This is a genomic window from Nostoc sp. PCC 9305 (assembly GCF_963920915.1).
Lineage (GTDB): Bacteria > Cyanobacteriota > Cyanobacteriia > Cyanobacteriales > Nostocaceae > Nostoc.
Window position 1 is genome coordinate 1 of record NZ_CAWUDN010000044.1, and the last position, 57,671, is coordinate 57,671.

The 57,671-nt window shown below is 41.6% G+C and carries 51 protein-coding genes and 1 pseudogene (1 of these 52 running past the window's edge); 23 read left to right on the top strand and 29 right to left on the bottom strand.

The features are described 5' to 3' along the window. Nucleotides 1–159: 159 nt before the first annotated feature. The 4 genes and pseudogenes from ACM0OX_RS17755 to ACM0OX_RS17770 all read right to left on the bottom strand — a co-directional run. A complete protein-coding gene (locus tag ACM0OX_RS17755) occupies nt 160–732 on the bottom strand; it encodes an SOUL family heme-binding protein (RefSeq protein WP_414516403.1) in 573 nt (190 codons plus the stop codon). 72 nt (nt 733–804) lie between these two features. Beyond that, on the bottom strand, nt 805–1,548 hold the full coding sequence (locus ACM0OX_RS17760; RefSeq protein ID WP_414516404.1) for a DevA family ABC transporter ATP-binding protein: 744 nt from the start codon (nt 1,546–1,548) through the stop codon (nt 805–807). A 737-nt stretch (nt 1,549–2,285) separates the two neighbouring features. After that, nucleotides 2,286–3,290 (bottom strand): oxygen-dependent coproporphyrinogen oxidase, encoded by a 1,005-nt coding sequence (gene hemF, locus ACM0OX_RS17765; RefSeq protein WP_414516405.1) that lies wholly within the window; start codon nt 3,288–3,290, stop codon nt 2,286–2,288. A gap of 835 nt (nt 3,291–4,125) precedes the next feature. Further along, nucleotides 4,126–4,617: pseudogene (locus tag ACM0OX_RS17770) on the bottom strand (ISAzo13 family transposase); the annotation flags it as partial. A gap of 303 nt (nt 4,618–4,920) precedes the next feature. Between ACM0OX_RS17770 and ACM0OX_RS17775 the strand changes: the two are divergent. The 4 genes from ACM0OX_RS17775 to ACM0OX_RS17790 all read left to right on the top strand — a co-directional run bounded on the left by ACM0OX_RS17775 (nt 4,921) and on the right by ACM0OX_RS17790 (nt 7,784). Then, the gene (locus tag ACM0OX_RS17775) at nt 4,921–5,244 is read left to right on the top strand and encodes a hypothetical protein (RefSeq protein WP_176726940.1); all 324 of its coding nucleotides are present in this window, start codon (nt 4,921–4,923) and stop codon (nt 5,242–5,244) included. Next, nucleotides 5,241–6,074, top strand: coding sequence for a hypothetical protein (locus tag ACM0OX_RS17780; RefSeq protein ID WP_414516406.1), 834 nt, complete (start codon nt 5,241–5,243; stop codon nt 6,072–6,074). Before ACM0OX_RS17775 ends, ACM0OX_RS17780 begins: the two co-directional genes overlap by 4 nt. 204 nt (nt 6,075–6,278) lie before the next feature. Continuing rightward, nucleotides 6,279–6,461: a hypothetical protein gene (locus tag ACM0OX_RS17785; RefSeq protein ID WP_414516407.1), complete on the top strand. Its 183-nt coding sequence runs from the start codon at nt 6,279–6,281 to the stop codon at nt 6,459–6,461. 477 nt (nt 6,462–6,938) lie between these two features. Then, nucleotides 6,939–7,784 carry a DNA/RNA non-specific endonuclease gene (locus ACM0OX_RS17790; protein WP_414516408.1) on the top strand — a complete coding sequence of 282 codons (846 nt, stop codon included), beginning with the start codon at nt 6,939–6,941 and terminating at the stop codon, nt 7,782–7,784. Between the two features lie 66 nt (nt 7,785–7,850). On the opposite strand, the gene ACM0OX_RS17795 is transcribed toward ACM0OX_RS17790, so the two are convergent. Continuing rightward, a complete protein-coding gene (locus ACM0OX_RS17795) occupies nt 7,851–8,252 on the bottom strand; it encodes a nuclease A inhibitor family protein (protein ID WP_414516409.1) in 402 nt (133 codons plus the stop codon). Nucleotides 8,253–8,777: 525 nt separating this feature from the next. On the opposite strand from ACM0OX_RS17795, the gene ACM0OX_RS17800 reads away from it, so the two are divergent. The 5 genes from ACM0OX_RS17800 (at nt 8,778) to pstB (ending at nt 13,801) form a co-directional block, all read left to right on the top strand. Beyond that, nucleotides 8,778–9,935 carry a sulfate ABC transporter substrate-binding protein gene (locus ACM0OX_RS17800; RefSeq protein ID WP_414516410.1) on the top strand — a complete coding sequence of 386 codons (1,158 nt, stop codon included), beginning with the start codon at nt 8,778–8,780 and terminating at the stop codon, nt 9,933–9,935. A gap of 87 nt (nt 9,936–10,022) precedes the next feature. Further along, nucleotides 10,023–11,024 (top strand): PstS family phosphate ABC transporter substrate-binding protein, encoded by a 1,002-nt coding sequence (locus ACM0OX_RS17805; protein ID WP_414516411.1) that lies wholly within the window; start codon nt 10,023–10,025, stop codon nt 11,022–11,024. Between the two features lie 50 nt (nt 11,025–11,074). After that, the gene (pstC, locus tag ACM0OX_RS17810; protein ID WP_414516412.1) at nt 11,075–12,016 is read left to right on the top strand and encodes a phosphate ABC transporter permease subunit PstC; all 942 of its coding nucleotides are present in this window, start codon (nt 11,075–11,077) and stop codon (nt 12,014–12,016) included. Nucleotides 12,017–12,021: 5 nt separating this feature from the next. Then, the gene (gene pstA, locus ACM0OX_RS17815; protein WP_414516413.1) at nt 12,022–12,921 is read left to right on the top strand and encodes a phosphate ABC transporter permease PstA; all 900 of its coding nucleotides are present in this window, start codon (nt 12,022–12,024) and stop codon (nt 12,919–12,921) included. Nucleotides 12,922–12,973: 52 nt separating this feature from the next. Further along, a complete protein-coding gene (gene pstB, locus ACM0OX_RS17820; RefSeq protein ID WP_414516414.1) occupies nt 12,974–13,801 on the top strand; it encodes a phosphate ABC transporter ATP-binding protein PstB in 828 nt (275 codons plus the stop codon). Nucleotides 13,802–13,994: 193 nt separating this feature from the next. On the opposite strand, the gene ACM0OX_RS17825 is transcribed toward pstB, so the two are convergent. After that, nucleotides 13,995–14,489: a DUF3368 domain-containing protein gene (locus ACM0OX_RS17825; protein ID WP_094349659.1), complete on the bottom strand. Its 495-nt coding sequence runs from the start codon at nt 14,487–14,489 to the stop codon at nt 13,995–13,997. Next, nucleotides 14,482–14,733 (bottom strand): UPF0175 family protein, encoded by a 252-nt coding sequence (locus ACM0OX_RS17830; RefSeq protein WP_073645131.1) that lies wholly within the window; start codon nt 14,731–14,733, stop codon nt 14,482–14,484. The genes ACM0OX_RS17825 and ACM0OX_RS17830 overlap by 8 nt, the downstream gene beginning before the upstream one ends. Nucleotides 14,734–14,996: 263 nt before the next feature. Between ACM0OX_RS17830 and ACM0OX_RS17835 the strand changes: the two genes are divergently transcribed. The 4 genes from ACM0OX_RS17835 (at nt 14,997) to ACM0OX_RS17850 (ending at nt 18,453) form a co-directional block, all read left to right on the top strand. Further along, nucleotides 14,997–15,209 carry a hypothetical protein gene (locus ACM0OX_RS17835; protein ID WP_181928882.1) on the top strand — a complete coding sequence of 71 codons (213 nt, stop codon included), beginning with the start codon at nt 14,997–14,999 and terminating at the stop codon, nt 15,207–15,209. A gap of 11 nt (nt 15,210–15,220) precedes the next feature. Next, nucleotides 15,221–15,409 (top strand): hypothetical protein, encoded by a 189-nt coding sequence (locus ACM0OX_RS17840; RefSeq protein WP_335025186.1) that lies wholly within the window; start codon nt 15,221–15,223, stop codon nt 15,407–15,409. Between the two features lie 416 nt (nt 15,410–15,825). Further along, nucleotides 15,826–16,251 carry a hypothetical protein gene (locus ACM0OX_RS17845; protein WP_414516415.1) on the top strand — a complete coding sequence of 142 codons (426 nt, stop codon included), beginning with the start codon at nt 15,826–15,828 and terminating at the stop codon, nt 16,249–16,251. A gap of 81 nt (nt 16,252–16,332) precedes the next feature. After that, nucleotides 16,333–18,453 (top strand): single-stranded-DNA-specific exonuclease RecJ, encoded by a 2,121-nt coding sequence (locus ACM0OX_RS17850; RefSeq protein WP_414516416.1) that lies wholly within the window; start codon nt 16,333–16,335, stop codon nt 18,451–18,453. Nucleotides 18,454–18,524: 71 nt separating this feature from the next. On the opposite strand, the gene psb30 is transcribed toward ACM0OX_RS17850, so the two are convergent. Next, the gene (gene psb30, locus ACM0OX_RS17855; protein ID WP_190240852.1) at nt 18,525–18,668 is read right to left on the bottom strand and encodes a photosystem II reaction center protein Ycf12/Psb30; all 144 of its coding nucleotides are present in this window, start codon (nt 18,666–18,668) and stop codon (nt 18,525–18,527) included. A 223-nt stretch (nt 18,669–18,891) separates the two neighbouring features. On the opposite strand from psb30, the gene ACM0OX_RS17860 reads away from it, so the two are divergent. The 3 genes from ACM0OX_RS17860 (at nt 18,892) to ACM0OX_RS17870 (ending at nt 20,213) form a co-directional block, all read left to right on the top strand. Beyond that, nucleotides 18,892–19,242: a YkgJ family cysteine cluster protein gene (locus tag ACM0OX_RS17860; RefSeq protein WP_292728780.1), complete on the top strand. Its 351-nt coding sequence runs from the start codon at nt 18,892–18,894 to the stop codon at nt 19,240–19,242. Between the two features lie 100 nt (nt 19,243–19,342). After that, nucleotides 19,343–19,771, top strand: coding sequence for a TMEM165/GDT1 family protein (locus ACM0OX_RS17865; protein WP_414516417.1), 429 nt, complete (start codon nt 19,343–19,345; stop codon nt 19,769–19,771). 139 nt (nt 19,772–19,910) lie between these two features. Then, nucleotides 19,911–20,213 (top strand): TMEM165/GDT1 family protein, encoded by a 303-nt coding sequence (locus ACM0OX_RS17870; protein ID WP_099100177.1) that lies wholly within the window; start codon nt 19,911–19,913, stop codon nt 20,211–20,213. 165 nt (nt 20,214–20,378) lie between these two features. Here the strand turns inward: ACM0OX_RS17870 and ACM0OX_RS17875 are convergent, their stop codons facing one another. Further along, nucleotides 20,379–21,305: a cobalamin-binding protein gene (locus ACM0OX_RS17875; RefSeq protein ID WP_414516418.1), complete on the bottom strand. Its 927-nt coding sequence runs from the start codon at nt 21,303–21,305 to the stop codon at nt 20,379–20,381. 575 nt (nt 21,306–21,880) lie between these two features. Between ACM0OX_RS17875 and ACM0OX_RS17880 the strand changes: the two genes are divergently transcribed. Continuing rightward, entirely contained in the window at nt 21,881–24,112 is a 2,232-nt protein-coding gene (locus tag ACM0OX_RS17880) for an ATP-binding protein (protein WP_414516419.1), read from the top strand. A 61-nt stretch (nt 24,113–24,173) separates the two neighbouring features. Here ACM0OX_RS17880 and ACM0OX_RS17885 read toward each other — a convergent pair whose 3' ends face one another. The 4 genes from ACM0OX_RS17885 to ACM0OX_RS17900 all read right to left on the bottom strand — a co-directional run bounded on the left by ACM0OX_RS17885 (nt 24,174) and on the right by ACM0OX_RS17900 (nt 31,344). Then, the gene (locus ACM0OX_RS17885) at nt 24,174–24,620 is read right to left on the bottom strand and encodes a GNAT family N-acetyltransferase (protein WP_414516420.1); all 447 of its coding nucleotides are present in this window, start codon (nt 24,618–24,620) and stop codon (nt 24,174–24,176) included. Nucleotides 24,621–25,027: 407 nt separating this feature from the next. Continuing rightward, entirely contained in the window at nt 25,028–28,021 is a 2,994-nt protein-coding gene (gene pruA / locus ACM0OX_RS17890) for an L-glutamate gamma-semialdehyde dehydrogenase (RefSeq protein ID WP_414516421.1), read from the bottom strand. Between the two features lie 291 nt (nt 28,022–28,312). Continuing rightward, nucleotides 28,313–29,683, bottom strand: a complete 1,371-nt coding sequence (locus tag ACM0OX_RS17895; protein WP_414516422.1) for a protein kinase domain-containing protein — start codon at nt 29,681–29,683, stop codon at nt 28,313–28,315. 113 nt (nt 29,684–29,796) lie between these two features. Further along, entirely contained in the window at nt 29,797–31,344 is a 1,548-nt protein-coding gene (locus ACM0OX_RS17900) for a serine/threonine-protein kinase (RefSeq protein WP_414516423.1), read from the bottom strand. 200 nt (nt 31,345–31,544) lie between these two features. Here ACM0OX_RS17900 and ACM0OX_RS17905 point away from each other — a divergent pair, with 200 nt between their 5' ends. Continuing rightward, nucleotides 31,545–32,195 carry a hypothetical protein gene (locus tag ACM0OX_RS17905; protein WP_414516424.1) on the top strand — a complete coding sequence of 217 codons (651 nt, stop codon included), beginning with the start codon at nt 31,545–31,547 and terminating at the stop codon, nt 32,193–32,195. 147 nt (nt 32,196–32,342) lie between these two features. Here ACM0OX_RS17905 and ACM0OX_RS17910 read toward each other — a convergent pair whose 3' ends face one another. The 11 genes from ACM0OX_RS17910 to ACM0OX_RS17960 all read right to left on the bottom strand — a co-directional run bounded on the left by ACM0OX_RS17910 (nt 32,343) and on the right by ACM0OX_RS17960 (nt 44,690). After that, nucleotides 32,343–33,071: a HEAT repeat domain-containing protein gene (locus ACM0OX_RS17910; RefSeq protein WP_414516425.1), complete on the bottom strand. Its 729-nt coding sequence runs from the start codon at nt 33,069–33,071 to the stop codon at nt 32,343–32,345. Nucleotides 33,072–33,241: 170 nt separating this feature from the next. Beyond that, nucleotides 33,242–34,084 (bottom strand): HEAT repeat domain-containing protein, encoded by an 843-nt coding sequence (locus ACM0OX_RS17915; protein ID WP_414516426.1) that lies wholly within the window; start codon nt 34,082–34,084, stop codon nt 33,242–33,244. Next, entirely contained in the window at nt 34,084–34,341 is a 258-nt protein-coding gene (locus tag ACM0OX_RS17920) for a phycobilisome linker polypeptide (protein ID WP_322716705.1), read from the bottom strand. The genes ACM0OX_RS17915 and ACM0OX_RS17920 overlap by 1 nt, the downstream gene beginning before the upstream one ends. Before the next feature lie 82 nt (nt 34,342–34,423). Further along, nucleotides 34,424–35,293: a phycobilisome rod-core linker polypeptide gene (locus tag ACM0OX_RS17925; RefSeq protein ID WP_414516427.1), complete on the bottom strand. Its 870-nt coding sequence runs from the start codon at nt 35,291–35,293 to the stop codon at nt 34,424–34,426. Between the two features lie 174 nt (nt 35,294–35,467). After that, on the bottom strand, nt 35,468–36,280 hold the full coding sequence (locus tag ACM0OX_RS17930; protein ID WP_414516428.1) for a phycobilisome rod-core linker polypeptide: 813 nt from the start codon (nt 36,278–36,280) through the stop codon (nt 35,468–35,470). A 690-nt stretch (nt 36,281–36,970) separates the two neighbouring features. Then, on the bottom strand, nt 36,971–37,462 hold the full coding sequence (cpcA, locus tag ACM0OX_RS17935) for a phycocyanin subunit alpha (RefSeq protein ID WP_229545834.1): 492 nt from the start codon (nt 37,460–37,462) through the stop codon (nt 36,971–36,973). 91 nt (nt 37,463–37,553) lie between these two features. Next, a complete protein-coding gene (locus tag ACM0OX_RS17940) occupies nt 37,554–38,075 on the bottom strand; it encodes a phycocyanin subunit beta (RefSeq protein WP_289795183.1) in 522 nt (173 codons plus the stop codon). A 410-nt stretch (nt 38,076–38,485) separates the two neighbouring features. Then, the gene (locus tag ACM0OX_RS17945; RefSeq protein ID WP_414516429.1) at nt 38,486–39,301 is read right to left on the bottom strand and encodes an alpha/beta fold hydrolase; all 816 of its coding nucleotides are present in this window, start codon (nt 39,299–39,301) and stop codon (nt 38,486–38,488) included. A gap of 522 nt (nt 39,302–39,823) precedes the next feature. After that, nucleotides 39,824–40,843 (bottom strand): adenosyl-hopene transferase HpnH, encoded by a 1,020-nt coding sequence (gene hpnH / locus ACM0OX_RS17950; RefSeq protein WP_322659621.1) that lies wholly within the window; start codon nt 40,841–40,843, stop codon nt 39,824–39,826. A gap of 59 nt (nt 40,844–40,902) precedes the next feature. Beyond that, entirely contained in the window at nt 40,903–41,931 is a 1,029-nt protein-coding gene (gene hpnA, locus ACM0OX_RS17955) for a hopanoid-associated sugar epimerase (protein WP_414516430.1), read from the bottom strand. Next, nucleotides 41,931–44,690 carry an efflux RND transporter permease subunit gene (locus ACM0OX_RS17960; RefSeq protein ID WP_414516431.1) on the bottom strand — a complete coding sequence of 920 codons (2,760 nt, stop codon included), beginning with the start codon at nt 44,688–44,690 and terminating at the stop codon, nt 41,931–41,933. The genes hpnA and ACM0OX_RS17960 overlap by 1 nt, the downstream gene beginning before the upstream one ends. A 194-nt stretch (nt 44,691–44,884) precedes the next feature. Here ACM0OX_RS17960 and ACM0OX_RS17965 point away from each other — a divergent pair, with 194 nt between their 5' ends. Together ACM0OX_RS17965 and ACM0OX_RS17970 are read left to right on the top strand one after the other, a co-directional pair. Next, nucleotides 44,885–45,574 carry a phosphorylase gene (locus ACM0OX_RS17965; RefSeq protein WP_414516432.1) on the top strand — a complete coding sequence of 230 codons (690 nt, stop codon included), beginning with the start codon at nt 44,885–44,887 and terminating at the stop codon, nt 45,572–45,574. A 992-nt stretch (nt 45,575–46,566) separates the two neighbouring features. Beyond that, complete coding sequence (locus ACM0OX_RS17970) at nt 46,567–48,279, top strand: putative bifunctional diguanylate cyclase/phosphodiesterase (protein ID WP_414516433.1); 1,713 nt, start codon at nt 46,567–46,569, stop codon at nt 48,277–48,279. A gap of 396 nt (nt 48,280–48,675) precedes the next feature. Here the strand turns inward: ACM0OX_RS17970 and ACM0OX_RS17975 are convergent, their stop codons facing one another. Continuing rightward, complete coding sequence (locus tag ACM0OX_RS17975; protein ID WP_414516434.1) at nt 48,676–49,338, bottom strand: LuxR C-terminal-related transcriptional regulator; 663 nt, start codon at nt 49,336–49,338, stop codon at nt 48,676–48,678. Nucleotides 49,339–49,449: 111 nt separating this feature from the next. On the opposite strand from ACM0OX_RS17975, the gene ACM0OX_RS17980 reads away from it, so the two are divergent. The 3 genes from ACM0OX_RS17980 to ACM0OX_RS17990 all read left to right on the top strand — a co-directional run bounded on the left by ACM0OX_RS17980 (nt 49,450) and on the right by ACM0OX_RS17990 (nt 52,137). Further along, a complete protein-coding gene (locus ACM0OX_RS17980; RefSeq protein WP_414516435.1) occupies nt 49,450–49,869 on the top strand; it encodes a DUF6220 domain-containing protein in 420 nt (139 codons plus the stop codon). 56 nt (nt 49,870–49,925) lie between these two features. Beyond that, nucleotides 49,926–50,759, top strand: a complete 834-nt coding sequence (locus tag ACM0OX_RS17985; RefSeq protein WP_414516436.1) for a sulfurtransferase — start codon at nt 49,926–49,928, stop codon at nt 50,757–50,759. 253 nt (nt 50,760–51,012) lie between these two features. Continuing rightward, nucleotides 51,013–52,137 (top strand): site-2 protease family protein, encoded by a 1,125-nt coding sequence (locus ACM0OX_RS17990; RefSeq protein WP_414516437.1) that lies wholly within the window; start codon nt 51,013–51,015, stop codon nt 52,135–52,137. 241 nt (nt 52,138–52,378) lie between these two features. On the opposite strand, the gene ACM0OX_RS17995 is transcribed toward ACM0OX_RS17990, so the two are convergent. From ACM0OX_RS17995 to thiO, 4 genes are all read right to left on the bottom strand, one after another. Then, the gene (locus ACM0OX_RS17995) at nt 52,379–53,098 is read right to left on the bottom strand and encodes a choice-of-anchor K domain-containing protein (protein WP_414516438.1); all 720 of its coding nucleotides are present in this window, start codon (nt 53,096–53,098) and stop codon (nt 52,379–52,381) included. Nucleotides 53,099–53,542: 444 nt separating this feature from the next. After that, nucleotides 53,543–55,753: a tetratricopeptide repeat protein gene (locus tag ACM0OX_RS18000; RefSeq protein WP_414516439.1), complete on the bottom strand. Its 2,211-nt coding sequence runs from the start codon at nt 55,751–55,753 to the stop codon at nt 53,543–53,545. Nucleotides 55,754–56,019: 266 nt separating this feature from the next. Then, the gene (psb34, locus tag ACM0OX_RS18005) at nt 56,020–56,199 is read right to left on the bottom strand and encodes a photosystem II assembly protein Psb34 (RefSeq protein ID WP_414516440.1); all 180 of its coding nucleotides are present in this window, start codon (nt 56,197–56,199) and stop codon (nt 56,020–56,022) included. 205 nt (nt 56,200–56,404) lie between these two features. Next, nucleotides 56,405–57,671, bottom strand: partial view of a glycine oxidase ThiO gene (gene thiO, locus ACM0OX_RS18010; RefSeq protein ID WP_414516441.1) — the 3' portion only. It continues 752 nt past the right edge of the window; the window shows 1,267 of its 2,019 coding nt (coding positions 753–2,019); its start codon lies off the right edge, out of view; its stop codon occupies nt 56,405–56,407.

Genomic DNA, 57,671 nt, shown 5'->3' on the forward strand with positions numbered 1-57,671 from the left:
TCAATATCCCTTATTTCTATTTTTCCTCTGCCTAGAGTGACAAAAGAGGGTTAAGCGAGTTGTTGCAATCATAATTTTTTCTCCTGAGATATTTGACTTGATGCGATCGCGAAGAGTGAGAATCTAGTTATTAAGAGTGACAAGCAAAACGTGCAGATATTATTTCAATTCGAGCATGACTTCATTGCGTCTAAATGCGGGCAAGATGAACGGAGAGTCATAAAAAGCATAAATCGCTTTACCTTTTGTCTCGATACCTTGCCGAGCTAGAAAAGCAGATAATTTGGCTTCATTTTCCTGCAATTGTTCATCCCCAGCTAGACCGGAAAAATGGATTGCCGCTACTTTGTTGCTGGGAACTTCTTTGATAGTAATGCGAGAGTCTTTTGGTTTTGGCAGCGTTGCCAGTGTATATTCTGAGGGCATCACGAACTGTACGGCCCAAGCACTTGTGGCGAGATTTTCTCCCGCTTCTTGTTGAATGACAGGCGCAGTCATGGCGATTTTTTCACTTGGCTGGGATTGCGTGACAGGCGCAGTCATAGCAATTTTGGTTACAGAGGTGTTTTCACCAAAGATGTAAGCGGCAAGAATCGAAAATGCAGCCTTGTTTGCTCGATCTCTTTCAGTTTGAATGACTGTTTCAGCAACAATTTTTGGCTCGTATTGCCGGATTTCAATATCATCATAAGATTGCAATACGGAATATTTTGTTTCTTCAGTTTGACTCATAAGACTTTCACAAATAGCTAAAATTAATGCCAATAAAAAATCACGATCTCACTAGTACAATTAGATAGTCCCTTACTTTCCCACTTCTTGTACTAACCGTCCATCTTCCATGTGGATGATGCGATCGGCAATATCGAGAATTCGATTATCGTGGGTGACTAGTAAAATGGTACAACCCTGCTCTTTAGCTAGACGCTGCATGATATCTACAACATCGCGACCCGACTTTTTATCGAGAGCAGCAGTCGGTTCGTCGGCAAGAACAATTTTAGGACGACTGACTAGGGCACGAGCGATCGCAACTCGCTGCTTTTGCCCTCCAGAAAGACTGTCTGCATAATAATCGATGCGATCGCCTAAACCAACACTTTTCAGAGTATCCGTTGCCAGCCGATCCATATCTTGCTTTAGGTACTCATCGTGTAATTCCAAAGACATTCGGACATTCTGCTTTGCAGTTAAGAAAGTTAACAAATTGTGTGCTTGAAAAATATAACCAATCTGCCGCCGCACTTGCATCAGTTGCCGCTTACTAGCCCCAGATATTTCCTGTCCCAAAACTTTCAGGTTGCCTTCGCGAGCGGATCTCAATCCACCTATTAGTGTTAGTAAAGTGGTTTTACCAGAACCGGATGGCCCAGTCATAATCACGATCTCTCCAGAATAAATGTCGAGATTAATATCAAACAAGACTTGCTTGCAAAGTTCTCCTCGACCGAAGTAGTAATCGAGATGGCAAACTGAAATAACGGGTTGTTGGGAAGTGTTTTGAACTTTGAATTTTGAACTTTGATCGAGACTAATTTCTTGCAACATAAGAGTTAAACCGTAAATTTGGGGACTTCCAAATAAAAAAATATTCAATTATTTATTGTGGGGTGGGCGTCTCGCCATTGGTGTCAAGTTAAGCCAAAAATAGCGTACTGATTGGGTGTTGTTCACCCGCCAGGGATTGTAAATCCCTGACTAATTGCTCAAGTCTACTGAAGTAGACTGAAAATTTTTGCGCTATCTTAGTCCTCTTCAGAGGACTTTAGCTATGAGACAGGGATTTACAATCCCTGGCGGACTGGCGGACGTGCGGTTTCGCGTTAAGTTGACACCAGTGGCATCTTGCCCGCCCAGCTTATGCAATTTAAATGTGGAACAGCTTATCAGGTTCGGTTAAATACTTATAACATCTGTAGGTTGGGTTGAGGAACGAAACCCAAAATTTGATCCTTGTTCATGTTAGGTTTCACTGCCGTTCAACCCAACCTAAATTGATAAATTCTATTATAAGTAATTACACGAACTTGATATGAAACGGTATTAGCCCTCTTTTTATCACTTTGGGATAACCCAATCAATGAAAGCCTTTCAGAGCTTAAATCTCTAGGTTTTGGTTACAAATTTTAGTCCCTGTTAGAAAATAAACACTCAAAGCTTGACTCAATCAAAGTTTCGGAATCTTGCTTCGATTATTGTTTTCCGAGAGTAACAAAACAGGGTTAGGATTTGGGTAGCCAACATTTTTGATCGGCTGCTGTTTTCAAATCTGCTCTTGACCGTTTTTACACCCATTCCTGGGGATTTCTCAGTACCTCTAGAAGCTTTGCTTCTTGACTATCAGCCGTGGGTTGGTCATTATAGTTCCAAAAAGCTTCTCCAGGCATACAATTAAGAACACTTTGTGTACTCACGATGCCGCTTTCCAATCCGAATCGAACACCTCTGTCATGCAGTAGAATAAATTCGGCATAACGTCCGCGTCTGATGCGCTGCCAATATTTCTCCTGTTCCGTAAACTCCATATCCTTACGTTGTTTGACAATCGGAAAATAAGCAGGGATGAAAGCTTCAGAACAAGTTTTTACGAAGGAAAGTAAAGTTTCGACATCGGAATGTTGTAAATTGTCAAAGAAAATTCCACCTACACCTCTACACTCAGTGCGATGAGGAAGATAAAAGTATTCATCACACCACTTTTTCAAGCGTGGATAGAGTTCTGGATCGTGGCGATCGCAAGCTGCTTTATGTACTTGATGAAAATGAACTGCGTCTTCTTCAAATAAGTAAATTGGTGTTAAATCACCTCCACCGCCAAACCACCAAGAACCAGGTTCAGTGCCATCACCCAATTGGAAGTAGCGATAGTTAACGTGTGCTGTCGGTATCATTGGATTAGATCCATTAATGACAACACTGGTACTCGTAGCGAAGAAAGAAGTACCTTTTTGATCTGGCGTTATAGTTGTTGGATCAGCCATCACAACATCCGATCCTCGGAAGGTGACACCAGGAGGTAACTCACCCTGCATCGATACGTAGTTGATACCTACTTTTTCAAATACATTCCCGTTCCGCAGCGACTTGTCAATATATATAGCACCATTACTGTTTTCACCTTGTACCCATTGGCCTCTTTCATCTCTTGTCCAGCGTTGTTCGTCAAGTTTACTTCCATCTATTTCCTCAATAGTTTGGCAAACATTATCGAACATATCTAGCAAAAAACTTTCAACTCTATTACTAATTGGTGGTTGCTTGACTGCTGGATTTTCAAGAATTTGAACCATGACAACTGACCTCGTAGTGACTAAATAATTATTTGCAAAAAAGGAATTTTGGAATCTAGAAAAATTGAAAGGTTGAGAAGCAACCTTTCATCTTGAGGTTTCATTGACTAAGTATGTTTGCTTTGTAGCAAAATTCTGGGAAGGAAAGAGCTAGCATTTCGCGTTAATTACTTTTGGTTTTCGCGTTACCTAAGTCCTTTCGCTTTCTATCTTTTTACTTTAGTCAGGTTTTTACTAGTGAAGATATAGAATTTTAGGAAAATTATAAAGAAAATATTAAAAACGTAACTGCCTAGTTAAGAGAAGAAAAATAGGATAACTTCAATAGCTATAACCAGTCACACTTCAAATCAGTGTTTTACATTATTTTGGCTTAACTAAAAAATAAGTTATTTTTAGCTAATATTTAACTTAAGCATAATCAATATCTCAGCCTTTAGATAGAAGACAGACTATTATTGTAAATTATTGGTGTTTGTACTATTTTTTTAGCTTTTTCAATATTCGAGACTTCCAGAAAATAAAATATACAGCTTATTAAAATGATTATCATTTTAATAAGCGAAAAATATGCAAGATAAATATCTGCACTCAAGAGCAACCGCACAGGCGGCGCACCACCCGCTACGAATGAAATAAATACTTTCTTTCCCTACTCTCCATATTTCTTGAAAGTGCAGTAAAACATGGCTTTTTTAGTTAAATGCATCCATAAAGTAAGTTTAACTGACTAACTTAACAACTGGATGCTTATCATTCCCAGTCATAGTTTTAGCAAAAAATAATGCTGTTCAAACCCCATCAAAAATATTTTTATTATAATGATTCTCTAAAATTCAGTTTCGGGTATTTTTTGAGTTTTAATCTTGGCAATCGGCTTGAGACAATACCCTAAATTATTTAACTTGACACGAATTGTTTCCGAAGTTGGTAATTCTTTATCATTATAACCAAATTTATCAATTAGCTGCTGTCTTACTTCAATAACAGACAGAGGTGTATACAGTTTTTTGCTTTTACAATTCGGGTCTATTTGGCTTTGTAAATCGACAATTTCTTTGATATCTTCTAAAAGATTTGGTAGTTTTGCTTCTGCTTTATAACGTCCTCTACTTCGATAATTATCTACGCAAGTGATATTAGTGGTTAATTCTTTAATTCCTTTACTAATAGTTACACGATTCCATCCTAACTCTCGCTCCGCTAGAGACTGTCCCCCGTGTCCTAATGCCACAACTGTTTGTGCTATAAATTTACGTTTGTCTGCACCTTTTAATTGCTGTGCGGTTTCCTTCAACAGCTTTTTCAGTGAATCCGTTAATTGTATTGACACCTCTATCTACCCAAAAATCCAATCATCATTAAATTTACTACAAAAAGGGGAGGAGAGGCTAAAAACGGCAATCTCTCTCGTCTTTACATAATGATTATCATTTTCATGATTGTATATTTTATTTTCTGGAATTTTCTTAAAATGCGTGCAGTGTTGTCACTACTAAATAACTTTTTTCTTAACTTCACTAGTCTTTACTGGTGAAAATTTTTAGAAAACTTACCCTAGATCACAAAGGACTTTTGAACTTTCGTTTTTTTAACCTGGATGTATAAGGAGGAGCAAGAGTCATATACGGTGATTAAAGGTAGTATGCCAAAAGCGCTTAAGTTTCGGTTTAAAGCGCTCTGTGCACAATATGGATTAAAGATGAGTGAAGTCTTAGAAGTATTAATCAGCGAATGGGTAAAGGCTGATGGCCCAACTTCTTCTTTCATGACTAACACCTTAGATGAAGACCGAGACAATATCACGCATATCAAGGCATACATTCCCTCCTCCCTGAAGATACAATTTAAAGTTCTTTGTGCTCAAAGAGAGGTTATGCAACGCTTTATCCTCCACAACCTTATTCGTGAATGGGTAGAAACAACCCATGAAAATGAAAGAAACTTGCCATGAATCTATTATTCCGTTCAACTAACATCGACAAACCTAACAAAAGTAACCAATTAAGTCTAAAGAGTAGTAATCCCTTTATCCAACTGATATTTAACAGGGACACTATATCTGAGACTCGCAAGCTTCTAGATAGAGCTATAGTATCTGCTGCGAAAGATACATTACCAAACTGCAAGCCACCTGCCTTAACTCCCTCCCATTGGATCTGGCAACTTGCCGCTTCCTACCATTTAACTCACTCTACTGGGCTATTAATGGAAGAAGCAGCTGGGCGCTTTGCTGGATTGGGACGCTGGAGTTTAGCACAGTGGGCAGCACAGAAAGCTCGTGAAGAACAAGGTCACGATCGCCTCGCCTTGCTTGATATTCAATCGATGGGATATGAGGCGGAAGCTGTAGTCAAAACACTTCTCCCTCCGACTGCTATGGCTTTGCTGAGTTTCTTCACTCAGAGCGTACAAGCAGCAGATCCAATTGGTTGCGTTGGGTATTGCTATACGATGGAACGTCTAGCAATGAATATCAAAGCAGAGCATATCCAACAAGTGGAAGCGATACTACCACCTAATACCTATGCTACTCGCTGCCTGCGAATGCACAGTTGTTTAGGTAGTGACGTAAAGCACGTGGATGAGACAGTTAAAATAGTGGCAGCATTAAGTTCAGAGGAGCGCACTAACATAACTGTCGCCTGCTATGAAACTGCACTGTTGTACTTCGGCTCGCTTAAGGAGAAGTATATATCAGAAGTGGAATTACAGCAGGTCTTGAATCAGTTGAGGTTAGATCCTTGTGATCAGAATAATTCTATTCCTCAATACATTTGCTAGTGCAGAGAGCGCTGAACAATGATTAATTTGTTGGCGTTGCAGAGAAAGCGGAATGATTTAGCAAATTGTAAAATCTCTCCGTCTGCTTCTCCTGTACAAGAACTGCCTAAGAACAGCTTGCTACAATTCATCCACTTGTTGTGGAACGCCAATTTGTTTAACCAATTCTTAATCACATACTTGAAACAATCTGAGGAAAATACAATGAACGTCGCAATCACAAGCATTGGGCAGCAACTTTTCAGCTGGAAATCTTTTAGATACTTCTTGAAGCACAACTTCGAGACTTGGTTTCAAGTTCCGAATGACGAGGAAATTGAACTGGAAGACTTTTTGAAAAATCAATTCGACCAAGGACTATTTTTTAATATTCCTTCCTCTTTCTAAGCTCTCGTGAGAGGTTAAGATAAAGCGTATTTTGTCAATCAGTCAAAATACTCTCTAGTCTTCAGTAGAGCGAAAATAGCGATCGCTTGGGCGCGGGCACTCCGCGCCATTACTCAATTATTAAAGCAAATAATAAGTATCTAGGCATAAATAAATTTAAATTTTGTAGTAAGGACTTTAGTCCTGATAATCCTTGCTCTGAGCGATAAATCACTCACTACAAACGAGGAGTTTATTTTATATTTAATTATGTCTACCTACTTATATAAGTTAGAAAGACGCGATAAATCGCCGTCTCTACAGGAAATTTATCCGTCAATTAGTTCTTGACAGACTACTAGATGTTAATGCAATATTTACAGCTTATTAACCTCTCTTTATACAACCATAGCTATATTGCGATTGGTAAGTTTTACTGAATCTCTGTAACTTTAACAGAAACAATTGTAGTTTGTTTAAACAAATAAATAGTAACAAATGAAGAAGTCTCATTTTTTCAGGGCTATTCTAACTATTGCTGTACCAACAGCAATATCTTTCACTCTGCTTAATTATCTACAAAAGCCACTAACAGCCCAAACCTCAAGCGTTCATCTAAGAATGGGCAATCCTAGTAACGCTGGCAGTAGTTACAGTAATCTTTTGTTGAGCAAATCTCAATACGCAGTTTCTTACAATTGCTATAGAGGGACACCAAATTGGGTAAGTTGGCAGCTAAACACATCATGGCTAGGAAGCGCACCTCGCCAAGATGATTTTCGTGCAGATACTACATTACCTTCAAGCTGCTACCGAGTCACTTCTTCTGATTACACTGGTAGCGGTTTTGATAGGGGACACATGACTGCTTCAGCAGATAGGACAAATACAGTTACCAATAACTCTGCTACTTTTTTAATGACGAATATAATTCCTCAATCACCTGATAATAATCAGGGGCCTTGGGCTGCACTAGAAAACTATTCTAGAGACTTAGTAAACCAGGGGAAAGAACTCTATATTATTTCGGGTTCCTATGGCACTGGTGGAACTGGGTCGAATGGAACAAAAAACACAATTGCTAATGGTAACGTTACAGTTCCGACCAGAATATGGAAAGTTATTGTAGTATTAAATTCATCAAATTCTGATGCTAGCAGCGTCACTACTAATACAAGAGTAATTGCAGTGAATATGCCTAATTCGCAGGGAATTAGAAATAATAACTGGACAAACTACAGAGTTAGTGTTGATTCCATTGAAACAAACACTGGTTACAATTTGCTCTCTAACGTTTCTTCGTCTGTTCAAAGTGTAATTGAGTCTAGAGTTGACAATTTGTAAGGATACTTACTTCACTTAAAACTTAAAGCCTGTCTGTAAACTATAGACAGGCTGGTGTTTTATTAGTTAGGTTTCTACAACTTTTGTCGAAATTCCGCCTAAATCTTTATCTGGAGTTTTACCAACAATATAGACATCAATACTTATCGTACCTATGCGATAAACCTTGATATTAGTGAGGCAATCTCTTAGTGTTTTGACAAGTGATTTAAACTTTAGCACATTTTGTTGTTGTATTTCATCGTGCCATTCTTTTTCTTGGGCACAGTTCCGAAAAAAATAATCTAGTTCTACTTCTTCAACTGATGTTTCTTGAGGATGTCCTGTTAACTGGAGAAGTTTTTGATCGGTCATTGGTTCTTGCGCTTGATTAGACCACAAAAAAGCTTCAAAAGGATACTCTGATTCACTTATCATTAATAAACCATCGGAGGCTTGTTTAAGTTTTTCCGTAATCTCGTTAGTCATAAAATTTATTTATGGTTATGAACATTGATTTTTGAGTTTGCCAATCAGAGAATTAAGATTAATTTAGGTAAGCCAACCTTGAAGAAGATTTGCAGAATTATATCCTCTGTCTTTCAATCCTTATTTGCAATTAGATAACTGGTTAAAGTAGCAAAATCAAAGCATACCTTGATTTAGTAATGAGTGCGATCGCTAGATATAATTTTCAAAATGCTTTAATGCAACTACTTTGTTTTACAAACAGCTTGACGGCTAAAAAAGTCGAGTTTTCACTCCTGTTTTGTATTACTAATCACATATTTTTTAGCAAATATTATGTATGCAATCGGATTGTTTCGCTTTCCAGCAGAAAAACCCGTTTTTTGAAATGCCTTGGTAAATTAGATTTATTTGCTACTTTTGATGATACATTGCTCACTTAGTCAAAAAAATTTAATCCAGATGATAAATATTATTCTATATACCCTATAATTCTCATAATCACGGTATCCATGTAGAAATACCGTAGATTTAGGGGTGATTCTGATGAGCAAGTCGCAACAACCGACACAATTAAGTAAATTCTTGAGTGAGGAGATGCAGGCTTATGCAATGAAAGCCTTGCGAACTATACAAATATCGTATCAACAGACAATCAGAAGTTGGTTGGATGGCCGCAGTATCCAAAGCTTTGTGAGTCTGTTTTTAATAAGTATTTTTTTGAGTATAGCAGTTGCCTCCTGTTCGGGAAGCAGTTCAGCTAGCAAAAATGATGTTAAGTTAAAACTCGTTTCATTCTCTGTCACCAAAGCTGCACATGACCAAATAATTCCCAAATTTATCGAAAAGTGGAAGCAAGAACACAACCAAAATGTCACATTTGAGCAAAGTTATGGTGGTTCTGGCGCTCAAGCGGCTGCTGTAATTGACGGTTCCCAAGAAGCAGATATAGTACATTTGGCACTTCCCCTCGATGTCAGCAAAATTGCTCTTGCAGGTTTGATTAAATCAGGTTGGGAAACCAAAGCACCGAGAAGTGGTATTGTGAGTAGATCGGTTGCTGCGATCGTTACTCGCGAAGGCAACCCAAAAGGCATTCAGACTTGGGCAGACTTGGCAAAAGATGGCGTGAAAGTGATTGCCGCTAACCCAAAAACTTCTGGTATTGCTATCTGGGAATTCTTGGCTTTTTGGGGTTCGGTAACTCTAACAGGTGGTGATGAAGCAACAGCCCTAGATTATGTCACCAAAGTTTATAAGAATACCCCAACTCTAACGAAAGATGCCCGTGAGGCCAGTAATTTATTCTTCCAAAAAGGTGAGGGAGATGTCTTAATTAACTACGAAAATGAGGTGATTTTGGCGGGTAAAAATGGCACGAAGTTGCCTTATGTTGTACCTCAAGTCAATATTTCCATTGATAATCCTGTGGCGATAGTTGATAAAAACGTCGATAAACACCGTACAAGAGAAGTCGCACAAGCATTTGTTGATTTTCTTTACTCCACAGAAGCTCAACGGGAATTTGCCAAATTACAATATCGTCCTGTTAACCCTAGCGTTACCCAAGAAGTAGCATCACAATATCCGCAAATTAAAACTTTATTCACATCTCAAGATTTGGGTGGTTGGGATATTATTCAGAGCAAGTTTTTTGGAGATGGGGCAATCTTTGACAAAATTCAAGCTGCGAACAAAGCATGATAAAAGAGATATCATGCTGCATTCTCTACATTTTGCAGCTAGCCAAGCATAAGTAATTCTCAGCCACTTTATCTCAATGAATAATTTATGAGCTTTTGTAACCGATTTCAGAATAGTTTTTTCTTAACATCTTTAATGATTCTTGCCAGCAGTATCACTGCTTGTAACAGCGGACAAGAATTGAAAAGTCAAGTAAGTATTGATGGTGCTGCTGTAGGTTTTCCTGTTTCTTTAGCAGTTGCAGAAGAATATGGCAAAGGCAAACCTGAAGCTAAAGTTAGTGTCGCCTCAAGTGGTACTGGTGGTGGTTTCAGTAAATTTTGTAATGGCGACATTGATATAGCTGGTGCTTCTCGTACCATTCGAGATGAAGAAATCAAAAAATGTAAAAGTAAAAATATTGAATTTGTCGAGTTACCTGTAGCTTTAGATGGTATAGCCGTAATTGCTAACCGTAAAAATAACTTCGCCAAATGTCTAACTATTAAGGAACTGGGCAAAATTTGGGGCGCAAAATCAGACGGTAAAATCTTGACTTGGAATCAAGTTAATCCCAAATTCCCTAACGAAAAACTGAAGCTTTATGCTCCTGCTTCTGATACTGGAACCTTTGATTATATGACTCAAGCTGTGACTGGCAAAGCCAAAAATGGGCGTACAGATTACACCCCTAGTCACAATCAAAATCTCCTTGTACAAGGTGTGTCAGGTGATGTATCAGCCTTGGGTTATGTGGGGATATCTTATTACATTCAAAATCAAGATAAACTCAATTTAGTTGCTGTAGAAAGTCCTACAGGAAAGTGTGAAAAGCCGGTTCCTGTAGATAATGTCATCAAAAATATCTACACACCTTTGTCTCGTCCTCTATTTCTCTATGTCAGTAAAAAATCCTTAGATACCAAGCCAGCAGTTAAAGAATTTGTAGATTTTTATCTAGAAAATTCTTGGAAGTGGGTAGATAGTGTTGGTTATGTGGCGCTACCTGATGAAGCTTATGTCAAAGTCAAACAAAAATTTGCTACTGGTGAAACGGGGACAAAATTCAAAAAAGCAAAACCAGGTGAACCAATTACAAACTTTATTTAAATAAAGTTCCAGCTATTGTAGTCTGAGTGTAGTTAAAAAATTAACTGTTTATGCAAAATCTCAATTCTCAAGACGATCCTTATCTACTATCCAGACAGTCATTGGACAAAAATCCATCTGAAGATATTTCTGAAAAGATTGTTGCAGTAATTTTATTTGCTTGTGCTTTAGTTTCAGTTTTAACTACTTTTGGAATTGTCGTAATTATCTTTCAGGAGACATTCGGTTTTTTTCAAGAAGTTTCCTTTGCTCAATTCTTTCTTGATACTAAATGGACTCCTTTATTTGCAGATAGACATTTTGGCGTTTGGCCCTTGATTAATGGCACTTTCTTAACAACAGCTATTGCAATGGCAGTTGCTATTCCTTTGGGGTTATCTTCTGCTATTTATTTAAGTGAGTATGCTCAACCAAAAGTAGCAGCAGTTTTACGTCCAGCAGTGGAACTTTTAGCGGGAATACCAACAGTAGTCTATGGTTACTTTGCACTATTGTTTGTCACACCATTGCTACGGAATATTATCGCTGTAGAAATATTCAACGCTTTGAGTGCAGGATTAATGATGGGAGTAATGATTACTCCTACCGTTGGTTCTATCAGCTTAGATGCTATTAAAGCAGTTCCCCGCTCTTTACGAGAAGGCTCTTATGCTTTAGGTATCACGAAACTGGAAACCATTTTTAAAGTAGTTCTACCAGCCGCGCTTTCTGGAATCATTGCCTCAATTATATTGGGTATTTCTCGTGCTGTGGGTGAAACAATGACTGTTCTCATCGCCGCCGGACTACAGCCAAAGCTGACTGTTAATTTTGCGGAATCAATAGAAACAATGACAGCTTACATGGCACAAATTTCTGGAGGAGATAGTCCACGTGGTAGTCTCAATTTCAAAACCTTATATGCTGTAGGTGCTGTTCTGTTTATAATCACCCTAGTTTTGAATATTGTTAGTTACTTGATTGCAAATCGCTTTAAAGAAAAATACGATTAATAAGTATGGCTACAATTTATCAACCAAATAGTTCTCTAGATTCTACGACAGAATTTACCGATAATGTTGAAAGTAGAGAGACATTAGGGAAAGTATTTGAAGTAATTTTTTTGTTAGGATTGCTGATTGGTTTATTTATCCTAGCATTGCTACTTTTTGATATTTTTAAAGACGGATTAGGTAGATTTTTGTCACCCGGCTTTCTGACCGAAACTCCTTCTCGTTTTGCTGACCAAGGTGGCATTCGTCCTGCAATTATCAGCAGCATTCTTTTGGGAACTGTTGTGATTTTTGTTACTGTTCCTATTGGTGTCGGAGCAGCTTTATATCTAGAAGAGTATGCACCTAAAGCTTGGTGGACAGCGATTATTGAGATTAATATCAGTAATCTGGCAGGCGTACCTTCTATCGTTTATGGATTGCTGGGTTTAGGAGTTTTCAATTATCTGCTTGGGTTTGGCCCCGCTTTGATTTCTGGTGCATTGACTTTATCTTTGTTGTCTTTACCAGTAATTATTGTTACTTCTAGAGAAGCAATTCGTGCCGTCCCAGATTCTCTGAGAAATGCTTCTTATGGATTAGGTGTTACCAAATGGCGAACTATCAGCAGTCACGTCATACCCTATGCTATTCCTGGTATTCTGACAGGAGTGATTATTTCTGTATCTCGTGCCATTGGTGATGCAGCATCTCTAATTGTTGTCGGTGCTGTGGGTTTTCTCACTTTTGACCCTGGTTTGTTCCAGAGATTTATGGCATTACCCATTCAAATTTACAGTTACATCACTCGTCCTGAACCGGGTTTTGCTGGTGCAGCAGCAGCGACAATTATTGCGTTGTTGCTCTTAATTTTAGCTTTAAATGGTGTAGCAATTTATATCCGGCAACGCTTCTCAATCCGTTAGGTAATTAAATATCTAATTGGATACATTCACAGCTTATTTGGAGATACGCAAAATGACTTATAGCAATAGTAGAAGTAAATCAGATAGCGCCACAATTGAACAAGGTAATAACGTTTTCAATGTTGAAGGTGTGAAGGTCTTCTATGGAGGATTTCTAGCACTTTTAGATGTTTATCTAAAGATTCCTGATAAACAAATTATTGCTTTTATTGGGCCTTCAGGATGCGGTAAAAGTACCTTACTGCGTTGCTTCAATCGGATGAATGATTTAATTCCTGGTGCTAAGGTTGAGGGTAGACTGAATTATCGCGATCGCAATATTTACGATCCTAAGATAAATTCTGTCAAATTACGCCGCCAAGTTGGAATGGTTTTTCAAAGACCGAATCCTTTCCCTAAGTCAATCTACGAGAATATTGCCTTTGGTCCGCGGGCTAACGGTTATAAAGGTAACATCGATGAATTGGTGGAAGATTCCCTCAGACGCGCTGCTATCTGGGATGAAGTCAAAGACAAACTCAAAGAGAAGGGAACTGCATTATCTGGCGGACAACAGCAACGACTTTGCATTGCCCGTGCGATCGCAATGAAGCCAGATGTATTATTGATGGATGAACCATGTTCTGCTCTCGACCCAATTTCTAGCCGCCAAGTAGAAGAACTCTGCTTACAACTCAAGGAGCAATACACCATCATTATGGTGACTCACAACATGCAGCAAGCTTCTAGAGTGGCAGATTTTACGGCTTTCTTCAATACAGAAATTGACGAGTATGGCAAACGCCGCGGAAAATTAGTTGAGTTTAATCCGACAGCGCAAATGTTCAGTTCTCCTCAAACTAAAGAAGCTGAAGATTACATCAGTGGACGCTTCGGTTAAAGAGCTTGTCCTAAGTATTTAGGATAATAGACAACCTTGTACAATAAGGTAAAACTTTGTACAGGGTTTTGTTTTGTGATACCAGACTCACTAAAATAGCGGCACTACAGACTCAATCTATAATGCGTAGGAGAGTCACCCTATGCTGCATAACACTCAAAAAATTTTGTTTGAGTTTTATCTGAATCTTCGATTAGTCTATTTCTCCGACATCCCGTAGCACTGCATCAATGAGGCTAGGTCGGATATAAATTCCATTGGTGCGTAACTGCTCAATATATACTTTAAGCTCAACAATCAAGCCTGCTTTTTTCGCCTTACGCAAAATGCCAAGAGTACCTATCCGGCGAATTCCTAAGCGTTCTGCAACCCTTCGTGCTTGAGCATCATCCAAAAGTACCGTACTATCTGGAGTGGACTGAGCCAAGGCAATAGCTTCAGCTTCTCCACGATCAACTAGGATTGATAATGGTTCTAATATCAGGGCTTCAGGGGCTTGAATTTCCAACCAAGTTAACTGACTGACGGCTTGTGCGCCAGGTAAACCTACACCTTGGATTGTTACTTCATCCCATACGGCTGTGGGAAGTAATATTCGCTGATAAAGTTGGGGTAAAAGTTCCAGTTGCGCGATAATTGCCAAGGAAATGAGGGGGCTGCTATCGGCAACGATGACAGAATTAATCATCGCGCAATTCGTCGGCGATTTGGTCATCATCTAAGTTGATAACAGGGATTTGCAAACGTCCTAGTTCGTACATGAACTGCGGTTTATTCATGCTGCAAAAGGCGGCGGCTTTACCAAGCGATAGTCGGCGTAGCTCAAATAGTTTGACTGCGAGCAAAAATGTGAGTTCTGCTTCTAACGCTTGAGGTGATTTACCGGAGGTAATAAGTAAGTCATCGGGATAATGAAGGGATAGGATGTGCATGATTCACTTCTGTGTTCCTGATTCCTAATTCTGTCTTGATTATGGCTTACACTAGTCCAACTTTGTGATGGGCTACCTATACCCCGCCTTAACAGCGATTACATTCACACTGTAAAAAACTTGTTGGTGTGCCGGGGCGGGGTATGGTTCTCATCTTTTATGCTTTTCTAAAGAAAATATAAAAAATATTAATGTATGAGTTGACTTTTATATTGGCTAATGATAGCCTTACTTTCTAGTCTATATAATACATTTGTACTGAAATGACAAACAGGTACGAGATTACTGAATACAAAGGATATTCAATACAAATCAAACAAACTCCAGAAGACAAAATGACTGGGGAGAAATATTGGACTTTTAGTTTTGGAAAAAATGGACAGCTTCTTTTACCTGTAGGTAAAACGTATGGGGGATATGAAGTAGCGTTAGCTGAAGCTAAAAAGTTAATTGACAGGCAGATTACAAATCAATAAAAAATCAAATCATGTCTAACCATATTCCTTTATTGCCAAATAAACTGTACAAAATCACAACTACGGCAGGTGAATCATTAGGAGATTGGTTTTATTTTAATGAAACTACTGAATCTCATATTTTTCATTGTGCTGCTGTTCACGGGATAGAAATGAAAATTCAAAAAGAAGCAATGTCAGGATTGGAGATTACCAACTGATTTTTGATTGGTAGGTTGGCGATCGCGCTTTTGGCTAATCGGTAGCTTAATACCTTACAACCAGCGTATTTAGGAAGATGTCGTCATAAGGTAATATCGATGAATATCAGAACTACTACCCCAGATAATGTACCACTGATTATTTCATTCATTACAGAAAAAAGCAGAGTTCGATCGTAATCTTCGGTGCGTTTTTCGATGTGCTGCGAACTAGCGAAGAGAAAATATATAAAACCCTCTTTATATCTGTTCCTTTTTCCTATGTATTGTTTGCAGAGAATTCAGAGCGTGAGGTTGGCTTTTCAAAGAATAATGGGCTGATATTGCTTTGCATTAGCTTAATTCTGGAAAATATGCTGAGGCTTAATAGTCTTAATTTAAAGTAATATTTCAGTTTAGTAGTTATACTGTGTATTATGTTTAAGCCTCTGTCGTTTGCTTTAATTGCAGTCACCCTTCTCACAGCATCCATCCATAACCCCAGCTATACCTTTGCTGGAACTTGTGCTTCTAAGTGTGGTTCTCGCCCAATTCAGTTTACACCGGGGCAATATATCCGAGTTGAAGTGATAAATAGCACACCCAATCTGATTAAAATCCAAAAACCCTCCGGGACTGGTGCAATATCTTTGAGTCCAGGGCAGAAATTAAATCTAGAACAAATAGAGGGTACTGAGCCAAATACATCTCTGATATTTTGGAGCGAAAAGGGTTTATCACTACAAGCAATAGTCTCCAAACCTAACTTTGGTACATTGCGGCTAGAACTCCGTCCGACCTGGCGCTCTCCAGGCGATCGCTCGTTATATATTATGGATGATGGTAGGATAAACGTGTTATAGGTAGCAAATAATGTTATTAGTTATGAGTTAAGAAACAACTTTCAATTCAACACTCATAACTGAAAACTCCTAACTTTTATTGTGCTAGACCGACCTGTATCTGAACTTTCAAAGCCTCGCCGACGCTTACCCGATCAGCGCTGGCAAATTTATCCGCAAAAACCAGAATTTGCCCAAAATCTGGCAGCTTTGACAAATCTTTCACCGATTATCAGCCAGTTGTTGATAAATCGGGGTATGGAAACACCAGAACAAATACAGGCATTTTTAGATCCAGAGTCTTTAGTTTTGCCTTCGCCGTTAGAAGATTTCCCAGATTTGGCGATTAGTTTGGAGTTGTTGGAAAATGCGATCGCTTCTCAAACAAAAATTGCTATTTGTGGTGATTACGATGCTGATGGGATGACCAGCACTGCTCTACTTTTACGTAGTCTCCGCACTTTAGGCGCACAAGTAGATTATGCTATCCCCAGCCGGATGCATGAAGGCTACGGTATTAATAAACGTATAGTTGAAGAATTTCACAGCGAAGGTGTGGGGCTAATTCTGACTGTAGATAATGGTATCTCTGCGTTTGAACCAGTTGCGAGAGCTAGAGAACTTGGTCTTGCAGTGATTATCACCGATCATCATGATATCCCTCAAAAATTACCGCCAGCTAACGCTATTCTCAACCCGAAACTAATAGCTGAATCTTCACCTTATCGGGGTGTTGCTGGTGTTGGTGTTGCCTATATTTTGGCAGTGTCTCTAGCACAACAGCTAGGGCAGACTAAGGGCTTAATCCAACCGATGCTAGCATTATTTACGCTGGGAACGATCGCAGATTTAGCCCCCTTAACTGGTGTAAATCGCCGTTGGGTAAAACGTGGTTTACAACATTTACCCAAATCCCACTTACCTGGCATACAGGCGTTGATTCAGGTAGGCGGCGTGCAGGCGAGAGATGAGGGAGCAGGGGAGCAGGGGAGCAGGGGAGCAGAGGAGAAAAGCTCCAATCCAAAATCCAAAATCCAAAATCCAAAATCGCTCAAGCCTGAAGATATCGGGTTTCGCTTGGGGCCGCGAATTAATGCTATTGGTAGGATTGGTAATCCCCAGACTGTGATTGAATTGCTGACTACAGATGATATGGGAGTGGCGCTGGAAAGAGCAATGCAGTGCGAACAAATCAACGCCTCTCGCCAGGAAATGTGTCAGCAAATTGAACAAGAAGCGATCGCTTATGTAGAAGCAGAATTTGTTGCATCTCTACAGCAAGATCGTGTATTAATTGTTGTTCAACCTAATTGGCATCACGGCGTTATTGGCATCGTCGCCTCCCGCCTGGTGGAACGCTATGGTGTTCCAGTGTTCATCGGTACTTATGAGGATGAAGAACATATACGCGGTTCAGCACGCTCAATTCCAGAGTTTCATGTATTTGAAGCTTTGGAATATTGTCACGATTTACTAGGCAAATTTGGCGGACACAAAGCAGCCGGGGGATTCTCTCTACCAGCAGAAAATTTACAAGTATTGCGATCGCGTTTGATTGAGTTTGCTAACCAGTGTCTTGAACCCCAACATCTCAAACCTCTGCTGAAAATTGATGCTGAAGTCAACCTCAATCATCTCAATCAGCAGCTTTATCAACAGCTGAATGCTCTACACCCCTGCGGTATGGACAACCCCGATCCAGTTTTCTGGACACCTAATGTCCAAGTGGTTGAGCAAAAAATTGTTGGTAAGGGTCACATCAAACTGACAATTGCCCAAACTATCGATAATCAGGAGTATAAAATTAAAGCGATCGCTTGGCGTTGGGGCGACTATTTCCGTTTACCACCGCGAGTAGATGTTGCTTACAAACTGCGAGAAAATTACTTTAACGGTAACACTAGTATCGAACTGGAGTTAATCGGTGTTAGGTTGCCAATTAAGCTTCAACAATTTTTTGCTTCGTCACCTATCCAGTCAAGCACCACCTTTGAGTACAACCAGCGACAATATGCTTGTGGTTTCTATAAAAACGGTATTGAAGCAGAATTAAGAATTAAAAATTCTGAAGGCAAAGTCTTAGCCATGCAGCCAGGACATATAATTGGTTTGCTGGGTACTAATCGTCAAAACGCCAAAGAAGTCGATCTCTCTCAACCACAGTATGACAATATTATCCAAGCTGCCCTTCAGGCGTTATCAGTATTGAGTGCTGAGTTATGAGTTATGAGTTATGAATTCTTAATTAACTTCTCACTCCTAACTGTTAACTCCTTAGTCAGCACTCAGCACTGTTAAAGGTTGCCGTTGCGAAATGCCAGCACAAAGATTACTGCTGGGCCAGCAATCACAATTAGCGCCACGGACAGCAATTGGAAAATAACTTCCCAATTGATACTGGTAAAAGCGTTAAACAATCCAGATAAAGCGTCAAACATTTTTTTCTCCTTACAATAGTCTTAAAAAATTCAATAACTTAATTACAAAACCCGCAATAGATCATATCTGGCTATGGGTTGTTAGATTTAATTTACTTAACAAAATTATAAGAAAAGATATAAAAACGTAAAATAGGGGGATTGGGATTAGGGAAGAGGTGACAGGGAATAATCTGTCCCCTATTCCCTGTCCCCTATTCCCTTCTTCAATCCCTAATCCAAAATGTCAACTTGGCAATGTGTAAAGCAATGTGGAGCCTGCTGTAATCTCGACCCAGCAGAGCGTCCAGACTTGGAAGAGTATCTCTCACCACCAGAACTAGAACTCTACCTCAGCATGGTAGGCGAAGGGGGATGGTGCGTTAATTTCGACCATACCACGCGAGAATGTCGCATCTACTCCAATCGTCCGCGCTTCTGCCGTGTGGAATCAGAAGTGTTTCAAGATATGTATGGGGTTGAACCAGAAGAAGTCAACGATTTTGCTATTGACTGCTGTCGCCAGCAAATAGAAGGAGTTTACGGCGATCGCAGTTTAGAAATACTACGGTTTGACAAAGCTGTTGGCCTTTGACATCCAACCCTCCTTTTTTTGTGTGGGGTTGCAATTTATGACAAAAATCTGAGAAAATGATAGAAATATGAAAAGACCCTAGCAACCAAAACTACTGCTTGTGAAACTTGACTCTGTACCTTTGGAGATTTCTGGCATATCTCACACTGAGATCGAGCTAGAACTGAAAGATAGCAATGATATTAACTTAACTCCCGCGATCGCTTCGTCAGTTCAGCCTGTAATTGCCGATAGTCCTCAAAAGCAGCAATCAGTACTAGTGGTTTTTGGTACGACTTTTGTAACCATTTTTCTAGCAGAAATTGGAGATAAAACTCAGCTATCGACTCTGTTAATGAGCGCACAATCTCATTCGCCGTGGGTGGTATTTATCGGCTCGGCGGCGGCGCTAATAACCACCAGCTTATTAGGTGTACTTTTAGGTAGTTGGCTAGCCAATCGACTCAGCCCAAAAACGGTAGAAAAATCAGCCGGCGTGATGCTGTTGGTAATTTCCCTAATGCTATTTTGGGATGTACTCCAAGGTTAGTTAAAAGTTAGGAGTTAGGAGTTAGGAGTTAGAAGTTACTAGTTAAGAATTAGGAATTAAAAGTTAGTAGTTATTCTCCCTCATCTCCTCCTGCTCTCTCATCTCCACCTGCTCTCCATTCCCCATTCCCCCTAAATATATGGATTGGCATTTATTAGGACTTAGCTTTATTACGGTTTTTTTATCAGAATTGGGTGACAAAAGTCAGCTAGCGGCGATCGCACTTTCAGGACGTTCTAATTCTCCACGTGCAGTATTTTTTGGTGCAGCAGGCGCATTGCTGTTGACAAGCCTGTTGGGATCGTTAGCAGGGGGTGCAGTAGCCGAATTATTACCTACACGCGTTTTAAAAGCGATCGCGGCTGTAGGATTTGCTATTCTTGCTGCACGCCTGCTGCTATTTAACAATGAACCATCGGCAGATTCGGAACAAACACCTTGAAGAAGAAGTCAGAATTCAGAATCCAGGAATCAGAATTAGTCTTTGTGGGCAATTGGAACGCGCCAAGATTTTAAACCAATCTCACTCAGCCGGACTTGAATTTATACTGAATTCTGACCGGAGGCGGAGCGTCTCCGGCTCCGCTCCTGAGTTCTGAATTCTTATTTACAAAACTTCCCAAGCAGTTCCTTTGTAGCCGTATTGAAAAATTTCTGGATGCAAAATTTCTGCCAAAATTTCTAGAGAATCTACCAGTCGCGGCCCTGGACGATTAAAGTAAGAATTGCCATCAGTAATGTAAACTCTACCAGCCTTGGTAGCATGTAGTTTTTCCCACTCTGGACGTTGAGTTAACAAATTGGCTTCTTTGCGAGTCCGGTTTAAATCAAAACCACAAGGCATAAAAACAATTACATCGGGATTAGTTGTTACTAGTGTTTCCCACGGCAATATCGGAGAAGGCTGACCTGTAGCGCAAAATAGAGATTGTCCTCCTGCTAAGTTAACTAATTCAGGAATCCAATTAGCGGCGATCATCAAAGGATCAGTCCACTCGATACAGGCGACAGTAGGCAATTCATCTAAAGAAAGTCCTTGGATTTTTTGCTGACAAATTTTGACGCGAGCTTCTAAATTTTCTAAGACTTTTAACGAGTCTACGCCAAAGGTATTGCCGACTCGCTCAATGTCAGCCCAAACATCCGGGAGAATATTGGGTTGTAAAGAAATAATCTGAGGTTTACTGTCAATGAGTGTAGCAACTGCCTTTTCAACATCATGTAAGCTAACAGCACAAACATCGCACTGGTCTTGAGTGAGAATATGGGTAGGCTGCAATTTCTCTAAAACATCTGTTTTGATTTCATAAATACTAAGAGCAGATTGCAGTAAATTATTCACTTCGTCGTGAATTTGGCTGCTGGAGGCATCACTGTTTAAACGTGCTTGGGTACAAATGGGGCGATTGAGGATTTCTGGAGGGTAATCGCATTCGTGCGATCGCCCCACAATAGCATTAACCAATCCTAGTGTCGCTAAAATCTCCGTTCCACCAGGAATCAGGGAAACAATTCTTACATCACTATCTGTCATCGCTCCACCTCCGCAAATCCTTGCCGTTACCTTTAGTTTGGCAGAATTTGAGCCATTAGGTATCTTTCTCTAGGAGAATCAAGGGTATTTTGCTAGTCAGTACTAAGCAAGAAATTAGACCTCTTGCATAAATCAAAAATAAGAAAGAACCCCACCCCGCCAAAGCTACGCTTTGTCTCCCCTCCCCGCTTGCGGGGAGGGGTTGGGGGTGGGGTGTTAGAGACTTTTGCAAGAGGTCTATTGTACTGGGGATTGGGTATTGGAAAGAATCTTTACCACTCCCCAGTTCCAAATTAAAAATACTATACTACTTATACTACTTAATAGTATAATTACTTAATAGTGAAATTACTTCAAATGCTAATTATCCCCTGGCAAAAATTAATCGTATGAAGTAACAGAAGTAATCCGCAAAATCTAGCTTATAACTAATTAGCCAGAATCATAAAATTTAATTAGAAAAATTATACTTTCCGGTTATGAAAAACCATCTCAAGTAATTGTAGTTATACAAAGACAGTTCTACTTTTTCCGTAGAACTGCAAATCCAAATTATTTCTTCTTGAGGGCAACTAATGCAGGTGGTGTCAGCTAGAGATATTACAGAGCACAACCAGGCCCAAGAGGCTTTACGAATCAGAGAAAATAGTCGGCGAAAACAAAGCCAGACGTTGGTGCAACTGGCAAGAAGCAAGACATTTCAGCAAGGTAATCTCAATGCCGTGTTGAGGGAAATCACAGAAACTGCTGCTCAGACGCTATTAGTAGAGCGAGTGGGGGTATGGTTATATAATGAAGAACGTTCAAAAATTGAATGCATTAATTTATATGATGTCAAGACTAAGGAGCATACCTTTGGTAACTCGCTTTTAAAAACAGATTTTCCTGCTTATTTCCAGGCTTTAGAAGAGGAACGTACTATTGCCGCAGATGATGCCAGAAACGATCCCAGAACCCAAGAATTATCCGAGTCTTATCTTTCAGTGTTGGGGATCGCATCTATACTAGACGCACCAATTTGGCTAGAGGGTCATTTGGTAGGCGTAGTGTGTCACGAACACATAGGCGAAGGTCGCCAATGGACTTTAGAAGAAGAGAGTTTTGCTGGCTCAATTGCAGATTTTGTGACACTGGCTATAGAGGCGAACGAGCGAAACGTCGTACAGGAAGCACTGCGACAGAGCGAGGCACAATTTCGGGCGATTTTTGAGCGTTCGTCTATCGGCATTGGACTGATAGATATGAAAGGGCAGATAGTCGATACTAATCTGGCACTGTGCGAGATTTTAGGATACAGCCGAGAAGAGTTATACGGCAAGTGCTTTACAGATTACATTTCCATAGAAAGGGAGGATTTAAAACTTTACAAACAACTGATGTCAGGAATTCGCACAGACTTAAAGAGAACTTCCAGGGACGGTTTACAACCCTCCAACCATCAGAAACAGCTTGTCGAAAGACATCGTATTGAGATAGAAAGACGCTGCCAGCATCAAAATGGTAACTTACTTTGGACTCATATCTCTGTTTCTGTTATACCAGGCAGCAATGGTAAACCTGAGTTTTTTCTAGCGATGATTGAGGATATTACTGAACGTAAGCAAACAGAGTTGAAACTACGCGCTTCTCAAGAAGCAGCAGAAGCTGCCAGTCGAGCAAAAACTGAATTTTTAGCAACCATGAGCCATGAGTTGCGGACACCTCTCAATGCGATTATGGGTTTGTCACAGTTACTGCAACAAGAAATAGTTGGCTCTCTAAATGAAAAGCAGAACGAATATGTAAGTTGTATCTATAGTAGTGGCGAACACCTGCTGGCAGTGATTAACGATATCCTTGACTTATCTAAGGTAGAAGCAGGTAAAGAGGATCTGTTACTATCATCTTTATCAGTGGCAGATATATGTAATTATGCCATTTGGACAGTGCGCGATCGCGCCTCAGAAAAGGGATTGCAACTCACACATGAAATTGACCAAGAAGCTGATATTTGTATTGCTGATGAGCGGCGCATCAAGCAAATGCTACTCAACTTGCTGACCAATGCCATTAAATTTACCCCAGCAGGTGAAGTATCGCTGGTAGTCAAAAAAGTGCCACAAGGGATAACGTTTACAGTTTCAGATACTGGTATTGGTATAGATTCAAGCCAGTTTCAATTTCTATTTGAACCGTTTAAACAGCTTGACAGTCGCTTAAATCGGCAGTATGAAGGCACTGGTTTGGGTTTAGCCTTGACGCGGAAATTAGCGCGTTTACATAGTGGAGATGTTACCGTGACATCAACTCTAGGAAAGGGCAGTCAGTTCACTCTGTTTCTACCAAATTCAGAGCATCCGGGAAATGGGGAAAATGGGGAAAATGAGACAAATGAGATAGATGAGACAGAAGAGGAAGCAAATTTTACCTCGTCCTCTTCTTCTCCAGTCATCCCCACAAATAAAACTATTTTACTTGTAGAAGAAGAGGAAAACACAGCAACAGTGTTGCAAGATTATCTCCACACAATTGGCTACCAAGTCAAGTGGATAGATAATGGTAACGACTTTTTAAAACAAGTACAAAACTTCCAACCAGATTTAGTTTTTTTTGATTTTCAGTTAGTAAAAAAGGATGTTCATATCTGGAATTTGCTGAAAATCCTTAGAAAAGAGCCTTATCGGGAACATTTACCGATTGTAATGACGACCTTTAGCGAACCTTTAGAGGAGGAAATTGCCATGCTGCCAGGTAGCGCTAATGACTACCTTGTTAAGCCAATTCGCATAGTCCAGTTAGAGTCGATTTTGATGAGATATTTTAGTTAATTGCTCATAAAAATACATTTTTGTACAAACAATTAGTTAAAAAATATACTAGATAATATTTTTACTTTAACTGTGAAAATCTTTTGATCATTTTCACATGGAGAATATTAGCTTCTTCAAATACTTCTCCTTCTTCTACAAAATCGAGTTTTTTATATAAATCTTTCACATATTCTTGAGCATGAATCACTACTTCTGGAATATTTTTGTTAGCTATCACTTGTAGGGCATTTTCCATAATTTTCTTACCAATACCTTGCCCTCTTACTGTAGCTAAAACAGCTAACCTTTCTATTTTGGCAGTTTTATCATCTAAATATCTGATTCTAGCAGTACCCACAACTTCCATATTTAAATAAGCAATTAGATGATCCGATATTTCATCTTTGCCATCGAATTCTAAAGCGGGATCTACCCCTTGTTCTTCTTGAAAAACTGATTTTCTAATTGCTTGAATTGCCGGAAAATCTTTAGGTAATTCAGCAGCTTTTATAACTAAATTACTCATTTAACTTTGTTTGATGTTATATCATGTCCGGGTAATTAGTTGTGATTCCCATAGTCATCACACCCCACCCCGCCGGCGGGGTGGGGTTCTTGGGGTTTAGTAAGTAATCAAGCGGACATGATTTTACTACCTATTGTAGTTTAATAAGAGAGGCAGGAGGCAGGAGGAATACTGCCCAGTTGTGAGCGTAGTCGAAACACTGCGGGAGCATCCACTTTTGGCGGATCGCCCTCAGACTAGAAGTCTGGGGCTATACAAACTAAACCCGCCTGCGCGGGTTTCAGAGAGTCCGCGTAGGCGGACGAGAGTTTGTGTAGCCGCGATTTCCAATCGCCCGGTGTTTCTTCCAAAAGTGGATGCTCCCAACACTGCTTCCTACCGCGACCAATTAGGGAAAGGGTTTAAGTTTAATCTGCTCCTTCAATTGGTGCAAAACCTTGACGTTGAATATTTTCTGTCACCGCGCGTGGTTCTAAAAATTGCAGTAAGTAATCAGGGCCACCTGCTTTAGAACCTACTCCAGAAAGTTTGAATCCACCAAAGGGTTGCCGTCCAACGATCGCTCCGGTAATATTGCGGTTGATGTACAAATTGCCGACTTCAAACTCTGTCTGCGCCTGCTGAATGTGCGAAGGCGTTCTAGAATAAAGTCCGCCAGTTAAGGCGAAATTTGTACCGTTGGCGACTGCTAACGCTTCCTGGAAATCTTTCACCCGAATTACCGCCAGCACAGGGCCAAAAATTTCTTGCTGGGAAATTACCGCATTTGGAGATACTTCACTAAAAATGACAGGGCCAATAAAGTAGCCTTGTTCGGGTGCTGGTAATTCCAAAGCTAATTGTGCTTCTGCCTTACCCTTCTCAATATACTCGCGGATGCGATCGCGGGCATTAGCATCAATTACTGGCCCAACTTGTGTACTTGGTAACTCTGCTTCTCCAATATTTAAGGATTTCGTCGCTTCCACCAACCGCTGCACAAAGGCATCATAAATGGGTTGCAGTACAATCACCCTGGAAGCAGCAGAACATTTTTGTCCACTGTAACCAAATGCCGACTGCACTACCCCCACAACAGCTTGGTCTAAATCAGCACTTTCATCAACGATAATGGCATTCTTGCCGCCCATTTCAGCAATCACCCGTTTCATGTGTTTCTGTCCGGGTTTCAATGTTGCTGCTTCTGCGTAAATTCTACAGCCGACTTCTTGGGAACCTGTAAAAGCAATTACATGAGTATCTGGATGATTTACCAAATAAGCCCCGACTTCCGAACCCTTACCAGGTACGTATTGAAATACACCTTTAGGGAAACCAGCGTCTACCAAGATTTCTGTAAGTTTCGCTGCAATTACAGAAGATGTTTCCGCAGGTTTGAGGAGAGTGCAATTGCCTGAAACCAAAGCTGCAACAGTCATCCCACAAGCGATCGCTAGCGGAAAATTCCAGGGAGAAATCACTACAGCAATTCCCCGTGGTTGGTAGATATAACGGTTTGTTTCACCAGGTATGTCATAATTCACACCTTCATCTAACCGTTCTATCTCATCAGCGTAGTACCGACAAAAGTCTATCGCTTCCGAAACCTCTCCATCAGCTTCCTTAACTGGTTTCCCAACTTCCAAAACTATCCAAGCTGAAAGTTCAGCGCGGCGGAGTTCCATCAAATCACCCGCTTTCCGCAAAATATCAGCGCGTTGTTTAGCTGGTGTTTTCTTCCACCCAGGAAACGCCGCTTTCGCAGCTTGCATCGCCTGTTCTGCTTGTTCAACGCTAATCAAACCAACTTTACCAATTACCTCACTGAACTTAGAAGGATTGAGAGAATCAACAAATTCCGGTGTATTGACATACTCGCCATTAATCAGCGGTAAATATGTTTTACCAAGTTGTTGACGAACGCTTTGGAAAGCTTGCGCCGCCTTCTTTCTCACCTCTTCCTCGGCGTAATCGGTATCAGCAGCACCAGAGAAATGAGAGTTAGGAGTTAGGAGTGAGGAGTTAGGAGTTAAAGAGTTTTTTTCTTCTTTGACAATCGGCGCTGCTAACAACTCTTCAATTGGTCGATTTTCGAGATTTTGCCGTAAAAAAGAACTATTAGCGGTATTTTCCAACAATCGGCGAATTAAATACGCCATCCCAGGTAATAATTCACCGTAGGGACAGTAAACTCTCACCCGATAACCTTTATCAACCAACGCCTTGGCAACTTTATCACCCATACCGTAGAGGACTTGCAACTCAAAGCGACGGCGGGGGACATTTAAACTTTCAGCTATGGCAATGGCGCGAGAGTGCGATCGCACATTATGGCTACCAATGGCAGAATAAACATATTGATGATTTTCTAACAACAACTGAGTGATGGTTTCAAAGTTAGCATCAGTTGCGGCTTTGTCGTTGTAGACTGGCTGTGGCCAATGCTTTTGGGCTGCTTTGATAGTTTCTTGATCCCAATATGCGCCTTTCACCAAGCGGATTGTTAGGGGATAACCACGTTCTTTCAACCAGGAAATTACGTTTTTGGCATCTTGTTCGCTATCACGCAGATATGCTTGAATTGTCATGCCAATATCTGTGCGTTGTCTAAATTCTTCTTCTAGTAACAGTTTTTTCAGAATGCTGAGAGTTATGTCTTTATAAGCATACTGTTCCATATCAAAATGCACAGCTGCGCCCAACTCTTTAGCACGACGTAAGAGAATCCGAATGCGATCGCTAACTCGCTCCTCACTACCTTTAGCATCTAATGGGTCAAATTGGGAATAAAAGGCCGTTAATTTAACAGAAACCTGAACTTTGGGTATCGGTTCGCCATCAGCCTCATCAATCGCCGGAATAACTGCCCAATTCTTCGATGCTTCCACCAATTGTTGCATTAATTCTAGATAGCGTTCTAGATAAGACTGCGCTTCCGCTTCGGTAATTACGGCTTCACCAAGTAAGTCGATGGTGAAAGCCATTTTTTCTTTTCGCAGTCGTTCAACTGTTTTGATGACTTGTTTAATATTTTCCCCAGAAATATATTTATGGGCAAGCGTCTCAACCGCTGTCCCAACAGTTGTAGCTGCAACTTGTCCTGGCATTGAGTCGGGGTTAGCAAAGTTTAGCATCCCCTTCAAAGCTGCCGGTAATTCTACAGATTCATCGCCTAAATATTCTTGTAAATGTGAGGCAATTTCTGATTTACTGTGCAAAGCAGGTAACGTATCTATAAAGCGAAATAGCTGCACCCGCAACCCAGGATTACTCATTGCCCAAGCTAGTAATTTATCATCCCAACGCATTTGATCCCGCAGGGAAGAAAAAAACGAACGATTTTCCTGCGTTGCGGCTAGAAGTTGTTTAGCAATTTCTTGGGTTTTAGCTTCGTAGGTGCTTGTTTGTACTTGTAATACCACTGATAATAACTCCGTTAATCAAGGCAAGGCTTTTTGTACAAAGCCTGTGTCTTCTATTTTGACGCTTTCATTTAGTTGTCACCATTATGTGGAATTCGTAATTCGTAATTCGTAATTCGTAATTCGTAATTCCTATACCGCAAGGATTTGATTGATTTTGAATGATTTACTTACGCCGTGCGTTCTAGGGACTAGCGATAAAAAATATTCCCTGCGGGACGCTGGGCGAACGTAGAGTCTTGCACCCCTACGACAGATGTGGATTAAATAGATCGTAAAATGCTGTAAACTCTACCATGATAAAGCACTTAACAATGCCCGCTTAAATTCAGCTGCACTCTTAAAGTGGATTTCTGGCTTATCAACCAACGCCAAATCAATCACCTGCGCTAGGGGTTGCATAATTGTTGCATCTCGTTGGCGAATTGGTATGGGATTATTCTGTAAAACTGCCAGAAAGGGATCGCCTGTGAAGTTGCGGGGGAAACAACCTGTTAGCATATTGTAGAGACAAGCCGCAACTGCCCAAATATCTACTTCCGGTTGGGCATATTTAAAGTTAAGCACCTGCTGTCGCGGCATGAAAACGGGAGTACCAGCTTGAGTACCAGTCAAAGTTTGGCCACTTAAACCAGCCAAGTCAAATGCCTTAGATAAGCCGTAGTCACCGATTTTTGCCACCAGTTTTCCATCAATATTAGTTAGGAAGATATTACTCGGTTTGAGGTCGCGGTGAACTATACCTTTACCTTTGCCAAACTTACCATCAGCCAGTTTGACATAAGGCAGTTCAACATTGTGGGCATATTCTAAAGCGTCTAAAATTTGCAGAATAATCGGTACAGCAATATCAACAGACAATCGCCCACCTAGTTGTTGCATGAAATCCCATACAGTACCGCCCTCACAATATTCCATTGTAAAAAAGAAGATAATTTCCGAGAAGCCACAATCCATCAGTTGCACTACATGAGGATGTTGCAAAGCCTTAGTGTTTTCCGTCTCCCGGAGAAACATCTGCACAGCGAAGTCATTCGCCGCCACTGCTGGTAACATGACCTTTAAGGCTATGAACTTGCCAGACTGATTATGCTGTGCTAAATAAACTTCCCCGAATTCACTCGTGCTGAGAAGTTTGACAAGATTATAACCGCTAATTGCTTTGAGGTTGCGATCGCCACTCTCAGCCAAATTCAGAAAGTATTTGATGATGTCTAAGAAATAAGCCTGTTGTACTGGGTTATTTTTGACAGTAACATCATCAGGGATGAAGGTTGGTAGATTTACTTCGTCTTGATGTATTTCTATACTAACTTTAAAAACAGTATGACCTAAGTTGATTTCGTCGCCTGTTCGTAAGTCGTACTCTGGAAAGCTGCATTTTACAGCTTCTTCAGCCGTTTGATTTCGTTGGCGTTGTCCAATATTTTTACCGTTAATGTAAGTGCCATTTTTACTACCAAAGTCCCGCACCCGAATATCAGGAGGATTAATATCCAGTAGACAGTGATACCGGGAGATGCCCCGATGATTCTCATCATCTGGTAACTGGGGATTGCAATCTGGACTTCTACCGATGATGCAGCTAGTGCGGCAATCAAAAATATATTGCTGTCCTAATAATTGTCCTTGGATAACGGTAAGAATGATTTTAGCTGGCATCTTAACAATAAAAAATTAATGCCCACGATCATAACTTACCTGTATCAGATGTCACAGTGGTGAACCACTCATATCCCGCAAAGTCTCTGAGATTAAATCCGATTGAATACTGATTACAAATCTTGATGGGAAAGAAAACACCCACAACCCCACATAAAACCATGATGAGGGAGGGGGAGGTGTCCATAGGGTGCATTTAAATTCCAAGTACACAGGTGTCTGGAGTATAATATCCATTCTCCATCTTTTTTCCAACCGACGCGATCGGCAAAAGCTTCCCAAGTTTTTTTGTTGTAATTTCTAGTGCCACCCAAACTTTGATGAATGCGCTTTTGTACCGAAAAACCAAACCGTCCATCGCTGTATTTTACCCACAACTTGTCAATGGTACGGATGTCCTCACAGGGAAAGTTGTCAATATCTTGAGGGCGAAACCAGCCTTCCTTTTCTCTTTTAGGGACTGCTAACATAACTCGCGTCGCCTCTTCATTTGCTTCTTTCCACTCTCCATCTGCTAGTAAATCTCGCAATCGAGTGTAATCTATGCCCACAGCAGAGATTAACTTCATCTCAGGCAATTTTTCTCCAGACTCCGGCACCGATGTTAGACCTTTTGGGGATGGCAATCCTATGTGTTTAACAATCCAATCCTTTACCCTATCGCTAATTTGAGGATTAAATTGCTTTGGCAACACTACAGTCATGCCTTCCTCTGATTTTTCTTTATCTATCCCCAACCATGCTTTAGACTCTGATGCCAATTGCGGAAACTCTGGGGATGCCAACGCCAAACTTTTGATATCTGAAATTAACTGTTGCCCTTCCTGTGGGCGTGGTTGGGTGCTAGCAATACCCAGCAATTCTCGAAACTCTAACACCGACTGTAGACGCTCTTGGGGCTGCAACGCCATCCCCTTGAGAATCGCATCATTTACCCTGTCACTAATTTGCGGATTAAATTGCTTTGGTGGTGGTAAAGGTATGCCCTTATCCCTAAAATTAGCAGGGAAAGGTACTTCGTTTGTGAGCAAACTATACAGGGTCGCAGCTAAGGCGTAAACATCAGTATAATGACCAAAATTACCCTGTCTTTCATACTGTTCAATGGGTGCATAACCATTAGTTCTTTCATTAGTCATGCTTCCCACTTGTCCAATGGTATATTCTCTTGCTAACCCAAAATCAATTAAAACTGCTTCTGATTTACCACAACGCAAAATAATATTATTGGGTTTGACATCTCGATGTAAAAATCCCTGTTTGTGGATATATTCTAAAGCCTGACCTACTTGGTCAATGGAACGTAAGGCTTCATCTTCCGACAATTGTCCATGCTGTTCAACATAAACACCTAAATCTTCCCCATCAATATATTCCATCACCATGCCCCAGAGGCCATCTTCTTGGATAACTTCATAGACTTGGACAATATGAGTATGGCTGCATCTGGCTAACCGCAAGGCTTCATTGACAAATTTTACCTGTCGCTGCTGGAAGTCTTCTTTACTTTGTTGAATATGGTTGAGGGTTTTAATAACAACTAATTTACCTGTATGCTGTTCTATGGCGCTATAGGTGACACCAAAGCCACCGCCACCAAGGACTTTTTGTATAATGAATCTTCCATTGTCCAGATGTTGATTGGGCGTCCAAAGTTTCATTGATTTATAACTAGATTTATAACTTGTAAATATATTCGCGTGAACTCACTCCTAACCCTTTGCTGCAAGTAAGGGGAGGAAAATTTTTCCCTCTTTCTCCTGGCGGAGTTAGAAGGTGAGGTTCTACTTGAAGTCTTCTACTGCTGTTTTAACAGCATGTACTTATTTTTTCCAATACTCAGAATGGGTATACTGCCTCTATGCCTACAAAAAACTTTATGGATATTTTATTTTATAACTGGCAACATACACTCCAACCCTTTGGCGTTGACCAGGTAGCGGCTGAAAAAGCCTTTAATCTCTTGGTTGAAGCTTACTCTACCCCTGGTCGCTATTACCATACACTGAAACACATCGATCGCGTTCTCAGCACAATTGAGATTTTGCAAGGCTACACCAACAACCTAGCTGCTGTTCAATTAGCGGCCTGGTTTCACGACGTAGTGTATGACACTGAAGCTAAAGATAACGAAGAACGAAGTGCAGACTATGCTTTTGAGTTGCTGAGTAATTTGGGTATTCCAGAAAGTATCATAACTACTGTCACCCGTCTGATTCTGAATACTAAAGATCACCAAGCTGCGGTAAATGACTATGATAGCCAAGTCCTAGTTGATGCAGATTTAGCGATTTTGGCTAATAACTCAGTTGATTATCAAGAATACGCCCATGCTATTCGTCAGGAATATGGCTGGGTGGCAGAAGCAGAGTATATTACAGGCCGTCAGAAAATTTTAGAACGATTTTTACAGCGATCGCGTATTTATTTTACGCCTTTAATGTCAGAGTTTGCCGAACCATCTGCTCGTGGCAATATCCAGGCAGAAATTCAATCTTTATCGCCTGGTTAGTTTTACAAAAACTAAGGTCTTGGGAACCAGGACTCCCCATCGGAGAAGCGAATGTAAGAACTAATAAAACAAGGAGTTCTGAAGGCTATCCCCGATGAATTGGCAGAACCTAACACCATACCGCAAGGGCGGTTGGTGTCTGGTGATTTACCGTCTGCCACCACCACGATGAGGTATTTCAGTCACTTCAGTATCTTCTAGCTTTCTTTTTGGTGCAAACATTTCTTGATGTTGTTGCTGTTGAATTTTTTGCTGTGCAAATTCTACGCGAGTACGAACTCCCAAATCGGCATCAGTATCGAGTATTTGCTGAAGTTGATTTGTAATTAGTGACGCTCGATCGGGTAAAGTGACTGCTATGGCGATCGCTAGTGTTTCTAAACTCGTTACTGCTGCATAGCGCACTATCCACTCTGGATCTTGAGAAATTAGTAATAATGCCTCTAATACCTGAGTCTGAACAGATTCCACTTTCTCAGCAGGTAGTTGATGCAAGCGCAAAGTGCCTAATCCTCTGGCAGCTGCCCGCCGCACGCTTAAGGAAAAATCAGTTTTTGCTGCCTCTAACAAGGTATCGAGCGCCCGAACATCGCCAATTCCCGCTAAGGCACGGATAGCCCAGGCTCTCGCACTGTAGTTGTAGTCATCAATTAGTTCCAATAGTGACGGTACTGCGGCTTCGCCGATCGCAATTAGTCCATCTACTGCTGCCACTGCTGCCCCTGGATTGTTGTAGCCCAAAGCTGCAATCAGAGTGGGAACAGATTCCTCTATGCCAGCTGCCGCTAACTCCTGAACTGCGTCTAATAAGCGATCCGAGGAGTCTGCTTCTTCCACAGCACGAATTAATATTTGCGCAAGGTCACTGTTATTCATAAAAATTTGCCATCAGTCATTAGGGATCTGCCAATTGTAGCTTAAGTTCTCCGTAGTTGACATCAGGCATAAACCCCCTAGCCCTTATCTTGCAGTTATGTTAGGGGTTTATCTGTGACAAACAGTTGATTTAAGCGTATTAATAACAACTAATGCCTGGGAAATTATAACTACAAAAGCGAGTCCATCAAATTTATCACTTTAATCGCACCATCTGACAAAGTGCTTGTTGCTGTGTGCTTAACTTGATGTTCTAGTAATCCTTTAAGAGAAATTAGCTTTAGACTATTTTCGGCAAGAGTTTCGGCGATCGCATCTGCTGCGGGTAGATAGCCAATTGCTCCCAAGTCTGCTAAGACTGCTCGACGCAATTGCAATTTATCTCCTGTCAGAGCTTTTACTAACCGTTCTCCATAAACTGGTTCTTGGGTTAATTGATACATCGCTCGTGCGGCAGCATATTGCACCAATTCGATTGGATGCTCTAAAAATGGTTTTACCAAGGCGACGCACTCAGTCGCCCTCAAGGCTCCCAAGGCTTCTAAAATGGCTTCGTAGGGTTGAGATAAATCAGGCTGTGATATCAGCTGCCCTCCCTGCAAACCTACTTTTAATAACTCAATCAGGGCGGGAATGCAAACCGGATCGCCCAGCATTTCTAAGGATTGTGCCGCTGCTTCCCGGACATAAAAATCCGAGCAGTCTAAACATGCAATTAAAGGTGAGACTGCCTGGCGATCGCCTAGTTTCCCTAAAGCCCTAGCTGCGTTCCGTCGCAGAGGATATCCGCCTTCTGGTGTTCTGTCGGCTTCATCTTCTAACGCTTTAATCAATCCTGTAACCGCAGCTGCTTCACATATCCGAAACCTACCCAACCACCAAGCAGCATAAAAGCGCAGACCTAAATCTGCACTCTCAAGATTAGCGATCGCTTGCTCTACTGTTAAAGATTCACCATCGCCAGAGTTACCTGTCGGTGATAAATCTTCAAATTTCTGCGGACTAGAATTCATTATGAAGAAGGAGGATCGCTTTGTTCGCTATTTGTTTGAGCTTCAGCGTTCAATGGCTGAATGCTGACTATTTTGCCACCCAAGCGAGTAATCCGCTGCATTTCTTGATTCATCCGGTTCTCAGGTACTGTGAAAAACACAGTTGCACTAGAACGAATGGGATAGTTGGTTTTTTCAGTTTCTTCGCTTTGGCGCAGACCTACTACTTCATATCGAAAGTAGCGACTACTCGTTCTACTACTAATTGATCCAACCATAAAATTAATTCCCAATTCTAAATTGTCATTAGTCTTTTGCCTTTAATAATGACTTATGACTAATGACTATTGACAAATGGCACTAAAGAGGTTTCACACTAGCTATTTTACCACCTTGTTTTACCACTCTCTGGAAGTAACTAGATAGTTCTTCATAAGGTATAACCACCGCTTGATTGACGCGGCGTGTGCTAGGATAACCAGCTCCAAAAACACCTGCTACTTCAATGCGGTAAAGTCTGCCTTCTTTACCAAAGGTTCCCGCACCACCAAAAGTACTGTTGGGGGTAACGCCTTTTTCAGAAGCAACGTATGAAAAGCCTGATGGGCCACCAGAGGGAGGAACAACGATGGATGCGCTATTGCGACCTAGTTCGCTAGCAAGACGAGAAGATTTGCCTTTGAGTTGGGAGGTATCGCTACTGGCATAGCCGCGATAAAGTTGGAATATCCGGCTAAATCCGACAGTTTTTTGTCCTGTTTGGGTATTAAAGCCGCGATAGTAAGGCACTATATTTTCACCAAAGCTAGATTGATACTCTGGCGAATCAATATAAGAATCAATGTCGGCTTCGTATCCCTTGGTTTGATACAAGTCTAAGTGATAGACGACATCAGACTCATCATAAGGGGCACGACCCAACAAATGTTTGTAGTTCAGTTCAATGACGCGAGTTTGGAAGTTGTCGTAGAAAAACTTGGTTTTGTACAGTTCCGATTTAGCTAGTTGACGTACAAACTCTTGAACTGTAATTTTTCCATCGCGCAGAATAGATTCAGCACTTGTCAGACGGTCTGATGTCAAGATGTAGTTGTTGCCCAACACCTGACGATAGACGGCAGAAATTACTCTCTCAATGTCTTCTTTGGTTGCATTCGGACGCAATTCCACAGGAGACTGATCGCTAAAAGGTTCTGTTCCCAACCGGGAAGCTGCTGTTGTAATAGCCATTGGTAATTTTCCTTTTGTAATTAGTAGTTGGAAAAATTAGGAGTTAGGAGTGTAAGAGTTAGGAGTTAAGGGTAGGGATATAGTTAGGAATTTAAAACTCATAACTTCTAACTCCTCACTCCTCACTTCTAACTCCTCACTCCTAACTCCTCACTTAATTCCCCAATTCCCTATTTATACGGCTGTAATGCTAATAACCTTACTGCCCTTGCGATTCAACTGCTGCAATTTACTAGAAAGTTGCTCGTAGGGTACGATCAATTCCGCAGTACCGCGCCTTACTACAGTTGAGTTTGGGGAAGCTGCTTGTAGCACTCTGATCCGGTATGTTTCGCCGCGTTCGCCTCTAGAAAGACCTGCTAAGGCTCCGGCAGAGACTGGGTAAATGGGTGAAGCTAGATTCTTAGCTACTTCCCAAGTTAGCCGTCCTTGTTTTTGTCCTTGAGCGCGATCGCTATTGGCATAACCCCGATACAGTTGGAACAGTCGGCTATAGCCAACGTTTTTCTGTCCTACTTGACTTTTAAAGCCTTTATAGTAGGGGACAATATTTTCGCCAAAACTCTCTTGATATTCTAATGAGTCAATGTAAGAATTAATCTCAGCTTCGTAACCTTGTGAGTTGTAAAGCTCAACATGGTACGAAATCTCTGACTCATCTTCTGGGGCACGCCCCAATAAATGCTTATAATTCAACTCGATAAACCGAGTTTGGGAGTTGGAGTGGAAAAACTTATCCCGATAGAGTTCTGATTGAGCAATGGCTAGCACAAATCCCCTAACGGTGATTGCACCTTGCTGCAACAGTGATTCTGCACTCTCTAGACGGTCTCCTTCTAGTAGATATGCATTACCCAAAACCTGACGGTAAGCCGCCCGGATAACCACTGCTACATCGGCTTCTGTTCTATCAGGGCGTAGTTCTACTGGCGCTGAATTTTCAAACGCTCCAATCCCTAATCTTGCTGCTTGTCCCAAAGCTGCCATCTTTAAAACCTCCTCAGTTTTAACTGCAAAACTGAAAACTTTTTAGAAAATTTTTTCTAGTCTTTTAACAGTCTTTATTGAAATTGACACTCACCTTACCTAAAGTAAGGCGATTTTTAAGACATAGCTGCCTTAATATCCTGTTTCCACAGGTTCCCAGGCTCACCCTATGGGTTTGGCAGTCTCTCATGGGGGAGAAACCTCTAGACGTTCTCTCTCTGCCAGACACCACGCATACCTTGCTTCCTCATAGGGACTGCGCTAGCGTCTTTCCTTCCCTATGGGATGCTCCGCGAACACGTAGCGTCTCGTAAGAGAAGGGAGAAGATTGCGCTCGCTGCCTTACCACATCTGCCACAAGGGCGTAGTGATATCTCCTTACGTTATTTCGGGCGTATACTTTCCCCCAGTCCGAGGGTAGGTTTTTAAATCTTGTACTGACAAAAATATTGTGCCAATTGACGGTAGCTTAAAAGAGGCACTGGGTTGTGAACTTTCCCAAAGTTGTAGCAAATACCGTGCTACGTCGGCAGCTTTTATCCCTGTTCTAAAGCAAAAAATACAGAACTACGTTCTTCTTTCTCCAGGGTTTTCAGCTAGCTTTTCTTAAAAAACTGCCCGGAGAGATAAACAACTCATAGAACTTACTTGTCATAAGAGCTGATTTCCTCTCCGGGCTAAAGAAACACTCTAGCTTAGAGTATTGATTACGTAGTCGATGTAGGAATTTGCTTCAACAGCTGGATCGCCGCTAAGACCGTGGTTAGCTTTGATGTACTTGAGAGCTTCAATGTACCAGCTAGGAGACAGATCAAAAGTCCGGTTGATTTCAGCCAAGCCAGAAATCAAGAAATCATCCAAGGGGCCTGTGCCACCAACAACTAAAGCGTATGTGATAATCCGCAAGTAGTAGCCGACATCACGTACACACTTGCCTTTACCGCGCGCATCATACGCGAAGTTAGGGCCTTGTTGTTGAGTGGTGTAAGGGAACTTGTTATATACTGCTTGAGCAGCACCTTCGGTCAAGCGTTGAGCATTAGCGCTCAATGCTTTTGCTGCTTGTAAGCTAGCAGGAGCTTGGCGGAAGCGACCAAAAGCAACTTGAATTTCGGTGCTGCTGAGGTAGCGTCCTTGAGAATCAGCCGATGCGATTGCTTCAGTTAGAGGTGTTTTTGTCATTTTGGTATTTCCCTTTTACAAACGTTATGGTTGAAATTTTGTTTTGTCCTATGGACAATTATTTAGTCAACATCAGCAATGCAAGCTTTGCTTAAGCTACAGCAGCAGCAGCACGATCGAAATAGCTAGCTATTTCAGATGCCAAAGCACTGCAATCGCCTCTGGTGATATTGTTTGTATCGTTGACAATTGCCAAAGAAGCTTGTTTCAGCTTTTGAATACCAACAGCAACTGAAGCTCCTGGAGTTCCCAATGCCAAGTAGGTTTCCCGCAATCCATTGAGGGCGCGATCGTCTAGCACGCTGGAATCGCCAGCAAAGATAGCGTAGGTGATATAGCGAAGAATGATGTCCAAGTCTCTGATACAAGCAGCTGCACGACGGCTGGTGTAAGCATTACCACCGGGAGTGATCAATTGGGGTTGTTCTGCCCACAAATCACGAGCCGCAGCAGCAACAAGAGCTGACGCATTGCTGGTAATACGGTTAACAGCATCTGCACGCTTGTTACCATCTTTGACTAGTTCGCTCAATGCATCCAATTGTGCATCAGAGAGATATTCGCCGCGTGTATCAGCTTGGGAAACTACTTTTGCAAATGCATCTAAAACCATTGCGTTAAATCTCCTAATTTGCTTGGTTAAGAATAATTGGACTCAAAACTGAATGGTTCAGTTCATTTTTTGATGTCAGCACTGCCTGACGAGTTACGAAAGGTTTAAAACAGACATCCAAGAAATAAGTTTACGATCTCCAGGCTTTCAGATTAAAACTTTTGTTAAAAAACTTCAAACTTCTATGAACGACTGGAAAACCTGATTAAGATGTTGTTTTTTACTTCCAAGTTCTCTTTATACAATGCTGCCGTATCATAATTTATTACAAATTATTATTATGTTTGTGAAAATTATTTACATAACTTCATATTGGGACTCTATTTTAGTTTATGAGCCGAGCGCTGCTCTTGTGGAAGGATAACAGGTGTTGTAGTTACTGTCACTTTGTAGTTATGTCTTATGTAAAATTACTCGAATTTATTTTGGAGAAAGGCAATAACGCGCTTGAATGCTTGGGGGTCTTGGTAAAGAAAGCCATGACCGCCCTTAAAGAACTCTAAATACGAACCTGGTATCTGTTTTTGCATTGCCTCAAGATTGGCAGGAGGAGATATGCCATCGTGATGACCGCCGCAGATATACACAGGAATATGCAGTTGAGAAAGCCGATTATATGTATCGTGAGCAGCACGAGCCTCAAGCTGGCGACGACGCCCAACTTCACGACTTGGTTCGTCTATACCCGCTTGAGAAGCTGCTAGTGTCAGCTTCACTAATTCCTGAAATTGTGTAGTTCGGCTAGAGAGCCAAGCTTCCTCTTGCCAACGGGTATCAGCAATTGTGATTTGCCGATGAGTGAGTTCTTCAGCAGCAAGGTTCGTGAGTTCATGTAGTGGATATGACGAGCCACCAGCACCGCCACTACTAGTACAGGCCAAAACAAGACGTTTAACACGGTGTGGATAGCGCAGTGCCAACTCTTGGGCTACCATACCCCCAAAGGAAATTCCGATGACATGAGCGTTCTCCCATCCGACTGCATTTAACAAAGAGTCTGCATCGGCGGCGTAATCTGCTATGGTGTAAGGAATATCAGGTTTTGAGGTTTGACCCAGACCGCGCTGATCGTAGCCTAGGATTTCAAAGTGTGGGGCTAGTGGTGAGTCAAAAATAGTCGGCGATCGCTGCAAATCTACTCCAGTACCACTGATACTAAGTAGGCGTTGACTAGTGCCACGAATCTCATAATACATTTGCAGGTCACGAACAGATACAAATGGCATGAGTATTTTTCCTGATGAATTTCGGCGAATTTAGCTGAGGGAGCGATCGCAATATTTCTAAATAAACTTGAGTTCGACAGACCTCTCCCTCCCAGCCTCCCTCTCCTAAAAGGCGCTACGGTGTACACACAAGTCCTAAAAACCTAACTTGATAAGACTTTTCCTCGTTCCCAGTCTCCGACTGGGAATGCATTCATTGAGTCAGAGACTCAATGCCAGATTGGAGGCAGAGCCTCAACGAGGAGCATTCCCACGCAGAGCTTGTGTTCGAGATAAACGATAGATAGAACAATGGAAAATCAAGCTTTTTTCTACTTGTGTGTATACCGTAGCCTAAAAGGCGAGGGAGGAGTAACGAGATTAGAGGGTTTTGCTCCCCTCTCCTCTCTTCGAGACGCTGCGCGAACATAGGAGAGGGGCTGGGGGAGAGGTCAAAATAGCACTTGTCGAACTCACGTTAAATAAGTATCCTTAAAGGGTGCATAAGAATAGCACCCTTGAATATGTAGTATTTACTACTTACTAATTCCTACCAAACACACTGCCAAGGGCACGCGCCATATTTTGCGGCTGCATTGCATCCATTGCGGCAGTGGGTTCGTAGCCACAATGAACCATACAATCGGCACACTTAGGATTACCACTCTTCTGGCCGTATTGACTCCAGTCAGTTTGGGCGAGTAATTCCTTAAAGGTAGAGTAATAACCTTCGTTTAGCAGATAGCAAGGTTTTTGCCAACCGAGAACGCTATAACTAGGGCTACCCCAAGGTGTGCATTCGTAGTCCTTATCACCAGTAAGAAAATCTAGGAACAACGGATTGTGATTGAAGTTCCAGTTTTTTTCACCACTTTTGTAAGGAGCCAGAATTTCTCGGAAGAGGGCGCGGGTTTGTTCGCGGTGGAGAAAATGATCTTGATCTGGCGCCCACTCGTAACTGTAGCCGGGAGAAATCATCATCCCGTCAGTATTTAGTGTTTCCAGAAAGTTGAAGAACTCTTGCATATCTTTAGGTTCAGTACCTTCAAAGATAGTGGTGTTAGTAGTGACGCGAAAGCCTTTAGCTTTAGCGGCGCGAATGGCTTTGACAGCAATATCAAAAACACCTTTGCGATCGACGCAGTGATCGTGTAACTCCCGCATTCCATCTAAATGCACGCTGAAAGTTAGATAAGGGGAAGGTTGAAACTTATCCAGGCTCTTTTCTAATAACAAACCATTGGTACACAAGTAAATATATTTCTTGCGCTCAATTAATCCCTGGACAATCTCATCAATCTGGGGGTGTAGCAGAGGTTCTCCCCCAGGAATTGAGACAACTGGTGCACCACACTCTTCCACAGCGGCAAAACACTGTTCTGGGGTGAGATTTTGCTTTAATATTTCCTTTGGATGTTGGATTTTACCACAACCAGTACAAGCGAGATTACACCGAAAAAGAGGTTCCAACATTAATACTAAGGGGAAGCGTTTGCGTCCTTTCAAACGCTGAGTAACAAGATACTTCCCAATATCCATAGCTTGTTGTAGATTAACTGCCATTGTTGCGATCGCTCCTCTTTTAAAGATAAATGCACCACTTTCTCAACCCCAAGATTTTTCTATGGGGTCTTAAATTTTGAATTTTGAATTTTGAATTTCCCAGAGGGGTTGACATATCCCTGAGCAACAAACCAATCCACAGCATCTTTGAGTGCGGCGTTCAGCGAAGATTGGGGTAGACCCAATTCTCGTACAGCCTTTGAAGCATTGTAATACATAGGTTGTTTCGCCATCCGAACGCCATCTAATGGTACTGAGGGTGATTTTCCTAATGGTGCGAGAATCTTTTCATCAACCCAGGCAACACTTAGAGGCAACCAAGCGGGTACTGTTTGTTGAGGTGCGCTCATACCTGCGATATCGGCGAGTTGTTCGAGTAGTTGCTTGAGGCTGAGGTTTTGATGGCCTAAGATATAGCGATCGCCAGATTTACCCCGCTGCAAAGCCAGTAAATGCCCCCATGCCACATCCCGCACGTCGATAAAATTTAGACCAGTATTCAAGTAAAAAGGCATTTGCCGTCTCAAAAACCGCAAAATTATATCACCCGTCGGGGTAGGTTTGATATCCAACGAGCCAATGGGGCTGCTGGGATTGACAATAACTACCTCCTGACCTGTAGCAACGGCTTGCATAGCTTCTTGTTCAGCCAGAAACTTAGACTTTTTGTAGTCACCCACCAACTTTTCTAAGGGACTTTGATGTGTTTCATCCACAACTTCCCCTGACGATCCTACCCCAATCGCTGCCACTGAACTCGTGTAGACGGTGCGCTCAATGTTAGCTTTGCGAGCTGCTGCCAACACATTGCGCGTACCCAGGACATTGTGACGGTGAAGTAATTCACGGTCTGTTTGCCAGAGGGAATAATGGGCTGCCACATGAAATAGGTATTGACAACCTGCCATTTGTTGCCAGAGATTTGGATCGTTCAAATCACCTTTGACAATTTCCACCTCTAAACCGCGTAGATTCTCCAAATTGCTGGTTGAGCGTACCAGTGCTTTGACGGCATATCCTTCTTGTAAGAGCAACCGTACCAAATGAGCGCCAATAAAACCCGTTCCCCCGGTAACAAAAACCTGCATCAACTTCCCCCCTGCTCCCCGGCTTCTCTGCTGCCTCTCTTCTTAAACCGAGGAAACCAATCATCCAAGATGGTGTAAACTACTGGCACCACAATCAAACTGAGAATAGTTGAAGTTACTAGTCCACCTGCGATCGCTACAGCCATTGGCGATCGCAATTCCGAACCAGCACCAAAACCTAATGCGATCGGCAACATCCCTAAAATCGTGGAGGCCGTGGTCATCATAATTGGTCTGAGGCGCACTAGTCCGGTGTTGAGAATCGCCTCGGTACGGTCTAAGCCAGCGTTGCGTAACTGGTTGATGTAATCTACAAGCAAAATAGCATTTTTATTTGCCAGCCCTAGCAAAAAGACGAAACCGATCAATGAGATCATACCAAAATCGCTCTTAGTAATCAGTAGCGCCAACATCGCTCCCACTAGTGCTAAAGGTAAAGATACACCAATTACCAGAGGGTCTACCCAGCTTTTGAATAGTAAAATTAGTACTACGACAATGCACAGGGCAGATAAAGCTAGAGTAGTACCGAAACTGCTAAATACTTCGCCTTGACGGGCAGAATCTCCCCCTAAATTTAAAGAAACATTAGAGGGTAACACCGCATTTGCTTCAGCTACTACTTTGTCAGTGGCATCACCCAAAGACAGATCCTTGCCAAGATTAGCACTGATGTAGGCCACCCGCTGATTGTTCAGCCGCTCGATCTGAAAAACTGTGCCCTGTGGATTCGTTTCACCTGTAACTGTGACATCAACGAATCCCGGTAGCCTTTGAATCCTTTCTTTAATGGCTTGGACTGCTTTGCTCAGAGCTTGGAGATTATCACCTTGTAATGCTATCTGGAGGGGTTTTTGACCGCCAGAATCGACAAATTGAATATCTTCAACACTAGTAGTTACCCCAGAAAGAACAGGTAAGGAGGAGCGCAACTGATCCTGTAGTTCGCCTGTTGTGATTGTGCGATCGCCCTTTAATTTTACATATAGTATCCCTTTATTCGGCTCACCCTCGCGAGAACCAACAGTAGTAAATACCGTTTCAACTGCCGGTGATTTTCTGACTACATTTTCTAATTTCTTTGCAACCTCAAGAGAATCATTTAAAGGGTTGGGAATTTGAGACTGGGGAATAGAATTTCTCCCCTGCTCCCCTGCCCCTCGGTCACTGAGCGTAGCCGAAGTGCTGCCCCCCTGCCCCTCTGCCCCCCTGCTCCCCTGCCCCTCTCCTCCACTAGGAATACTTGGTAAAGGAGCCGTATAAGCAATATTAAATTCGCCGCGATCGAGTTTAGGAATAAACCCTTTAGGAATTAGTGGAATCAGTGCTATCCCTGCGATGAAACTGAGTGCAGCTAACCCGATAACTATCTTGCGGTGATTCAAAGACCAACTCAGCAAATTTCTATAAAATTGGGTAAACGCCACCCAGATTTTTGCTTCCCGACGCGGGGAGAGTGAGGATTTAGGTTTGAGCCAGTAGATAGCCAGAACTGGAGATAAAGTCCGAGCAACTAGCATAGAAGCAAGCATCGCGGCTGAAACAGTGATACCAAAAGGCTTGAAGAACTGACCGATTACCCCACCCATTAAACCTATGGGTAGAAAAACTGCTACTGCTGTCAAAGTCGCAGCTGTAACTGTCAACCCAATCTCATTTGTCGCTAAAAGCGCTGCTTGGCGAGGAGTTTCCCCATCGTCAACGTGTCGCATGATGTTTTCCACATCCACGATCGCATCATCAACAATGCTACCAATCACCAAAGCTAAAGCCAGCAGGGTGATTGTTTCCAGGTTGAAGCCGAAAATCGCCATAACGATAAACGTCGCTAACAAAGACGTGGGAATCGCTAAGGCAGAGATCAGAGTTGCCCGCCAATTCCATAAAAAAGGAAAAATCACCACGATAGACAACAACACTGCTTCCAGCAAAGCATCAATTGTTGACTGGGTGGCTTGGCGGATGTATTCTGCTTGGGTGGCAGCTAAGGTGAGTTTGACATCTTTTAGGGTTGAGCGTAGCCTTTGAACTTCTTTCTCAACATGACTCACAACTTCCAAAGTATTAGCACTACCGCGTTTGATTACCTGAAATGCGAGTGCATCTTGACCGTTAAACCGGACTAATGTTGCCCCACCTTGGGGGATCGTTGCACTCGTATTCGCGGGATTTACCGGAGGAGTTGCAGTAGCAGCGCCTAGTAGTGAGACTTTGAGAACTCCTGGTAATTTAGCGATCGCACTGACAATCTCATCTTGCGCCAACTTCGTCAAATCTTTGAGATTTCGTGTTGGACTCTCTATGGCATAACTAATGGCGGCTGACTCATTTAGATTCAAAGGAATGATTTTGTCAGTTGCTCCTTGAGGTAGAGTCAACTGCTTGAGGGCAGTTTCAACCTTTTTGGTCGATGTTTCTAAATTTGTCCCAACGGCAAAAGAAAGAACAACAGCTGTTTGACTAGGATAGGTGGATGAGCGGATATCCTCTAGTCCTTCAAGAGAGCGGAGGCGTTCTTCTAGGGGTTTGGTGAGCTTCGCTTCTGTATCCAGGGCAGTTGTCAGGGGAGCTGTAGCATTCACAACCACCACTGGAAAAGTAATATCTGGAAACAAGGCATACTTAAGGGAACTGAAAGCCAGAACACCAGCTACCGTTACGGCAATCCAAAAACTCACCGTCAGCCACGAAAATTGAATCGCCAATTTGGAAATATTGAAGAGTTCTCGTGCGGATTTGGAGTTATGAAGCTTTACCATCTTGGAAAATTATCGTGTGGATGACACAATTATTTAGTCATGCTACAGCAATCATCTTCGGTTTGCTAATTTTGGTTACTACTAAACTGCAATATTACTTATTGTCACTTAGATATGACCCAATCTTTAATGCGCGCCACGCCTACCTACTCTAAACATTAATTGACCGTTAAAACTTAAAACTATCGAGACTAGTGCCTAATTTTTTGCCCATCAACACAATTCTGGTGCCTCAAGGAGCAGAATATAAAGCTGTGTGTCGCGGATTAAGCGGCATTACTGCCTCCATTCCAACAATAGTAGCCATACCTGTTGGCATGAAGCCTTTACTCAAATACCTGCAACAAGGACAATTTCTAACTCCAAAATCCAGAGTGCTGATTATGGGTATATGTGGCAGCTTGAGCGATCGCTATACAGTTGGCGATCTGGTGCTGTATCAAGATTGTGTTTATCAGGGTAAACAGCAAGAATGCGATCGCACTTTGACAGCACAACTGCACTCTTCAATATCAGAAAAAGTATCTTTGGTCAAGTCACTGACAAGCGATCGCGTGATTTGGTCTGCATCCGAAAAACGCCATTTGGGTAAGACTTTGGCGGCTGATGTTGTAGATATGGAAGGATTTACCGCTTTAGAATTTTTCAATGCGGCTGGGGTGTCTGTGGCAATGCTGCGAGTAGTCAGCGACGATTGTCAGCATAATATCCCCGATCTCACACCAGCAATTAACTCTGATGGCTCTCTAAACCCTTTTCCGTTAGCGATCGCCATGCTTCGACAACCTTTTGCCGCTACTCGGTTGATTCGAGGTTCATTAACAGCATTAAAGGTGTTAGAGCAAGTTACAAATCGGCTCTTTTCTGGCAATAGGCTGGAATAATTTGTTGCAGAATTGATGGCACACAGTTATTTGAGTTGAGCATTCAGCGAACTAGAAACAGCCTGTCTTTTAGGTTGGTTGCTGACCGCTTTGGGGACGCTTCAAATCTGCGCCATGCCCCCATCGACAAAGAGTTCGATGCGCCCTCTTTTAGATACATTCCCAGCCTAGAGGCTGGGAACGAGACTACACAAGCCCTTGGGCTTTTCTTAGTGCCATTACCGTCTGAGCTTCTATGCGAAGTAGGTAGACATAATTAGGACTTACGCACAGGTAACGGAAAATCGAACCACAGAGACACAGAGAACACGGAGGAATAAGAGTTTGAGAGATATTTTGCGTAAGTCCTGATAATTAAATAAACTCTAGTTTGTAGTGAGCGATTTATCGCTCAGAGCAAGGATTATCAGGACTAAAGTCCTTACTACAAACTTTAAATTTATGTATGCCTAGATACTTACCTTTGCTAATAAGGAAACCTTATTCCGCTTCTTTAATTTACTAAAATCTTGGTTTAGGGTATTTCTAGTTTCGTATCTGTCGATTGTATTTATAACACTAATTAAATTAATAAATTGAATACAAAATACTATCAGCAAGACTAATATACTCAAGTATTTCTTGTTTTTATGCACCTAAAATGACGGGAAAATAATATTTGTAATTAGCTGAATAAAATTAATTTAAATAAATTTAAGGTATCTTCTAAAATAAATCGCATTTTAAACTCTTTTTTACAACTTCATATTAACTTTATATAACTACTGACAGTGTAACAATCAATAAAAATATGATTATTAAATTGCTTGTAGAATAAGTTTTACAGAAACTTTATCGTAATGCATATTAAGTAGGAGTCTAGATTGGGAAGCATAATATATAACCTTGTCAGGGTTGGGTTCCATGAGAGCTAATTCTACTGGAATGTGAATTAAAAATACTTTTTTGTCAGAATAGCTCGGAACTAATTTACCAACTATCGAACAGAATTTATGAAGCTCAATCACAAGCTCAATCTATACTCGTTCTTAGCTAGTTTTTCATTACTCAAAAAAAGTTACACCGCTAAAATAATGTTGGTGGCATTTTTGGGTACTCACATACCACTTCTCAGCTTACTCTTGAGTTTCGTTATCTCAAACTCCTATTCCTTGGAGATGGCGATTCGAGTCATGCTGATTGCTCTGTTGGCTACCTTAGCGGGTACAGCCGCCACCCTCTACGCAATACACCACCTCCTCAAACCGGTTATTTTGACATCTGCGGCATTGCAAAATTATTTAAACACCAAAACTTTACCTGAATTGCCCACAGAATTTACTGATGAAGTCGGTACATTGATGGCAGATACCTCACAAACTCTTCACAAATTAGATGAGTTAATTCACTACATCAGTAATTATGACGATCTAACTGGATTGCCCAATCGCGATTTATTTCGCGATCGCCTCCATCAGACTCTATCTCAATCTGAAAATAACCAGCGCTTTGTAGCGGTCTTTTTACTAGCTATTGATGATTTCACTGCTATGAGTCATGCTTTGGAGCATGAAACAACAAATTTGTTGTTGAGAGCAGTTGGTCAGAGGTTATCACTCTGTATGACACAAACAGATATTATTGCCCATTTGAGTGGAGATGAATTTGCCATTTCCCGCATAGACATTATTTCTTTTGAAAGTGTGATTAAGCTATCTCAGATGCTGTTAAGTACCCTGAGCAAACCCTTTTCTATAGAGGGTAACTTGATTCATATCACCGCCAGCATCGGCATCACAATTAATGGAATAAATGAGCGTAATAGCGTAGATCAACTTTTGCAACAGGCTCATATTGCACTATATCAGGCGAAGCAGCAAGGGCGTAGCAAATACCAATTCTATTCGCCGGAGATTAATGCTCAGTTGCAGGAGCGAATAACTTTAGAAAATGAATTACGTGGAGCGCTTGAGCGTAATGAAATGCTGGTTTATTATCAACCTCTGATTGATTTACACAGCGGACAAATTACAGCTATGGAAGCGTTGGTTCGCTGGCAGCATCCTACATTAGGTTTGGTTTCTCCAGTAAAGTTTATTCCCATTGCTGAAGCCAATGGTTTGATCCTACCAATTGGTGAATGGGTCTTGCGGACTGCTTGTGCCCAAAACCGTGCTTGGCAGCTTGCTGGATTTAACCCAATTAGGATATCTGTAAATCTGTCAGCCCGACAGTTTGAATTACCGAATCTGGTTGAGATCGTCAGCCAAATTCTTGAGGAAACTGGACTTAAAGTATCTTACCTGGAATTGGAAGTGACAGAAAGCTTCTTGATGGCTGATATGGAGCGATCGGTTAAAACCTTAAAACAATTACGAGAACTGGGTATATGCTTGGCTCTAGATGACTTCGGTACTGGTTATTCCTCCCTTAACTACTTGAAGCGTTTTCCCGTGAATATGCTCAAGATCGATCGGTCATTTGTACAAGATGTCACGTCCAATCCTGATAGTGCTGCCGTCACGAATGCGATTATTGCCCTGGCAAAAAGCCTGCGCTTGAACATCACGGCAGAGGGTGTGGAAACCCAAGAACAGCTTGACTACCTGAAAATGCTGGGATGTGATGAAGGTCAGGGTTATTACTTCAGTTGTCCTGTACCGGCCGATCTAATTATCCCGATGTTGCAAAAAACTTCTCAGCAGATGGAGAAAATTCCAGCATAACCAGCATAAGTGGATGCCTAAGCCAGAAAATACACCCCTGATAACGTTTCACTTGGATTTTGCTAGAAATGGTTATCAGGGGGCAAGTTAAGGAGGCAGCTATGCTGAAGGAATCCCCATAAATAAATTTAGACTTACGCCGTGAGCCTCAGCCGAACATAGATTTAACAAGGACGCTGTATTTCTTGCGCCTACTTAATAAAATACATATTTTTTTGTTTTTCATAAATAAATTTAGTTGCTCTCAGACCATTTTGCCTTAAAAGAAAATTCTTTTCTAAAACCTTCTGCCTCCTTCCCGGTTGTTGAGCGTAGTCGAAACACTGCCTTCTGCCTTTCTTCGATAACATAAGCAGAGAAATCCAGGCAGGATTAATGAGGCCAATAAAAGGTTATTTATTTTGAAACTGTAGAAAGTTTTGCAACCATGTGAGCGCGAGATGAAACTTCAAGCTTGCGAAACATCCTTTTTAAAGCTTGCTTGACAGAGTTTTCAGTAATCCAAAGTTCAGCACTAATTTCTGCATTGGTTTGTCCTTGAGCCACCAAGGAAGCAATTTGCATTTCACGAGGCGTTAAACGCTTTGTCTGTAATAGTGGTTGTTGCGATCGCGCCATTGCCACCCAAGTAGAAATATGCAGACAAAGCGCACTCAAATCTGTAAGATTTTGTGAATCAAATGCAGGCATTCCTTGCTGACGAGTCAAACCTACCACACCCACTAACTCACCATTGCTGACAATTGGCCCTGCCATAACGTGCCAGTGATCGGCACGAGGACAAATCAATTTCCATGTTTTAGGTTCTACTACCAAAGCTTCATGAACAGGGGCATGGCGTTCTAGCAAGTAGCGTGCAACTGGATTGTGTTGAGGTGATAATGCAATTTGCAGTGCTTTTTGAATCTTGCTGTCAACTAAAGAAATTTGGGCAAAGAAAAACAGCCCACATCGTGTAGCTGAAAAATACTCACTCATTTGTGCGGATATGTGCGCTCGCAAAGTCTGTTCATCTTGAGCTTGAGCAATTCCATGAAATAGAGCTTGTAAGGCAACCATGATTTGCAAAGTGTACTCGTTCGAGGTCTAGGCGCAGTATCGCAACCAGATTTATCTTAGCTTTAGTCACACCAATTCAAATCCTTTGTTTGGTTTTTTGGATTACTTTACATGACTGTAAATTCTGGCATTAATGACACACAGATATCCGGGCGCTGGATTCAAATAAGTTTTTTGAGCGCAGCAGTGCTTTTCAATCTCTGTTTAATAATCCAAATATTCAGTGTTGGACTGGCTTACTTTTACAACTCTGATTGGTGGAACCTACATATTTGGCTCGTGCGAGGATATGGCGGACTCTCACTAATTTTGTTGATATGGGTGTTTTTAATTCCGTTTCCTCGAAGAATCCAAAACCTTACGGCAAGTATGCCAGTGCTGCTAGGACTGCAATTTCTCACAATTCATTTACACACTTCTTTTCCTCTAGCAGTATTCCACCCACTCATCGGCTTTTCCTTATTCTCTATTTCCACAACCCTAGTGCATCGGACATCGCGCATCCTATTTCCCAACTACAACCAAGACTAAATCGTTGCGGAAACACAAGTTTCAATTCTTTTCGCGCTATTACAGGAGAAATATAAGTGTCTCAATACGCCGATCCATCTGTTCTCGTTGATACCCAATGGCTTGCAAATCATCTTAACGATCCAAACATCCGCATTATTGAAGTGGATGTGAGTCCAGAGCCGTACAAAAATGCTCACATACCTGGTGCTGTCTTCTGGAACATCTTTACAGACTTACTCTTGCCCGATTTGAAGATGAATTTGGATGCGATCGCTTTTGAAAAGCTGATGGCACGTTCAGGCATCACCAATGACACCACAGTGATTGCTTATGGCAGTTATCCGGGAACAGGAGCCTGGATTTTCTGGTTGTTGAAAGTCTTTGGACATGAGAAGGTACGAGTTCTCAATGGCGGCTACCAAAAATGGAAATCAGAAGGTCATCCACTAGCAACTGAATTATCTACATTTGCTTCTACTGATTACCGTGCCAGAGGTATTGATACTGATGTGCGAGTATTACAAAATGAAGTTCAGGCATCGATAGGTAGAAGCGATCGCGTGTTGTTGGATGTCCGAACATTGCAAGAATACTCTGGTGAGTGGTTTTTCGATCGGCCACCACAAGAAGGTCAACTCACTGGACATATTCCAGGTGCAGCGCATCTGGAGCATATCTTAACTCTCAATGAGGATGGGACTTTTAAATCATTCAACGATTTGAAAAATCTTTATGAGAGTAAGGGCATTACGGCTGATAAGGAAGTGTTTCCCTACTGTGCTATCGGTGGGCGTTCTGGATATACCTGGTTTGTCTTGAAGTATTTATTGGGCTATCCGAATGTTCGGAATTATGATGGCTCTTGGAATGAGTGGAGTCGCCTGCCTGATGTAGCGATCGAGAGGTAGTGAGGAGGCAGGAGTCATAGGGGCGCAAGGCCTTGCGCCCCTACCGCGTGGTCTATTTACCTGAAAATAGCTGTAAGCGTGGGTTTCTGCTGCTTCCTGAATTGAGATGTTTCCAATATTCCCAATAACCGCACCTTTACAGACGGACACCACTACCGCCATCAAGATTAAAATCTCTTAACCTTTCGTTACACTAGAGACATCGAGAAGGACGAAAGCAAACCTCTCGAAGCTGAAATCAAAGGTGAACGACATGAATGGCACAATTCGCGTTGGTAATCTCTTCGGAATTCCCTTCTATATCCATCCGTCATGGTTTTTAGTTCTAGGTTTGGTAACTTGGAGCTATAGCAGTGGACTGGCGGCGCAATTTCCCCAATTGTCTGCGGGATTAGCTTTGCTACTAGGATTGATGACAGCGCTGATGTTATTTGCCTCTGTCGTCGCCCATGAATTAGGCCACAGTTTTGTTGCGATTGGTCAGGGAATTGATGTCAAATCCATCACACTGTTTATATTTGGCGGTTTGGCTAGCTTAGAAAAAGAATCGAAAACTCCAGGTGAAGCTTTCTGGGTTGCGATCGCCGGGCCAATGGTAAGCTTACTACTATGCGGGATAGCTACCACTATTGGTGTTACTACTGCTGCATCAGGGCCGTTAGCTGCAATTCTTGGTGTTCTAGCTTCCGTTAACTTGGCATTAGCGCTGTTTAACCTAATTCCTGGCTTGCCCTTAGATGGCGGAAATATACTGAAAGCTATCGTTTGGAAAATTACAGGTAATCCTTATAAAGGTGTAACCTTTGCGAGTCGAGTTGGACAAATATTTGGTTGGGTAGCAATTCTTTCTGGTGTAGTCCCCTTAGTATTATTTGGCAACGCCAGTAACTTCTGGAATTTGTTAATTGGCTTCTTCTTATTGCAAAATGCTGGTAATTCGGCTCAATTTGCTAGAGTGCAAGAAAAACTCACAGGTTTGACAGCCGAAGATGCTGTAACTCATGACAGCCCAATTGTATCTGCTAATCTTACTCTGAGAGAGTTTGCCGATGAGCGAGTCATCAGCGGACAAAACTGGCATCGGTTTTTAGTGACTGATGATGATGGACAATTAGTAGGTGCGATCGCAGTTGATAATTTAAGAACCATCCCTACAGCACTGTGGTCAGAAACTCAAGTCAAAGAAGTCATGCGACCAATTACCGAATCTACCACAGTCCAATCAGATCAACCTCTGCTGGAAGTTATGCAGTTACTCGAACAGCAAAAGCTATCTGTGCTTCCCGTGATTCGTGAGAATGGCGTCCTAGTTGGAATCTTAGAAAAAGCTGCAATTATCCAGCTACTTCAAAGCCGAACTCAACCTAACCCTGCATAAAGACGCAATTCATCGCGTCTATTAAAAAACAGTAAACCCTTGTAGAGACGTGGCAAATCGCGTCTCTACATTTTTTTTATCATCCAAATTTTTGATTGCATGAAAAAACTCCTTACAATTGAAAGAGCCTTCTTGACCGTTGCCTCTTATCTGTCCCCGTAAATAAATTCAAAAATCAAATCGGATTGTTATGTAGCACTCCTATTTAATTTTTGAACAAAACTCAGTATATATTTATTTTCTATTTCCTATTCCCTGTATTTCTTTTCCAAGAATTTTTACGAGATATCAAGTATATCCCTAGCAAGGATAGACCCAACACTGATGCAGGTTCGGGTATAGTTTTGATTTTGGCATAAATAGCTGTTGTAGTTGTAGCTTCTTCAAGAGCCTTAATACTTATCTGGCGACTGTCTGGATTAAAACCGGTTAACTCAAGGGTATATTTATTACTTCCAAAGGTGAAACTGCGATTACTCAAATTTGTGTCTAAAAATACTAAGTCTGCACTCTTCTCAGGATCTTTTGGGTCGTTAAGTGTATTTACTAAACGCAAGTTGAAGTCAAAAACTTGGCTGGTTCCCACAGGAGGGCTGAAAGATACATTGAAATTTAAAGGTACAAATTCAACGCCTGTATCGGTGCCTATCTTTCCATTAAAGTAAGTTAAATCAGCTATTTTGAATACAGAGTTAATGTCCGCAGAAAATGAAGTTCCATTAGAGGTTAGTTTATTTGGAAGTCCTGGCGGCAAATTAGCTTGACCCCAAGTAAATGTGTTACTTCCCACACCTGTATATATGGGATTAGTATCAGCGATTCCTGGAGTAGGATTTCCCCATGTCGCACTAGAGATGCCAGAAAAAGTTAGAGCTTGTGCTTGACCAGAGAAACTAAATCCTGTGGTCAAACTCACAAAAAAACTAGATATAGCAGTAGCGAAAACAAAACTAAGTTTCATAATTCTAGGTTTTAATTATCATTCTGGAGCTTCTTTCAAGTAGGTCTTCAATCTACCTTAGTAAATTTACGGAAAATCCGCCAACGTCTTATTGTATTTTTTATAAAAAATTTATGTGTATTTCCAAATAATTTAATGAATACTTTATATTTATTAAGTTAAGATTATGGATTTTTCAAATATATTCCACTAGTTTGTAATTAGTAAAACAGTAAACTTCTTGCAAAAAGTTCCCTAACACGCTATACCCAGCAAGAGTGGAGACTTTGACGTAAGTCAAAGGCGGAGTAGGGTTCTTTTTTTGATTTATGCAAGAAATCTAGTAATTACGTAGGTGTCGCCCGTCGTAAACATTGCTACCTTACTTGACTTACCAATAAATTGTCAAGCTGATATGAAGTTACAGTTTTTTGACATTCTCCGTACTATGGGGAGGAATGGGATTCACAATTTTGACAAAATCTCTGGTAATAACTGGCTAGGAACTTTAGATAAAGCCAGATTTTGTCCCTGTATCCCTAACTCATTATGAAAAGCACGAATAGTTTTCACCACATAAGCGAAGGTTGTTTGATAAGCTTCTGCTTGTTTACTTAATCCGTTTAAGGCTTGCAAATGGTTATCTAATGCTACTTCTAAGTGTTGAGAGCGTGTCGCTTTGTCACCATTAAAAGACTTGTCTATTACTAGCTGATAATGTGCTAATCCCAGGTTATTGTGAGAGGCAAGCAAATCAAAACTTAAAGAAGTACCGCTAAGTGAGTGAGCCAAAGCTATAGCTTCTTCGTAAGCGCTGATACATAGTTGTAGATATTTTTGCCGTGCCTCTTGAGTAGTTTCAGATAGGTTTGCTAGATGCCAGTAGGCAGTACCCAGATTATTTTGTGTAGCGGCGCAAGCACTAGGAACATTAGCTGGAGTGCGATACTTGAGAGCTTCGCTATAAACATCTATAGCTAACTGGAGATTTTGGGCAGGTTGTTCGTATTGTGCCAGATTCCAACACGCAGTACCGATATTGTTTTGAATCATCCCATACTTGAGCGGTTCCTCTTCAGGGTTGTAGTGTGCAAGCGCTTCATTGTAAGCTGCGATCGCTTTCTTTAAATGCACAATCGGTTGATTATATTGCCCTAAATGCCAGTAAGCAGTACCCAAATTATTTTGGCAAGCCGCATACTTTAATGAATCCATTTCAGCTGTACGGTAACTGAGTGCTTCACTGTAAGCGAAAATTGCTTGCTGCCAATTTTCCGATGGGTGAGAGAAACGAGCTAAATCACCATAGGCTGTTCCCAAATTATTTTGTACGCGAGCGTAAGTTTCCGAATGTGTCTGGGGCGAAATTATCTTTAACGCCAACTGATAAAATTCTATTGCCTGCTCTATATAAGTTTGTCCCTCCTCAGAATTGGGTGGTGTGCGGTATAGCATCCAGTAGAGTGTACCCAAATCATTCAAGATATCTGGGAGTTGCCGTGAGTTTTCGTCATAGCTAATTGCCTCCTGATAGGCAATAATTGCCACCATCAGGTTTTCTAAAGTTGCGTCTCCTTGCTCAATGCGAAGACGGTATAAAGTACCCAAGCGATGATAAGCCTCTGCCAGTATCTCTTCTGAAACAAGATTTTCGTGTAATTCTTCAATCTCCAATAAAATCTGCTGTGGTTGTAAGGAATCCTCTGTATTTTGAGCAATACTTGTATTTATTGTTGCTATTACTAGCTCCGCTAACTCACTGCTAATATAAGATAAAGATGACAGCGATTGATTATTACTTCCACTACCAGACCGATTTGTAGATTCCTGTTGTTGTGGCGTAGCCTTCAATAAATCCGCTGTTGATGGTGAAACTTCCTCAGTTTTGTGTACGCGATTCCCTTGTATCTCTACTGGGAAATCAGAATTATTCTCATTGAACTCAGTGGTTGCGGTTCTGAGGTCTGCTTGGTTAGCTGATTCATCTAGAATCGACTGCTCAATATTCCCTAAATCCAAGCTTCTGGAAGTAGAAAAACGTTCTGGATAGGCTAAATTCTGAGTTGCTGGTGTGGGTTCTCCAGCAAACACAAATACGCCAGTACGACAACGCCAAAACTGTGGTGCTGATTGCTTGATAGCCGATAACCAGGGACGTGGTATCCACAAAAGCAAATTAGATTCTAGGAATCGGCTGGATTCTTGTGTAGACAAATATTGTTCGCTTAAGCGGAGATAGTGCAAAAATAAACGCTGTGTTGCAACTGGTTGCTTAGTGAGATGCTCCACCCCGACAATCTGAAATGCTGGTACTGGAAAAGGTCTTCCAGGAGTATCTTTTGATGCCCCAACAATTGGCGGTGGATAATTAGTTAACCATTGATTAATCTGGATTATGGGGTTCGGATCGTTTAAATTCAAACGCAACGTGACTAATCGCGGATACGCTGGAGTGCTATTTTCCTGAGCATTTGATGATTGATATAGCACCTGTCCAACAGGATAAGCCAATGTAGAATGCAAACGGGCTGCTACCTGATTTCTTAAGTATAAATCATCACAAACTGCCAAAAGGATTTGTCGTCGTAAGCCAAGACTTAAGGCAAGTTTCAGGCGGTGGTATACTTGCCGATTCCAAGTAGAATTATTGTTGTGTGCAGTATCATTCACGCTCATAGCGGCTAAAAAGCCAAAACATAGTACATATCACCTTTCTGGGTGCATTCAAGTGGGCTAAAGTCATAATAAAAATGATTTTTAATAAGTAGATGTTGTGCTGCTCAGGATATATTGAGCCTTCAATTATAGTAGGAACAATAAAGTATAATTATATACTTTCATTCCTAGTTCAATTTTAACAAAAAATAAAAAAGCAGGCCCCTCTTAAAATCGGAACCTGAAAAACTATAAAGAAAATGAAGTTTTCTTAAAATGTTTTACGATCAACTGCTCTTAGAAACAAAGAAGGCGACTACAATCAAGCCGACAACCAAAGCTGTAGCGGCAATTCCTAGTAGGAGATAAGTTCGCTTTTGCCCTTCTGTGGGAGGTTCTGCTTGATAAACCTTTGGTTCCCGAGCAAAATTATTCAGAAGACCGCCTTCTTCATTGGTATAGGGCATGAATGAATTCCTTTATCTTTATCGTTAATTTAATGTTACATAAATGCTAAATCTGGTCTTAAACTGCTAGATAAATCGTTACATTGGGCATTGGAATTAGGTGACAGGTAACAGGTGATAGGTTATAGGGGAAAGATTATTCCCCTGTAACCTGTACCCTGTAACCTGTACCCTGTTCCCTTCTTCTTTCCCTATTCCCCATTCTCTAGCTAGTAATCGTCCCAGTTAGAGGTGAACTAGGACTGGCGTAATCTTTAATGGGCATTCTGCCAGCAATGTATGCTAGACGACCGGCGACTGCTGCTAAATTCATCGCACGAGCCATTGCTGCTGGGTTTGGAGAAAGAGCGATCGCACTATTAATCAACAAAGCATCTGCTCCCAATTCCATTGCCTGGGCGGCTTCTGAGGGTGAACCAATACCAGCATCTACCACCACTGGCACACCTGCATTTTCGATGATGATTTGGATATTGGCAGTTGTTTTCAGTCCTTGTCCAGAACCAATTGGTGATGCCAAAGGCATGACTGTAGCACAGCCTACCTCTTCTAAACGCTTGGCTAACATCGGGTCAGCATTGATATAGGGCAATACTGCAAAGCCTTCTTTAACTAGTTGTTCTGCTGCTTGCAGTGTCCCAATTGGGTCTGGGAGTAAATACTTAAGGTCTGGTATTACTTCTAACTTTACAAAGTTATTGTCTTCCTGCCCTAACAATTTCGCCATTTCTCGCCCTAAACGCGCCACCCGAATCGCCTCTTCGGCAGTTTGACAACCTGCGGTATTGGGTAACATCCAGATTTTCGTCCAATCCAAGGCTTCAGCTAAACCTTCATGTCCAGGAGCCTTGGTTTGTACCCTTCGTACTGCCACGGTGACAATTTGGCAATCACTGGCGGCGATGCTTTGTTGCATTTCCTCAATGGTGCGATACTTACCAGTTCCCGTCATCAAACGGGATTGGAAGGTTTTGCCAGCGATAATCAGTGGGGAATCGGTAGAGACGCGATTAATCGCGTCTGTGGGGAGTGGGGATATAGCAGAGTGATGTCCGTTAGAGAAATTGGCAGAGTGAGTCAGCATTGGGGTGGAGGTAGATGACTGGGACTGGAAGCGCGAATAGTGAAAATCAGCAAGTAGGGGGTCAGATTTTTGTTCTAAGATTAAATCGGCAATCAAAGCGGCTGTTACGGGCGCAAGTAGAATTCCATTGCGGTAATGACCCGTAGCAAAGGTTAAATTTTGACAGTGGCTAGTGCCCAGGATGGGTAATTCATCAGGGGTGGCTGGGCGAAATCCCCACCAAAATTCTTGGATGGGATAATGCTTTAATTGGGGATACAGCCGGATAGCAGCTTGTAGTAATTTTTGAATACCTTCTGGGGTGTTGTTGGGGATAAAGCCAACGTCTTCACTGGTTGCGCCAATAACCAGGCGATCGCGTCTTGGTACGATGTAAATATTCTGCCCG

Coding starts and splice junctions, on each gene's coding strand:
- psb34 (WP_414516440.1), bottom strand. CDS start 56,199: ATGCCCTATACCAATGAAGAAGGCGGTCTTCTGAATAATTTTGCTCGG.
- ACM0OX_RS17875 (WP_414516418.1), bottom strand. CDS start 21,305: ATGACAGATAGTGATGTAAGAATTGTTTCCCTGATTCCTGGTGGAACG.
- ACM0OX_RS17795 (WP_414516409.1), bottom strand. CDS start 8,252: ATGACTAACGAGATTACGGAAAAACTTAAACAAGCCTCCGATGGTTTA.
- ACM0OX_RS17780 (WP_414516406.1), top strand. CDS start 5,241: ATGAATCTATTATTCCGTTCAACTAACATCGACAAACCTAACAAAAGT.
- ACM0OX_RS17945 (WP_414516429.1), bottom strand. CDS start 39,301: ATGCCATTTGTATCTGTTCGTGACCTGCAAATGTATTATGAGATTCGT.
- ACM0OX_RS17925 (WP_414516427.1), bottom strand. CDS start 35,293: ATGGCTATTACAACAGCAGCTTCCCGGTTGGGAACAGAACCTTTTAGC.
- ACM0OX_RS17860 (WP_292728780.1), top strand. CDS start 18,892: ATGTCAACTTGGCAATGTGTAAAGCAATGTGGAGCCTGCTGTAATCTC.
- ACM0OX_RS17785 (WP_414516407.1), top strand. CDS start 6,279: ATGAACGTCGCAATCACAAGCATTGGGCAGCAACTTTTCAGCTGGAAA.
- ACM0OX_RS17930 (WP_414516428.1), bottom strand. CDS start 36,280: ATGGCAGCTTTGGGACAAGCAGCAAGATTAGGGATTGGAGCGTTTGAA.
- psb30 (WP_190240852.1), bottom strand. CDS start 18,668: ATGTTTGACGCTTTATCTGGATTGTTTAACGCTTTTACCAGTATCAAT.
- ACM0OX_RS17895 (WP_414516422.1), bottom strand. CDS start 29,683: ATGCCAGCTAAAATCATTCTTACCGTTATCCAAGGACAATTATTAGGA.
- hpnH (WP_322659621.1), bottom strand. CDS start 40,843: ATGGCAGTTAATCTACAACAAGCTATGGATATTGGGAAGTATCTTGTT.
- ACM0OX_RS17970 (WP_414516433.1), top strand. CDS start 46,567: ATGAAGCTCAATCACAAGCTCAATCTATACTCGTTCTTAGCTAGTTTT.
- ACM0OX_RS17830 (WP_073645131.1), bottom strand. CDS start 14,733: ATGCACATCCTATCCCTTCATTATCCCGATGACTTACTTATTACCTCC.
- cpcA (WP_229545834.1), bottom strand. CDS start 37,462: ATGACAAAAACACCTCTAACTGAAGCAATCGCATCGGCTGATTCTCAA.
- pstB (WP_414516414.1), top strand. CDS start 12,974: ATGACTTATAGCAATAGTAGAAGTAAATCAGATAGCGCCACAATTGAA.
- ACM0OX_RS17880 (WP_414516419.1), top strand. CDS start 21,881: ATGCAGGTGGTGTCAGCTAGAGATATTACAGAGCACAACCAGGCCCAA.
- ACM0OX_RS17980 (WP_414516435.1), top strand. CDS start 49,450: ATGACTGTAAATTCTGGCATTAATGACACACAGATATCCGGGCGCTGG.
- ACM0OX_RS17790 (WP_414516408.1), top strand. CDS start 6,939: ATGAAGAAGTCTCATTTTTTCAGGGCTATTCTAACTATTGCTGTACCA.
- ACM0OX_RS17800 (WP_414516410.1), top strand. CDS start 8,778: ATGAGCAAGTCGCAACAACCGACACAATTAAGTAAATTCTTGAGTGAG.
- ACM0OX_RS17760 (WP_414516404.1), bottom strand. CDS start 1,548: ATGTTGCAAGAAATTAGTCTCGATCAAAGTTCAAAATTCAAAGTTCAA.
- ACM0OX_RS17840 (WP_335025186.1), top strand. CDS start 15,221: ATGTCTAACCATATTCCTTTATTGCCAAATAAACTGTACAAAATCACA.
- ACM0OX_RS17915 (WP_414516426.1), bottom strand. CDS start 34,084: ATGAATTCTAGTCCGCAGAAATTTGAAGATTTATCACCGACAGGTAAC.
- hpnA (WP_414516430.1), bottom strand. CDS start 41,931: ATGCAGGTTTTTGTTACCGGGGGAACGGGTTTTATTGGCGCTCATTTG.
- ACM0OX_RS17885 (WP_414516420.1), bottom strand. CDS start 24,620: ATGAGTAATTTAGTTATAAAAGCTGCTGAATTACCTAAAGATTTTCCG.
- ACM0OX_RS17825 (WP_094349659.1), bottom strand. CDS start 14,489: ATGATTAATTCTGTCATCGTTGCCGATAGCAGCCCCCTCATTTCCTTG.
- ACM0OX_RS17870 (WP_099100177.1), top strand. CDS start 19,911: ATGGATTGGCATTTATTAGGACTTAGCTTTATTACGGTTTTTTTATCA.
- ACM0OX_RS17995 (WP_414516438.1), bottom strand. CDS start 53,098: ATGAAACTTAGTTTTGTTTTCGCTACTGCTATATCTAGTTTTTTTGTG.
- pstC (WP_414516412.1), top strand. CDS start 11,075: ATGCAAAATCTCAATTCTCAAGACGATCCTTATCTACTATCCAGACAG.
- ACM0OX_RS17845 (WP_414516415.1), top strand. CDS start 15,826: ATGTTTAAGCCTCTGTCGTTTGCTTTAATTGCAGTCACCCTTCTCACA.
- ACM0OX_RS17920 (WP_322716705.1), bottom strand. CDS start 34,341: ATGGTTGGATCAATTAGTAGTAGAACGAGTAGTCGCTACTTTCGATAT.
- ACM0OX_RS17975 (WP_414516434.1), bottom strand. CDS start 49,338: ATGGTTGCCTTACAAGCTCTATTTCATGGAATTGCTCAAGCTCAAGAT.
- ACM0OX_RS17755 (WP_414516403.1), bottom strand. CDS start 732: ATGAGTCAAACTGAAGAAACAAAATATTCCGTATTGCAATCTTATGAT.
- ACM0OX_RS18000 (WP_414516439.1), bottom strand. CDS start 55,753: ATGAGCGTGAATGATACTGCACACAACAATAATTCTACTTGGAATCGG.
- hemF (WP_414516405.1), bottom strand. CDS start 3,290: ATGGTTCAAATTCTTGAAAATCCAGCAGTCAAGCAACCACCAATTAGT.
- pstA (WP_414516413.1), top strand. CDS start 12,022: ATGGCTACAATTTATCAACCAAATAGTTCTCTAGATTCTACGACAGAA.
- ACM0OX_RS17940 (WP_289795183.1), bottom strand. CDS start 38,075: ATGGTTTTAGATGCATTTGCAAAAGTAGTTTCCCAAGCTGATACACGC.
- ACM0OX_RS17910 (WP_414516425.1), bottom strand. CDS start 33,071: ATGAATAACAGTGACCTTGCGCAAATATTAATTCGTGCTGTGGAAGAA.
- ACM0OX_RS17905 (WP_414516424.1), top strand. CDS start 31,545: ATGCCTACAAAAAACTTTATGGATATTTTATTTTATAACTGGCAACAT.
- ACM0OX_RS17900 (WP_414516423.1), bottom strand. CDS start 31,344: ATGAAACTTTGGACGCCCAATCAACATCTGGACAATGGAAGATTCATT.
- ACM0OX_RS17960 (WP_414516431.1), bottom strand. CDS start 44,690: ATGGTAAAGCTTCATAACTCCAAATCCGCACGAGAACTCTTCAATATT.
- ACM0OX_RS17805 (WP_414516411.1), top strand. CDS start 10,023: ATGAGCTTTTGTAACCGATTTCAGAATAGTTTTTTCTTAACATCTTTA.
- ACM0OX_RS17835 (WP_181928882.1), top strand. CDS start 14,997: ATGACAAACAGGTACGAGATTACTGAATACAAAGGATATTCAATACAA.
- ACM0OX_RS17990 (WP_414516437.1), top strand. CDS start 51,013: ATGAATGGCACAATTCGCGTTGGTAATCTCTTCGGAATTCCCTTCTAT.